Source organism: Enterococcus sp. NPDC086594, from assembly GCF_044746145.1.
GTDB classification, from domain to species: Bacteria; Bacillota; Bacilli; order Lactobacillales; family Enterococcaceae; genus Enterococcus_D; species Enterococcus_D entomosocium.
Map to the genome: position 1 here is coordinate 456,347 of NZ_JBIVBP010000001.1, position 57,007 is coordinate 513,353.

At 42.5% G+C, this 57,007-nt stretch carries 57 protein-coding genes (1 of these 57 only partly in view); 18 read left to right on the top strand and 39 right to left on the bottom strand.

The window, feature by feature from the left end; translation table 11 throughout:
* From ACIPK1_RS02095 to ACIPK1_RS02150, 12 genes are all read right to left on the bottom strand, one after another.
* Positions 1 to 2,217: collagen binding domain-containing protein (locus tag ACIPK1_RS02095; protein WP_400449991.1), on the bottom strand; the 2,217-nt coding region annotated here is incomplete at its 3' end.
* A 57-nt stretch (positions 2,218 to 2,274) separates the two neighbouring features.
* The gene (locus ACIPK1_RS02100; RefSeq protein ID WP_301389907.1) at positions 2,275 to 2,625 is read right to left on the bottom strand and encodes a hypothetical protein; all 351 of its coding nucleotides are present in this window, start codon (positions 2,623 to 2,625) and stop codon (positions 2,275 to 2,277) included.
* A gap of 252 nt (positions 2,626 to 2,877) precedes the next feature.
* Positions 2,878 to 4,335, bottom strand: coding sequence for a helix-turn-helix domain-containing protein (locus ACIPK1_RS02105; RefSeq protein ID WP_301389908.1), 1,458 nt, complete (start codon positions 4,333 to 4,335; stop codon positions 2,878 to 2,880).
* 660 nt (positions 4,336 to 4,995) lie between these two features.
* Positions 4,996 to 5,340 (bottom strand): DUF7006 family protein, encoded by a 345-nt coding sequence (locus ACIPK1_RS02110; RefSeq protein ID WP_301405518.1) that lies wholly within the window; start codon positions 5,338 to 5,340, stop codon positions 4,996 to 4,998.
* Between the two features lie 71 nt (positions 5,341 to 5,411).
* Positions 5,412 to 9,656 carry a MucBP domain-containing protein gene (locus tag ACIPK1_RS02115; RefSeq protein ID WP_400449825.1) on the bottom strand — a complete coding sequence of 1,415 codons (4,245 nt, stop codon included), beginning with the start codon at positions 9,654 to 9,656 and terminating at the stop codon, positions 5,412 to 5,414.
* A gap of 484 nt (positions 9,657 to 10,140) precedes the next feature.
* A complete protein-coding gene (locus ACIPK1_RS02120) occupies positions 10,141 to 10,575 on the bottom strand; it encodes a DUF6075 family protein (RefSeq protein ID WP_301388277.1) in 435 nt (144 codons plus the stop codon).
* Positions 10,576 to 11,168: 593 nt separating this feature from the next.
* Positions 11,169 to 11,597 carry a DUF3324 domain-containing protein gene (locus tag ACIPK1_RS02125; protein ID WP_301388275.1) on the bottom strand — a complete coding sequence of 143 codons (429 nt, stop codon included), beginning with the start codon at positions 11,595 to 11,597 and terminating at the stop codon, positions 11,169 to 11,171.
* Positions 11,598 to 11,917: 320 nt separating this feature from the next.
* Positions 11,918 to 12,991, bottom strand: a complete 1,074-nt coding sequence (locus tag ACIPK1_RS02130) for a PotD/PotF family extracellular solute-binding protein (protein WP_005234158.1) — start codon at positions 12,989 to 12,991, stop codon at positions 11,918 to 11,920.
* Complete coding sequence (locus tag ACIPK1_RS02135) at positions 12,988 to 13,824, bottom strand: ABC transporter permease (protein ID WP_005228535.1); 837 nt, start codon at positions 13,822 to 13,824, stop codon at positions 12,988 to 12,990. The genes ACIPK1_RS02130 and ACIPK1_RS02135 overlap by 4 nt, the downstream gene beginning before the upstream one ends.
* Positions 13,821 to 14,630 (bottom strand): ABC transporter permease, encoded by an 810-nt coding sequence (locus ACIPK1_RS02140; protein ID WP_005234157.1) that lies wholly within the window; start codon positions 14,628 to 14,630, stop codon positions 13,821 to 13,823. Before ACIPK1_RS02140 ends, ACIPK1_RS02135 begins: the two co-directional genes overlap by 4 nt.
* Before the next feature lie 12 nt (positions 14,631 to 14,642).
* Positions 14,643 to 15,731 carry an ABC transporter ATP-binding protein gene (locus ACIPK1_RS02145; RefSeq protein WP_005228533.1) on the bottom strand — a complete coding sequence of 363 codons (1,089 nt, stop codon included), beginning with the start codon at positions 15,729 to 15,731 and terminating at the stop codon, positions 14,643 to 14,645.
* Positions 15,732 to 15,747: 16 nt separating this feature from the next.
* A complete protein-coding gene (locus ACIPK1_RS02150) occupies positions 15,748 to 16,290 on the bottom strand; it encodes a helix-turn-helix domain-containing protein (protein ID WP_015510239.1) in 543 nt (180 codons plus the stop codon).
* Between the two features lie 386 nt (positions 16,291 to 16,676).
* Between ACIPK1_RS02150 and ACIPK1_RS02155 the strand changes: the two genes are divergently transcribed.
* Genes ACIPK1_RS02155 through ACIPK1_RS02170 form a run of 4 tightly spaced genes read left to right on the top strand, consistent with a single transcriptional unit; the run spans position 16,677 to position 19,648 of the window.
* The gene (locus ACIPK1_RS02155; RefSeq protein WP_301388269.1) at positions 16,677 to 17,666 is read left to right on the top strand and encodes an acryloyl-CoA reductase; all 990 of its coding nucleotides are present in this window, start codon (positions 16,677 to 16,679) and stop codon (positions 17,664 to 17,666) included.
* Positions 17,663 to 18,412 (top strand): phosphopantothenate--cysteine ligase, encoded by a 750-nt coding sequence (coaB, locus tag ACIPK1_RS02160; RefSeq protein WP_400449828.1) that lies wholly within the window; start codon positions 17,663 to 17,665, stop codon positions 18,410 to 18,412. The genes ACIPK1_RS02155 and coaB overlap by 4 nt, the downstream gene beginning before the upstream one ends.
* 31 nt (positions 18,413 to 18,443) lie before the next feature.
* Positions 18,444 to 19,001: a phosphopantothenoylcysteine decarboxylase gene (gene coaC, locus ACIPK1_RS02165; protein WP_008380717.1), complete on the top strand. Its 558-nt coding sequence runs from the start codon at positions 18,444 to 18,446 to the stop codon at positions 18,999 to 19,001.
* 2 nt (positions 19,002 to 19,003) lie between these two features.
* Positions 19,004 to 19,648: an ECF transporter S component gene (locus tag ACIPK1_RS02170; protein ID WP_005228527.1), complete on the top strand. Its 645-nt coding sequence runs from the start codon at positions 19,004 to 19,006 to the stop codon at positions 19,646 to 19,648.
* 65 nt (positions 19,649 to 19,713) lie between these two features.
* Here the strand turns inward: ACIPK1_RS02170 and ACIPK1_RS02175 are convergent, their stop codons facing one another.
* The 4 genes from ACIPK1_RS02175 to ACIPK1_RS02190 all read right to left on the bottom strand — a co-directional run bounded on the left by ACIPK1_RS02175 (position 19,714) and on the right by ACIPK1_RS02190 (position 22,693).
* Positions 19,714 to 20,934: a hypothetical protein gene (locus tag ACIPK1_RS02175; protein ID WP_301388265.1), complete on the bottom strand. Its 1,221-nt coding sequence runs from the start codon at positions 20,932 to 20,934 to the stop codon at positions 19,714 to 19,716.
* A 116-nt stretch (positions 20,935 to 21,050) separates the two neighbouring features.
* Positions 21,051 to 21,935: a UDP-N-acetylmuramate dehydrogenase gene (murB, locus tag ACIPK1_RS02180; protein ID WP_370447898.1), complete on the bottom strand. Its 885-nt coding sequence runs from the start codon at positions 21,933 to 21,935 to the stop codon at positions 21,051 to 21,053.
* A gap of 138 nt (positions 21,936 to 22,073) precedes the next feature.
* A complete protein-coding gene (locus tag ACIPK1_RS02185; RefSeq protein ID WP_016621609.1) occupies positions 22,074 to 22,424 on the bottom strand; it encodes a type II toxin-antitoxin system PemK/MazF family toxin in 351 nt (116 codons plus the stop codon).
* Positions 22,418 to 22,693, bottom strand: a complete 276-nt coding sequence (locus ACIPK1_RS02190; RefSeq protein ID WP_005234145.1) for an AbrB/MazE/SpoVT family DNA-binding domain-containing protein — start codon at positions 22,691 to 22,693, stop codon at positions 22,418 to 22,420. The genes ACIPK1_RS02185 and ACIPK1_RS02190 overlap by 7 nt, the downstream gene beginning before the upstream one ends.
* A 214-nt stretch (positions 22,694 to 22,907) precedes the next feature.
* Between ACIPK1_RS02190 and ACIPK1_RS02195 the strand changes: the two genes are divergently transcribed.
* Both ACIPK1_RS02195 and ACIPK1_RS02200 read left to right on the top strand, forming a co-directional pair.
* Complete coding sequence (locus tag ACIPK1_RS02195; protein WP_301388261.1) at positions 22,908 to 23,660, top strand: exodeoxyribonuclease III; 753 nt, start codon at positions 22,908 to 22,910, stop codon at positions 23,658 to 23,660.
* A gap of 84 nt (positions 23,661 to 23,744) precedes the next feature.
* Positions 23,745 to 24,278 carry a 3'-5' exonuclease gene (locus tag ACIPK1_RS02200; protein WP_005234143.1) on the top strand — a complete coding sequence of 178 codons (534 nt, stop codon included), beginning with the start codon at positions 23,745 to 23,747 and terminating at the stop codon, positions 24,276 to 24,278.
* Between the two features lie 75 nt (positions 24,279 to 24,353).
* Here ACIPK1_RS02200 and ACIPK1_RS02205 read toward each other — a convergent pair whose 3' ends face one another.
* The 5 genes from ACIPK1_RS02205 to ACIPK1_RS02225 all read right to left on the bottom strand — a co-directional run bounded on the left by ACIPK1_RS02205 (position 24,354) and on the right by ACIPK1_RS02225 (position 27,906).
* Positions 24,354 to 24,869, bottom strand: a complete 516-nt coding sequence (locus ACIPK1_RS02205) for a GNAT family N-acetyltransferase (protein ID WP_301388258.1) — start codon at positions 24,867 to 24,869, stop codon at positions 24,354 to 24,356.
* Between the two features lie 16 nt (positions 24,870 to 24,885).
* On the bottom strand, positions 24,886 to 25,410 hold the full coding sequence (locus tag ACIPK1_RS02210; protein ID WP_008380704.1) for a GNAT family N-acetyltransferase: 525 nt from the start codon (positions 25,408 to 25,410) through the stop codon (positions 24,886 to 24,888).
* Positions 25,403 to 25,876, bottom strand: coding sequence for a tRNA (adenosine(37)-N6)-threonylcarbamoyltransferase complex ATPase subunit type 1 TsaE (gene tsaE / locus ACIPK1_RS02215; protein WP_101699304.1), 474 nt, complete (start codon positions 25,874 to 25,876; stop codon positions 25,403 to 25,405). Before tsaE ends, ACIPK1_RS02210 begins: the two co-directional genes overlap by 8 nt.
* A 215-nt stretch (positions 25,877 to 26,091) precedes the next feature.
* Complete coding sequence (gene pta / locus ACIPK1_RS02220; RefSeq protein ID WP_008380699.1) at positions 26,092 to 27,075, bottom strand: phosphate acetyltransferase; 984 nt, start codon at positions 27,073 to 27,075, stop codon at positions 26,092 to 26,094.
* A gap of 141 nt (positions 27,076 to 27,216) precedes the next feature.
* Positions 27,217 to 27,906 (bottom strand): uracil-DNA glycosylase, encoded by a 690-nt coding sequence (locus ACIPK1_RS02225; RefSeq protein WP_005234138.1) that lies wholly within the window; start codon positions 27,904 to 27,906, stop codon positions 27,217 to 27,219.
* Between the two features lie 132 nt (positions 27,907 to 28,038).
* Here ACIPK1_RS02225 and ACIPK1_RS02230 point away from each other — a divergent pair, with 132 nt between their 5' ends.
* On the top strand, positions 28,039 to 28,908 hold the full coding sequence (locus ACIPK1_RS02230) for a Cof-type HAD-IIB family hydrolase (RefSeq protein WP_016612723.1): 870 nt from the start codon (positions 28,039 to 28,041) through the stop codon (positions 28,906 to 28,908).
* Between the two features lie 39 nt (positions 28,909 to 28,947).
* A complete protein-coding gene (locus ACIPK1_RS02235; RefSeq protein ID WP_005228514.1) occupies positions 28,948 to 29,469 on the top strand; it encodes an LURP-one-related/scramblase family protein in 522 nt (173 codons plus the stop codon).
* 4 nt (positions 29,470 to 29,473) lie between these two features.
* Here ACIPK1_RS02235 and ACIPK1_RS02240 read toward each other — a convergent pair whose 3' ends face one another.
* Complete coding sequence (locus ACIPK1_RS02240) at positions 29,474 to 30,040, bottom strand: GNAT family N-acetyltransferase (protein ID WP_005234129.1); 567 nt, start codon at positions 30,038 to 30,040, stop codon at positions 29,474 to 29,476.
* 93 nt (positions 30,041 to 30,133) lie between these two features.
* Positions 30,134 to 30,511, bottom strand: a complete 378-nt coding sequence (locus ACIPK1_RS02245; protein WP_005234127.1) for a VOC family protein — start codon at positions 30,509 to 30,511, stop codon at positions 30,134 to 30,136.
* Between the two features lie 135 nt (positions 30,512 to 30,646).
* Between ACIPK1_RS02245 and nrdI the strand changes: the two genes are divergently transcribed.
* Positions 30,647 to 31,096: a class Ib ribonucleoside-diphosphate reductase assembly flavoprotein NrdI gene (nrdI, locus tag ACIPK1_RS02250; protein ID WP_005228511.1), complete on the top strand. Its 450-nt coding sequence runs from the start codon at positions 30,647 to 30,649 to the stop codon at positions 31,094 to 31,096.
* 41 nt (positions 31,097 to 31,137) lie between these two features.
* Positions 31,138 to 32,787, top strand: coding sequence for a MutS-related protein (locus tag ACIPK1_RS02255; protein ID WP_301388252.1), 1,650 nt, complete (start codon positions 31,138 to 31,140; stop codon positions 32,785 to 32,787).
* A 67-nt stretch (positions 32,788 to 32,854) separates the two neighbouring features.
* Here ACIPK1_RS02255 and ACIPK1_RS02260 read toward each other — a convergent pair whose 3' ends face one another.
* The 5 genes from ACIPK1_RS02260 to ACIPK1_RS02280 all read right to left on the bottom strand — a co-directional run bounded on the left by ACIPK1_RS02260 (position 32,855) and on the right by ACIPK1_RS02280 (position 38,691).
* Positions 32,855 to 34,675 (bottom strand): LTA synthase family protein, encoded by a 1,821-nt coding sequence (locus tag ACIPK1_RS02260; protein ID WP_016621616.1) that lies wholly within the window; start codon positions 34,673 to 34,675, stop codon positions 32,855 to 32,857.
* A 192-nt stretch (positions 34,676 to 34,867) separates the two neighbouring features.
* On the bottom strand, positions 34,868 to 35,692 hold the full coding sequence (gene nadE, locus ACIPK1_RS02265) for an ammonia-dependent NAD(+) synthetase (protein WP_016612726.1): 825 nt from the start codon (positions 35,690 to 35,692) through the stop codon (positions 34,868 to 34,870).
* 62 nt (positions 35,693 to 35,754) lie between these two features.
* A complete protein-coding gene (locus tag ACIPK1_RS02270) occupies positions 35,755 to 37,221 on the bottom strand; it encodes a nicotinate phosphoribosyltransferase (protein ID WP_005234120.1) in 1,467 nt (488 codons plus the stop codon).
* A gap of 245 nt (positions 37,222 to 37,466) precedes the next feature.
* Positions 37,467 to 37,823 (bottom strand): DUF1827 family protein, encoded by a 357-nt coding sequence (locus ACIPK1_RS02275; protein WP_139960257.1) that lies wholly within the window; start codon positions 37,821 to 37,823, stop codon positions 37,467 to 37,469.
* On the bottom strand, positions 37,810 to 38,691 hold the full coding sequence (locus ACIPK1_RS02280) for an HAD-IIB family hydrolase (RefSeq protein WP_005234118.1): 882 nt from the start codon (positions 38,689 to 38,691) through the stop codon (positions 37,810 to 37,812). Before ACIPK1_RS02280 ends, ACIPK1_RS02275 begins: the two co-directional genes overlap by 14 nt.
* A gap of 114 nt (positions 38,692 to 38,805) precedes the next feature.
* Here ACIPK1_RS02280 and ACIPK1_RS02285 point away from each other — a divergent pair, with 114 nt between their 5' ends.
* The gene (locus ACIPK1_RS02285; protein ID WP_301388248.1) at positions 38,806 to 39,579 is read left to right on the top strand and encodes a MerR family transcriptional regulator; all 774 of its coding nucleotides are present in this window, start codon (positions 38,806 to 38,808) and stop codon (positions 39,577 to 39,579) included.
* A gap of 60 nt (positions 39,580 to 39,639) precedes the next feature.
* Here ACIPK1_RS02285 and ACIPK1_RS02290 read toward each other — a convergent pair whose 3' ends face one another.
* Complete coding sequence (locus ACIPK1_RS02290) at positions 39,640 to 40,557, bottom strand: LacI family DNA-binding transcriptional regulator (RefSeq protein WP_005234116.1); 918 nt, start codon at positions 40,555 to 40,557, stop codon at positions 39,640 to 39,642.
* A 13-nt stretch (positions 40,558 to 40,570) separates the two neighbouring features.
* Positions 40,571 to 40,834: a hypothetical protein gene (locus ACIPK1_RS02295; RefSeq protein ID WP_005228502.1), complete on the bottom strand. Its 264-nt coding sequence runs from the start codon at positions 40,832 to 40,834 to the stop codon at positions 40,571 to 40,573.
* Between the two features lie 193 nt (positions 40,835 to 41,027).
* Between ACIPK1_RS02295 and ACIPK1_RS02300 the strand changes: the two genes are divergently transcribed.
* The 3 genes from ACIPK1_RS02300 to ACIPK1_RS02310 all read left to right on the top strand — a co-directional run bounded on the left by ACIPK1_RS02300 (position 41,028) and on the right by ACIPK1_RS02310 (position 43,150).
* Positions 41,028 to 41,276, top strand: coding sequence for a helix-turn-helix domain-containing protein (locus tag ACIPK1_RS02300; RefSeq protein WP_005234115.1), 249 nt, complete (start codon positions 41,028 to 41,030; stop codon positions 41,274 to 41,276).
* A gap of 175 nt (positions 41,277 to 41,451) precedes the next feature.
* Positions 41,452 to 42,387: an ABC transporter ATP-binding protein gene (locus tag ACIPK1_RS02305; protein ID WP_005234114.1), complete on the top strand. Its 936-nt coding sequence runs from the start codon at positions 41,452 to 41,454 to the stop codon at positions 42,385 to 42,387.
* Positions 42,380 to 43,150 (top strand): ABC transporter permease, encoded by a 771-nt coding sequence (locus tag ACIPK1_RS02310; protein ID WP_005228499.1) that lies wholly within the window; start codon positions 42,380 to 42,382, stop codon positions 43,148 to 43,150. The genes ACIPK1_RS02305 and ACIPK1_RS02310 overlap by 8 nt, the downstream gene beginning before the upstream one ends.
* 53 nt (positions 43,151 to 43,203) lie before the next feature.
* Here the strand turns inward: ACIPK1_RS02310 and ACIPK1_RS02315 are convergent, their stop codons facing one another.
* Positions 43,204 to 45,033 (bottom strand): glucose PTS transporter subunit IIA, encoded by a 1,830-nt coding sequence (locus ACIPK1_RS02315; RefSeq protein ID WP_301388243.1) that lies wholly within the window; start codon positions 45,031 to 45,033, stop codon positions 43,204 to 43,206.
* A 290-nt stretch (positions 45,034 to 45,323) separates the two neighbouring features.
* On the opposite strand from ACIPK1_RS02315, the gene ACIPK1_RS02320 reads away from it, so the two are divergent.
* A complete protein-coding gene (locus ACIPK1_RS02320; protein WP_301388241.1) occupies positions 45,324 to 46,523 on the top strand; it encodes an enolase C-terminal domain-like protein in 1,200 nt (399 codons plus the stop codon).
* A gap of 93 nt (positions 46,524 to 46,616) precedes the next feature.
* Here the strand turns inward: ACIPK1_RS02320 and ACIPK1_RS02325 are convergent, their stop codons facing one another.
* The 5 genes from ACIPK1_RS02325 to ACIPK1_RS02345 all read right to left on the bottom strand — a co-directional run bounded on the left by ACIPK1_RS02325 (position 46,617) and on the right by ACIPK1_RS02345 (position 51,867).
* Positions 46,617 to 47,324 carry a GntR family transcriptional regulator gene (locus ACIPK1_RS02325; RefSeq protein ID WP_005234110.1) on the bottom strand — a complete coding sequence of 236 codons (708 nt, stop codon included), beginning with the start codon at positions 47,322 to 47,324 and terminating at the stop codon, positions 46,617 to 46,619.
* Positions 47,321 to 47,647 (bottom strand): MGMT family protein, encoded by a 327-nt coding sequence (locus tag ACIPK1_RS02330; protein ID WP_008380664.1) that lies wholly within the window; start codon positions 47,645 to 47,647, stop codon positions 47,321 to 47,323. The genes ACIPK1_RS02325 and ACIPK1_RS02330 overlap by 4 nt, the downstream gene beginning before the upstream one ends.
* A 139-nt stretch (positions 47,648 to 47,786) precedes the next feature.
* The gene (uxaC, locus tag ACIPK1_RS02335; protein ID WP_400449839.1) at positions 47,787 to 49,175 is read right to left on the bottom strand and encodes a glucuronate isomerase; all 1,389 of its coding nucleotides are present in this window, start codon (positions 49,173 to 49,175) and stop codon (positions 47,787 to 47,789) included.
* Between the two features lie 16 nt (positions 49,176 to 49,191).
* Positions 49,192 to 50,268 carry a mannonate dehydratase gene (gene uxuA, locus ACIPK1_RS02340; protein WP_008380661.1) on the bottom strand — a complete coding sequence of 359 codons (1,077 nt, stop codon included), beginning with the start codon at positions 50,266 to 50,268 and terminating at the stop codon, positions 49,192 to 49,194.
* A gap of 3 nt (positions 50,269 to 50,271) precedes the next feature.
* Complete coding sequence (locus tag ACIPK1_RS02345; RefSeq protein ID WP_301388236.1) at positions 50,272 to 51,867, bottom strand: mannitol dehydrogenase family protein; 1,596 nt, start codon at positions 51,865 to 51,867, stop codon at positions 50,272 to 50,274.
* Positions 51,868 to 52,055: 188 nt separating this feature from the next.
* On the opposite strand from ACIPK1_RS02345, the gene ACIPK1_RS02350 reads away from it, so the two are divergent.
* On the top strand, positions 52,056 to 52,724 hold the full coding sequence (locus ACIPK1_RS02350) for a GntR family transcriptional regulator (RefSeq protein ID WP_005234106.1): 669 nt from the start codon (positions 52,056 to 52,058) through the stop codon (positions 52,722 to 52,724).
* Positions 52,725 to 52,821: 97 nt separating this feature from the next.
* On the opposite strand, the gene ACIPK1_RS02355 is transcribed toward ACIPK1_RS02350, so the two are convergent.
* Both ACIPK1_RS02355 and ACIPK1_RS02360 read right to left on the bottom strand, forming a co-directional pair.
* Positions 52,822 to 53,658 carry a YitT family protein gene (locus ACIPK1_RS02355; RefSeq protein ID WP_005234105.1) on the bottom strand — a complete coding sequence of 279 codons (837 nt, stop codon included), beginning with the start codon at positions 53,656 to 53,658 and terminating at the stop codon, positions 52,822 to 52,824.
* 65 nt (positions 53,659 to 53,723) lie between these two features.
* Positions 53,724 to 54,644: a cation transporter gene (locus tag ACIPK1_RS02360; RefSeq protein WP_086297959.1), complete on the bottom strand. Its 921-nt coding sequence runs from the start codon at positions 54,642 to 54,644 to the stop codon at positions 53,724 to 53,726.
* A gap of 325 nt (positions 54,645 to 54,969) precedes the next feature.
* On the opposite strand from ACIPK1_RS02360, the gene ACIPK1_RS02365 reads away from it, so the two are divergent.
* On the top strand, positions 54,970 to 55,761 hold the full coding sequence (locus tag ACIPK1_RS02365) for an L-threonylcarbamoyladenylate synthase (RefSeq protein WP_005234103.1): 792 nt from the start codon (positions 54,970 to 54,972) through the stop codon (positions 55,759 to 55,761).
* A 107-nt stretch (positions 55,762 to 55,868) separates the two neighbouring features.
* Here ACIPK1_RS02365 and ACIPK1_RS02370 read toward each other — a convergent pair whose 3' ends face one another.
* Positions 55,869 to 56,186 (bottom strand): hypothetical protein, encoded by a 318-nt coding sequence (locus ACIPK1_RS02370; RefSeq protein ID WP_005234102.1) that lies wholly within the window; start codon positions 56,184 to 56,186, stop codon positions 55,869 to 55,871.
* Between the two features lie 514 nt (positions 56,187 to 56,700).
* On the opposite strand from ACIPK1_RS02370, the gene ACIPK1_RS02375 reads away from it, so the two are divergent.
* Positions 56,701 to 57,007, top strand: partial view of an RNHCP domain-containing protein gene (locus ACIPK1_RS02375; RefSeq protein WP_301388234.1) — the 5' portion only. The gene runs 11 nt beyond the window's last position; only the first 307 of its 318 coding nucleotides appear in the window; the start codon lies at positions 56,701 to 56,703; its stop codon lies beyond the right edge, outside the window.

Consider the following 57,007-nt stretch of genomic DNA (forward strand, 5'->3'; position numbering starts at 1 on the left):
GGTCGCATCCAACTCATAACCAGTCGGTGCTTGCGTTTCTACCAGCTGATATGTTCCTGGTGCCAAACCTTCGATCGCTAGTCTTCCGTCAACGCCTGTGGTTAACCCAGACTGCAAAGCTGTTCCATCTTTATCTTGTAACTCAAAGACCGCTCCTTGTAAGACTTCCCGACTCTCTTCAGCGTATTTTATTAGTTTGACGCTGCCGGTATCAAGGATATTTTGAATAGTTAATGTTACTTCTTCTATCGAGTTTTCATTTATGAAAACTTCATGGAGCGTTGAATCTAAAAGATATCCTTCTGGAGCTTGTGTTTCTCGGATTTGATATCTACCTACAGGCAGTGGTTCGCTTATAAACTCACCATTTTCATTTGTTTTACCTTCTGCTATTAATTGTGAATCACTGGATAAGATTTCAAACCCTGCTCCCGGTAGTCGTTGGCCGTTCTCATCTGTTTTAATTACTTTGATACGTCCATCAATTTTTCTCGTACTTACAACACTTGTGTTTAGCCTGCTGTCCCCATTCACTAAAGTTGCAAAATTTGAAATTTGGTCACCAACTGAATAGGCTGCTACATTGACCTTAAAAGAGAGTGTGAAATTTATTGGACCGACAATCTCACGATTCGCACTGAACCGAACTACATTATCATCCACATCTGTATCAATGAAGGAAGGAATATCTGACAGAAATGAGTCAAATACCATCCCCTCTTCCAAAACATCTTCAATAACTAGAGTATTGCTTGTACCAGAAAACATTGAAACATGTAGAGAATACGTTAGTTCATCTTCATCAAGGTTGATAATATTTTTATCCACACTTTTTCTTAAAGATATCGCAGGAAGATTGCTCGCTGGAATTCTCAAACGATAGGATTGCTCAATTACTTGATTATTATAGGTCATGCTCGCATAGTTTCGAGAAAAACCATCCTCTTGCCTTCCTTCATTGAACAAATCAACATCGGTCACTTCAAGAGCATATTCAATAATATACGCTTGCTCCCCTGTTAGATCACCAAAATCCACAATGAGTGTATTCGTTTCCCTATTGAATGATACCCTATCAACAAAATCCTCGGAGACATAATGGAAACTATTTCCTGCTTCACCAGGATTCGTTACTTCCGCAATTCGAACTCCGCCGGAAATGGTCTCTGTATTTCCACTAGCATTCCAAGTGCTCGGATTTGAAGCTAGTGTTGTTCCTTGTGGTAATACATCCGTGACCACTACACCATCTTTTTGTGATCCATCATAATTGACCGTTAATATAAACTTGTTACTATTAGTTACATCTTGCCCGTCAATTTGTAGATTACCAAGCGCACCTTGGCTGTCACTTTCTCTAGAGCCATAGTAAAGTTTCGAAAAAATAGGCTTTGATAAAGCCGCAGGTGTAATAGAAAATTCCGTGTTTACAACTTGTTCAGCATAGCTAATTTGCACATTATATGGGTTATTCGGAGCTGTCCCGCCTGTTTGAAAAGTTGCAACTTCAAACATAATGCTGAATGTATAAAGCTGAGCAGCTTCCCCCAGTCCTTCATAATCAAAAGTAAAAGGAAAAACAACATCTGTTCCTTCTTGATAAAATGCCAATGGCTTTAAAGGTGATCCAGCAGACACATTTACTACAATAGACGCAACTGATCCTATTGATTCTCTAGGAACTCGAACGAACATCTCTCCGTACTCTTCAAGAATATCACCCGCACCACCTTGAATATACCCAGTCAATGTTTGTGTATTTCTACTTATCAAGGTTGGATGCGTGGCAGAAATACCGATATCATAACTCAAAAGATTCTCTTCTTTGTTTATCTGTGGTTCTTGCGATACAGACGGATCAGAAGAATCTACTTCACTAGAAGAGGCACTGCTACTTTCTTCTGGCGCATTGATTGCAATTGAAACTGTATTGGATTTAATATCACCACTTCTTGCAGTTAACTCATATTCCCCTGAATATTCAGAAGAATAGGTAATCACACGCTCATTATCGCTGACTTGATTCACTTCCCCTTCAGTCAAGTCTTGACTCTTTTCAATGATCAATGCATCTAGAACCTCTGGGGTCCCTTGGACTCGCAGTTGAAAATTCTCTCCTTGTGCAGCTTCTGTTCGATCAATTTCAATTAATAATGATCTATCAGACAATTCGGTTAAAGATTCTGCTAATGCGGTTATTCCCCCTACCTGATTCATAATGATAAGTAAGGTTAAAAATAGATTTATTGTTTTTTGAACTATGTTTTTCAATTGTTACTCCTCCTTGTAATTTTGACTAAATAATAAGGTGCCTGATAATTTTCTAAAAAGATTCCCCAACTCAAATCTGCTTTGTTCACCATCATGTATTTGGGGCTCCTCTTCAAGCCTCACAAGATATGCTGTAAATAACGCTAATGGCTGTCGGTCATTTTCAATTTCTTCAGGTGAATGATCTGATATTTTCGTATTACTTTTAGTTATCTTTGTTACTCGACCATAACTAACTTTTCGCGAATTTTGTAAATCATCTATTTTAGATTCCGAATCATCAAAAGGAATCCACCTGAAAAATACACTAATCAGTAATAAAAAGACCGAAGTTATACTTATTTTTTTATTCATTTTGGTCGTTACCTACCATTCTTTAAACACCTCTCACCAAAAAAACTGTATGTGCTATCCTGTAAAAATAGTATACTGAAACATTCACGATCAATTTGGTCATAACGGGACATTTTTTATTCATTATTTTCATTTGGAGAAAATAATCTATAAAAAAAGCCCCCTATTCCTTCTACGAATGGCGGCTCCTCCAAGAAAAAAGTAGGATACGAGCGAGTAACTACCTTAAATCCAGCAGCATCTGACAACTATCTACACAATCTTTTTTCTTTTGATATGAATAATTTTATTTCCAAAATCTTCCCAATCATCAGAAGAAGGCGGATTTTTCCAGATTATTTGTTCAACACCAATTTTATTTATTAAGCAATCAGATAAAAACAAATCTGTTCGACTAGAAAATCGATCCTCTAATATAATGTTAAAGTTCTTAAATCCCTTAATCTGTGAAGAAATATAATGACTATATTGTTCCCCTAATGAAAAATCAACGCATACATACACTGGTTTTTCCAGTGTAGATATGTCACAAGAATCAAATAACAGGAACAGGTAATCATAAAACAATTGAGCTTGATTGATCGACTCATCGAATGGTAGTTGAGAAAATCGTTCTTCAATAATTACTTTGATCGTTCGTGCAATTTCTGGATACGTCTCTGTAAAAAAATTGATTTGTTTTTTTGAACGAAATACAAACGGATGAAAATGAAACAGAAAATATCTACGATTAGTTTGAACAATTTTTTCTAAAAGCACTTGATTTACTTCAGTTGCTTTGGCTTCTCCTAAATTTGGAAGAAGTAAGGAATCAAAAATAGCTTTGACAATTTTCTTTGATTCACCATCTACTTTAAAGAACCTATCTGTATCGATTTTTTCAACTAGTTTATTCTGTCCTCTAAAGCTAGCTGGTACACAGAGATAAAGATATAGAATAAAAGTCCCTATCTCTTTTAGGAACTGGTTTTGGTTAGGAAACGCTGTTGCTGAAAAAATATTGAGTAAACTTTGATCAATATCATAATCCGTTAGGTAATCAGCATTAATTGAATGTTTATTTTGATACCTAACCGTCATAATCCCTAAAAACAATTGTAATTTTACATATTCGGTATGTGACAACTTAAGATTAAACCAATGCAAAGCATACTGCGTAAGCTGGTTCACAGATTTTTCAGTAGCAGCTGAAAAAGGAAAGAACATCCCATTATAAATCTCAAAATAGATACAAAAAAGTTTTGTCCGGATATTTTGTTCATCACCTATAAGCTGATTTTTTTTAATCTTGATACCATTTTTTTTTAGAAAAGCTTTTAATTCTCTTCGTTTTACATAAACATTTGAACTGCTTAAATGGTTATTATCTGAAAATGTATCGACTGATTGTTCATTTACCAGTAGATCAGTCAAAATTTTAAATTTGGGGGCTGATTTAAAATAGTGAAGTCGCATTTGTTTGATTACTTCGAGATTTAATTTCTCACATAGAATTTCACCATCATCCATTAAAATAATTTGATTGATTCCCGTGACTAATTGAAGTTCTTCTGTAAGTTCCTTAAAATATACAGTGAACTTAAATTTTGTTAGCCCAGTGATTTCTCTTACTTTTGAATAGAGAATGAAGTTGTTTTTTTCAATCTCAAGTAACCTAAGAATCGAAATTTTATAATGTTCTTTTTCTTCTAACAGTTCTTCAATATTCAACTAGAACACCTCTCTAAGTCATGATTATGAATATGCCGCTTGTCTATCCGAGAATTATATAAGAAAAATTCCCTTTATGAAAGTCCATTAAATAATTTATACAATCCGAAGTTTGCAATGTAAATACATAGAGCAATAATAATTTTATGTAAGGAAGCGGTATTCTTCTTGACTACATTTATACTCAAGAGTAACTAGTAAATACAAAATGGTGCTAACTGCAGTATTTATTATTTTCAAATTTACCTATGCTACTCCTATCACAATTAGGGCTTATCACCCAATCATTTGTGTATAAACTAGCCTGGCTTTTAGTGATAAATTATCTTGGTGTATCTTTTTAATTATTCTACTTTATTGATTCTCGCTTGTATATTTTTTTAACTCAAAGATAATATTTAGCCATCACAACTGATGATATAGAAGAAAGAATCAGTTGTGATGGCTTTCAATATTAAGGTCTTTTGATAGCCGCAACGAACAGTTTCTTTATTTAGATAAGATAACTTCTCAATAACATTTCCACTGTTAGCATTTAATTATTTCCTATTGCCCTCATGGGTTAAACTAATTTTAAGTGTTAATTAGTTACTAAGGTGATCATAAACAGGGAGCACAAACGCAAAAGATTCTGCCCCTTACATTTTAATCAAAATGAATTCAACAAACATTGAATATTATGGAATGACGAGTTTCCATGCTCAAATCATATCCACACAATTCTTTAAAGTAGTTTTTATAGTCATTCTCAATAATTCGAATTATCTCATCCTTTGAAAAATCCTCAAACGTACTCAATTCTACTAATAGATTTAATTTGGCATCTATGCCCAATATTTCTGGAAAGATTTCCCAGAATGTATCTTTAGAAATATTTTCTGTTAACTTTTCTAGATTACAAAGTTGAGAATTCAAATAATCTTCCAATTCTGCCTCATCATTACATTTGTCATAGAGTTCATATCGAAAATGATCAATATATTCTTTCTTTGATGTGAATAGCATAATAGTTAAATTTCCTTTCTATAATATTGAAAAGCAACAAATCACTAATAGATTTGTTGCTTTTTTTTTAACTAATCTTTATCCTTCTTCCTTTTTCTTACCACGAATACAAAAATTCCCATGACAATAAGCGATCCCGCCAATACCATTGATACCTGTCCGATTAATGATTCACCAGTATTAGGTAATTTTTTATTTGAATCAGAGAAGTTGTTATCTGTCGATAAATCATTATCAGAATTATCTTGTTCACTATCGACTTTATTTATCACATAGATATAAACAACTTCTTGCGGGTTTTCGGTAAAGATTCCTGAAGAATTATCTGGTATTCCTGTCAAGTGCCAACCAGGAATCTCTTTGGCTTCACTTTCATATGGCAAGCCAACTTTTCCGCTCAGGATACTTGGCTCTGATAGTTGATTCCCTTCAGTATCGACATATCTAACAGTGATCGGTGCGGCATCCGAGCGGTCGTAAACATACACCGCTTCTTGTGGCTCTTCAGTAAATGTTCCTGAAGCATTGTCCGGTGTTTCCAACACATACCAGCCAGGGATCTCTTTGGCTTCACTTTCATATGGTAAGCCAACCTTTCCGCTCAGGATACTTGGTTCTGCCAGCTGGTTTCCTTCGGAATCTTGGTACTTCACAGTAACTGGTGCGGCATCTGATCGATCATACACGTACACCACTTCTTGTGGGTCTTCAGTGAAAGTCCCTGAAGCATTGTCCGGTGTTTCAATCACATACCACCCACGAATCTCTTTGGATTCACTTTCATATGGCAAACCAACTTTTCCGCTTAATATACTTGGCTCTGCTAGCTGGTTTCCTTCGGAATCTTGGTACTTCACAGTAACTGGTGCGGCATCTGATCGATCATACACGTACACTACTTCTTGCGGCTCTTCAGTGAAAGTCCCTGAAGCATTGTCTGGCGTTTCAGTTACATACCAACCAGGGATCTCTTTGGCTTCACTTTCATATGGCAAACCAACTTTTCCGCTTAATATACTTGGCTCTGCTAGCTGGTTTCCTTCGGAATCTTGGTACTTCACAGTAACTGGTGCGGCATCTGATCGATCGTACACGTACACCACTTCTTGCGGCTCTTCAGTGAAAGTCCCAGAAGCATTGTCTGGCGTTTCAGTTACGTACCAACCAGGGATCTCTTTGGCTTCACTTTCATATGGCAAACCGACTTTCCCGCTTAGGATACTTGGTTCTGATAATTGATTACCTTCAGTATCGACATATCTAACGGTGACCGGTGCGGCATCTGATCGATCGTACACGTACACCACTTCTTGCGGCTCTTCAGTGAAAGTCCCTGAAGCATTGTCTGGCGTTTCAGTTACGTACCAACCAGGAATCTCTTTGGCTTCACTTTCATAAGGCAAACCGACTTTTCCGCTTAATATACTTGGCTCTGCTAGCTGGTTTCCTTCGTAATCTTGGTACTTCACGGTGACCGGTGCGGCATCTGATCGATCGTACACGTACACTACTTCTTGCGGCTCTTCAGTGAACGTCCCTGAAGCGTTGACTGGCGTTTCAGTTACATACCAACCAGGAATCTCTTTGGCTTCACTTTCATATGATAAACCAACTTTTCCGCTTAATATACTTGGCTCTGATAGTTGATTCCCTTCGGTATCTTGATATTTCACGGTGACCGGTGCGGCATCCGAGCGGTCGTAAACGTACACCACTTCTTGTGGCTCTTCAGTGAACGTCCCTGAAGCGTTGACTGGCGTTTCAGTTACATACCAACCAGGAATCTCTTTGGCTTCACTTTCATATGGTAAGCCAACCTTTCCGCTCAGGATACTTGGTTCTGCCAGCTGGTTTCCTTCGGAATTTTGGTACTTCACAGTAACTGGTGCGGCATCTGATCGATCATACACGTACACCACTTCTTGTGGGTCTTCAGTGAAAGTCCCTGAAGCGTTGACTGGCGTTTCAGTTACGTACCAACCAGGAATCTCTTTGGCTTCACTTTCATAAGGCAAACCGACTTTCCCGCTTAGGATACTTGGTTCTGATAATTGATTACCTTCAGTATCGACATATCTAACGGTGACCGGTGCGGCATCTGATCGATCGTACACGTACACCACTTCTTGCGGATCTTCAGTGAAAGTCCCTGAAGCATTGTCTGGCGTTTCAGTTACGTACCAACCAGGGATCTCTTTGGCTTCACTTTCATATGGCAAACCAACTTTTCCGCTTAATATACTTGGCTCTGCTAGCTGGTTTCCTTCGGAATCTTGGTACTTCACAGTGACCGGTGCGGCATCTGATCGATCGTACGCGTACACCACTTCTTGCGGCTCTTCAGTGAAAGTCCCTGAAGCATTGTCTGGCGTTTCAGTTACGTACCAACCAGGAATCTCTTTGGCTTCACTTTCATATGGCAAACCAACTTTTCCGCTTAATATACTTGGCTCTGCTAGCTGGTTTCCTTCGGAATCTTGGTACTTCACAGTAACTGGTGCGGCATCTGATCGATCATACACGTACACCACTTCTTGTGGGTCTTCAGTGAAAGTCCCTGAAGCATTGTCCGGTGTTTCAATCACATACCACCCACGAATCTCTTTGGCTTCACTTTCATAAGGCAAACCGACTTTCCCGCTTAGGATACTTGGTTCTGATAATTGATTACCTTCAGTATCGACATATCTAACGGTGACCGGTGCGGCATCTGATCGATCGTAAACATACACTACTTCTTGTGGCTCTTCAGTGAACGTCCCTGAAGCGTTGACTGGCGTTTCAGTTACGTACCAACCAGGAATCTCTTTGGCTTCACTTTCATATGGCAAACCGACTTTTCCGCTTAGGGTACTTGGTTCTGATAATTGATTACCTTCAGTATCGACATATCTAACGGTGACCGGTGCGGCATCTGATCGATCGTAAACGTACACTACTTCTTGCGGATCTTCAGTGAAAGTCCCTGAAGCATTGTCTGGCGTTTCAGTTACGTACCAACCAGGAATCTCTTTGGCTTCACTTTCATATGGCAAACCGACTTTTCCGCTTAGGATACTTGGTTCTGATAATTGATTACCTTCAGTATCGACATATCTAACGGTGACCGGCGCTGCATCCGAGCGATCGTAAACATACACTACTTCTTGTGGACTATCAGTAAAAGTGCCTGTGGCATTTCTCGGTATTTCGACCACACTCCAGCCGGGAATTTCTTTAGCTTCCGTACTATACTGACTACCAAATTCGCCCTCTATTGTAACTGAAGGCGCCAGCTCATTTCCTTCAGAATCAAGAAATTTAACTGTTACTGGTTGAGAAACTTTTTTTTCCAATATATAAGTTCCTGGTTTTGAGCCATCGTAAAAGGTACTTAACAAGGTTCTTCGAGCTGTTACAACTCTTTCTTCAGGATCATTTCCGTTTTGATCTTTTAGATAAAGCCAATTTCCGGTGTATTCTACTGAAGGAGCACCGGTTTGGAAAACCGGTCTTGAAGAACTACCCATGTGCAAAAATGTTGTATTTACTCCTAAATGAATGGTTCGTAAGTTTCGAGCCTCAAAGATAAACCAAGAGTTCGTTGAGCTACTCCTTACGTTTGTCATATTCCAACTACTAATATCAAGTTCAACTAAGGAAGTCATATTATGAAAGGTTCTATTAATTGAGGTAACATTGCTAGTGTTCCAACCATTCAGATTTAAAACTTCCAGAGAATCGCTGTCTGCAAATAAAAAATCAAAAGTTGTAACCTGGCTTGTATCAAAAGATAGCGTATCAATATAGGTCAAACTTTTTAGATTTTGAAATAGGTTAGCTGCGTTAGCTTGTAAAACGACTGTGCCCTCAACAATAATGCTTTGGACATTGGTATACGTTTTCCACGGAGCAGCAGCAACTGTTCCCGCATTCCCTCCTTGTAATGTTATTGTGGCGGTCTCGCTATTCCATTCCCAGGGGACAGATCCCCAAGTACCTGCTACAACATCTTCTGCTAAAGTCTCTTCCTTTTTTTCTACTTCATCGGAATTATTCGATTCTTCACTACTATCGGTTTCATTATTCGTAGAATAGGAAGGAGTGCTCTCTTCAGAAGTACTATCAACGGTTGAACCCGAATCTATAACATTTTCTTCTATTTTATCTAAGGTACTCTCCGAACTTTCCTCAAGGGCATCAGATATTTCTTCATGCTCTTCACTGACTGAGTTATTGGTTTGCAGTTCGCTATCAACCGTATTAGCAAATACTGTAATAGGTTGACCAAGAACCATCATTCCAACTACCAATATGCTACTAAACTTGTATAACACCTAGTTTCACTCCTTTATATAAAACAGCCCAACTTGAAATGACAGTCGCATTTGTCCCAATATTCTTCATTATTTAGAATGTAAAAATTCCCATAACTCAAATTTTTACATTCCCAGTTTAATAGTATTTCCAAGACCCCAAAAAAAAATTTTAGGGTCTATTTTCCTTTTTCTCATTAACGAAGGTTATTGGTAAAATTAGTATTATATTACTGTCTACATAATACCTTTAATTACCAATAAACTCTTATCATAATTTTCATGAACCTATGAAATTTATGATTTTTATTAACCTTAATAATATATTATTGGTAGTATTCATACTAAATATTTGAACTGATGATATTATAAGTTTAATGAGATGGATAAAAGGAAACTCCATTGATCATGTAGTTCTAGTTCCCTCATTGAATATAATTATTTTCATCATTTAAACTTCAATCTCATATCGATGGCATTTCTAGCTAACTTATGTCCTGTTTCATCAATTCCAGACAAAAATTTCTAACGGAGAAACGTAATACTTCTTTCCGTTGTCAAACTCATGGAAATCCTGATATGTATATAAGTTATATCCCAAAGCAAGCAGTCTTTTATCACCGCCACATAAATGACCATCAAACCAGATTTCACTATTGATCTCTTTTCCTTTAATATTAACAAATGTGTGCAGTTCATTGAACAGTCTATCATCACCAGACAAAATATACACTAAGCTTCTCCAGTAAGGATCATTAAGATCCTTAAATCCTAATTCATTCATCATATTAGTGAATTTTCTAATGTGTTCTTTGTTTAAAAATAATTCTTCCGTAATATCTTCCTCCCAGATTCTGTACCAATCGAGTATAATTTGATTAATTGAATTCGACTTTTGCATTTTTAAATTCAAAATATTTTCCTGACATCCAGTCTTCATTCTCATTCACCAAAATAAACTGATTGGTGCCCATCACTAATTGATACTTCAGTCGACAGGATTTACATTTATAGTAATCAGTCGGGTACATAAACTCACACTACGCTCATACAGTTGCTGTGCGAGACTCCCTCAATCGTTTGGCGGCCAGTACAACCGTTTGTTGTAGGATGTAATCGGTATTTTACATTGACCGCCATAACACTCTCTTTTTTGTGACAAGTCAATCACTCCTTTCATTGAGATCTTATACGCTTAACCGTTCTTTTATATACGGTATAAGCATAACTTCGGAGAAGTTCCGTTTAAATACACAGATAGAAAGAACCATTTTCTATCACTACTCATTTCAAAAGATTATTTAATGAAAGAGTACCCGGATATTTACAGTATTAAAAAAATGATTTTTCTTTTCAAAGTTCACATCACCCTTCCAATGTTTTGGAAGGTTATATCAGAAAATACAATGTATTTAAATGTTTCTTTTTTTAAAGATGCTACGAGAGTCGATCCTTTTAATGACGAATTATTTTCTAATATCTTTATCTCCCAATAGTTTATATTAGTGGGCTGCACACTCGTAGTCCTCTAATCTAAACTGTATTTACAAACACAGCTGATTCATTTAGATTGGCTGCTTCTTCGGTTGTTATAGTAAAATTCCTCTCAAATTCGTAAGTTTTATCATCCGCCTCAACTATTAACTGAATAGTGTATTCTTCAGGTTGGATAGCTGTCTGTTGAAGATCAATTCCATAGTTAAAATTCGAGTTTGGTGCCATTTTTAAGCCTGTTCGATTACTAATATATAGGGGAGATTCTTCCCCAAGGCGATAAATAGTTGCTTCCATAGCTAAAGATGAGATCATTCTTTCAGCAGTATTTTGCAAATTAGCTTCGATAAAATTAAAGCTAGACCGTTGAGCTGCCCGGACATCGTTTAATTGTAGTTCATTTTCAGATACTTCATCCCCTAACTCAATCATCACAGCAATATTATAAGAAAATCGATTCACTACCATAGCTGAACCTTCATCAGAAATTAAAAAACCTTCTAGAAAAAATGGCAGCTAATCTACACATTTTCTAGAAGGATTGGTTAATTATTTATTGAGGTGAAACTAAGAGAATAATCGACTGTTCTATAATATTTATCAACCATTAATCATAAGATATAATGACATTTTTCTGGAAGAAATTTATTGGAAGAAAGCTTTAAATAACGCCGAAAAATATGTTTTTAACGATTTTTTGGAAGAAAATTGGAAAACTAACAAGAAAAATGGTTGAAAGGGTTCGTTATATTTGGTTGGTTTTATGCCATTCTTACTGAGTTTTCACGCTATTTCCGATACATCTTCAATTCCAAGAACAAATCGTTATAGATGCCAAGATACTCAGCACCTAAGTTTTCATAGACTTCGAGGTGTTCCATCAATTCATCGGATGGGTAGAATTGTTCGTCTTCGGTGATCTCGTCTGGCAGTAAGGCCATGGCTTCTTGGTTAGGTGTGGAATAGCCGATGTACTCTGCGTTTTGTGCAGCATTCTCGGGTTCTAGCATAAAGTTCAAGAAGGCGTAAGCACCGGCTTCGTTTTGTGAGGTCTTAGGAATGACCATATTATCAAACCACAGGTTGGAGCCTTCCGAAGGGATCACATAATGAATGTGTTCGTTTTCGTACATCATGTCGGCTGCTTCCCCAGAAAATGTGACCGCAACCGATGCTTCTTCATTGGCCATGTACATCTTGATTTCATCTGCGACGATGGCTTTGATGTTTGGGGTCATGGTCCGAAGCTTATTGAATGCCTCTTGCAGCTGATCATCGTCTTTGCTGTTTAGAGAATAGCCTAAGCTGTCCAAACCTAATCCCATTACTTCACGCGCGCCATCGATCAGCATGATGCTGTTTGCTAATTCGGGTTTCCAAAGATCGTCCCATTGGGTGATCTCACCTTCATCAAAGAATTTATCGTTATAGACGATCCCTAGTGTTCCCCAGAAATAAGGGATCGAATATTGATTGCCCGGATCAAAACTCAGGTCTAAAAAGCGAGGGTCGATATTGTCTAGCCCTTTGATTTTGCTGTGATCCAATGGTTTTAAAAGATTTTGTTCCATCATTTTCTCAATCATGTATTCACTCGGTATGGCGATGTCATAGGACGTACCGCCTTGTTGGATCTTCGTGAACATCGCTTCATTTGAGTCAAAGGTTTCATAATTGACTTTGTAGCCAGTCTCTTCTTCAAACTTACTGATCAAATCAGGGTCGATGTAGTCGCCCCAGTTGTAGATGTTGACGACCTCAGCACCTGCCATACCAGAGGTGCGTTCCAATTCACGGACACCAAAGAGCAAGATCAGGACGATCGCAACAATACCGATAATCAGAGATTGTAGTCGTTTCATCGCAGATTTGCCACCTCCACACGGCGGTTTTTACGTAATTTCTTCGCGCCGTTTTCTTTACTGATAAAGTAATAGCCTACCACCAGAATCATGGAGAATAAGAAGACAAGTGTGCTTAATGCATTGATTTCTAAACTGATTCCTTGACGTGCTCTAGAATAGATCTCTACTGATAAGGTACTAAAGCCATTGCCCGTCACAAAGAATGTTACGGCAAAATCATCAAGTGAATAAGTAAAGGCCATGAAATAGCCGGCGATGATGCCCGGTGTCAAGAAAGGCAAAATGATATTTTTAATGACTTGAAAATTATTCGCGCCTAAATCACGGGCAGCATCGATCATTGAATCGTTCATCTCTTGCAATTTCGGCAAGACCATCAATACCACGATCGGGATACTAAAGGCGATATGCGAAAGCAACACGCTGAAAAAGCCTAAGCTAAACCCACGGAACAAGTTGCCGATCATCGTAAAGAAAATCAAGAAACTGGCGCCAATGATGACATCTGGTGAAACCAGCAAAATATTATTCAAACTCAACAAGGCCGTTCTCGTTCGGCGCTTGCGGGTATAGTAGATGCCCATCGCACCAAATGTGCCAATGATCGTTGCCAGTAATGCTGATAAAAATGCCAGCATAAAGGTGTTCAACACGATGATCATCAAGCGGGTATCTTGAAAGACGGATTGGTAATGTTCAAAAGTGAAACCCGTAAAAGCATTCATGGTGCCTCCTTCATTGAAGGAATAGAAAATCAAATAAAAGATCGGCACGTACAAAAGAATAAAGACGACGATCAGATAAAGATTCGACCAGCGAAATTTTTTCATTTACGTTGCCCTCCTTTTTTCTTTTCTCCCGTAAACAACATCACGAGGAACATGGCGATGATCAAAATGACGCCGATGGTCGAACCCATGCCCCAATTTTGGGTAACGAGAAAGTGCTGCTCGATCGCCGTACCAAGCGTGATCACGCGATTGCCCCCAATCAAACGGGTCAACATGAAGAGGGAGAGCGATGGAATGAAGACGGCTTGGACGCCGCTTTTTACCCCGTTTAACGAAAGAGGGAAAATCACTCGTCGGAAAGTATCATAGCTGTTTGCCCCTAGATCGCGACTGGCACTGATCAAAGAGGGATTCATTTCTTCTAAGGCATTAAAAATCGGCATGATCATAAAGGGCAGTTCGATATAGACGGCAACCGTCAAAAAGCTGAAGTCAGTAAACAAAATCTGCTTTGGTCCAACCCCCATGATTTCTAGGAAGTTGTTGACACTGCCATGAATGCCGAAAATCCCAATAAACGCATAGGCTTTTAACAATAAGTTGACCCACGTTGGTAAGATGATCAACAGCAGCCACAAATCTTTGTGGCGCAGCTTAGTTAAGAAATACGCTGTCGGGTAGCTGATCACTAAGGTAATCAAGGTGATCAAAAAGGCATACCAAACCGAGTTTAAGGTCATGATCAAATATTTTCCCGAACCTAAGTAGCTTTGATAATTGACCAGCGAAAAGTTGCCGTTCATATCAAAAAAAGATTGGTAGATGATCAATAAGACTGGTGCAATAACAAATAGCAATAACCAAAAGACATAGGGTATCGCATAAAAACGACGCATTTTCGTCATTAGCTTTCCCTCCTAATCTTCGTAGCTCTCTAAACGAGCATCAAAATCTTCTTCGGACTCATTGAAACGCATGACGTGGATGTCTTCTGGTTCAAAGGAAAGACCGATCTTGCTTCCTTCAGTGGCTTTTCTTGTAGAGTGAACCATCCACTCGTTGCCTTGTTCGTCGTAACAAATGATCTCGTAATGCACGCCTCGGAACAATTGCGTGTCTACTTCAACGACCAGCTTGCCTTTTTCCGCCGTCGTCAAATTCAAATCTTCTGGACGGATCACGATCTCAACGGCTTCATTCGGCCGCATCCCGCCATCGACACATTCAAATTGCTTGCCGACAAATTCCACTAAGTTGTCTTCGATCATCGTACCTGTGACGATGTTGCTTTCACCGACAAAATCCGCCACAAAATGGTTGATTGGTTCATCGTAGATATCCACCGGTGTGCCGCTTTGGACGATCTTCCCTTTGTTCATAACGAAAATCTCATCACTCATCGCCAACGCTTCTTCTTGGTCATGGGTGACAAAAATAAAGGTGATGCCTAGTCGCTGCTGCAATTCCCGCAGTTCGTATTGCATGTCAGTTCGCAATTTCAAATCCAATGCGGACAATGGTTCATCAAGAAGCAATACTTTGGGTTCATTGACGATCGCTCGTGCGATTGCGACCCGTTGGCGTTGTCCTCCAGACATTTCGCTGATTTCACGATTCTCATAACCAGGAAGCTGCACTAGCCGCAACGCTTCTAAGACTTTTTTATTCACTTCATCTTTTGGTAATTTTTTGATTCGCAGACCAAATGCCACATTTTCAAAAACGTTCATATGTGGGAATAAGGCGTAATCTTGAAAGACAGTATTCACTTGCCGTTGATTGGCAGGAACATCATTGATTCTTTGTCCATCAAAATAAACGTCGCCTTCTGTTGCGTCCGAAAAACCCGCAATGATGCGTAAGATGGTTGTTTTTCCACAACCTGAAGGACCTAACAATGTATAAAAGCGACCTTCTTCAATATCAAAACTCACTTTTTTCAAAACTGTTTCATCATCATCAAATCGCTTCACCACATTGTTGAATGAAATTATTGTTTTTCCCACACTCTTTCCTCCTGTACTATAAATAAGAATCTGTCACGACTACAAGCACACGGCTTTTTTTGCCCGCAATATTTTTTAATTGATGCGGCTCAGTCGCCTGATAATAAATCGATTGGCCTTTACGAGCCTTGTACTGCGTTTCTCCTAGTGTCAAGGCCACACTGCCCTCTAAGACATAGATAAATGTTTCTGCTAACGATGGTTCAAAGGTCTTGTATTCGCCCGCTTTATCAAAGGTCAGCAAGACTGGCTCCATTTCTTTTTCATTGGAATCGGGAATCAGCCACTTCAATTCATAGCCATTTTCTTCATCATAATAAAGCGTGCTGTCTTCTTCGCGATAAACCACTTGATGCTGCGCATTTTCTTCTCGGAAAAATTCCTCTGGTGTCACGCCTAAAACTTCTAAGATCGTAAAAAAAGTTTCCATAGAAGGCGAACTCAAATCACGCTCCAACTGTGAGATATAGCCTTTCGTCAAATCGGTCCGCTCGCCTAATTCTTCTTGGGTCAAATTCTTTTGAACGCGCAAATTGCGCAGCTTCTCGCCAATCTCCATGTTCATTCCCCCTTTGATTGACACAACTTCAAATAAAAAAGTTTGCTATAAGTAAACTTCATGTTTAATTTCACTTTTTCTAGTATACAAATAATTGCAAAAAACACAAGCCTTTTTTCTTCATTTTTTTGAAATCTTTTCTCTCTGATCAAAAAAAGGAGTGACGCTAAACGCTTGTATTATAAAGGAAAGGAGTGGCGGTCCCGTCATTTTCGCTTTTCAAAGGTTTAAAAGAACAACTTCTATTTTAACGAAGAAAAGGTAGATTTAATAATGATCTGTTTTTGCTGATTTTTTGATAAGAAGCCCTACCTTTTCTTGCTTCGCTGGTTAAAAAAATAAAACTTATGGTATTATGAGTACAAACCATCAAAGGAGTGTCTGAAATGACGAATTTCTCTACCTTTCGTGTCATGAATGAACCAAATTTTACTGCTTCACTCACAACTGCAACCCTTGACGAGCTGCCAGCAGGCGATGTGCTTGTCCGTGTTGATTACTCAGATGTCAATTACAAAGATGCCTTGGCAGCAAAAGAAAATGGCGGCGTGATCCGCACGTATCCGATGACGCCGGGAATCGATTTAGCAGGGGAAGTCGTGGACAGTCAGTCTGCTGATTTTGCCCCAGGCGACCAAGTCTTAGTGACAGGTTATGGCTTAGGGGTTTCTCACCCAGGCGGTTACAGTCAATTTCAACGGGTCCCAGCCGAGTGGCTCGTGAAACGTTCTGCTGGTTTTTCAGCAAAAGACAGTATGACCTATGGCACTGCTGGGTTCACAGCAGCTTTAGCGGTGCAAGAATTAGAACAGCTGCACTTAGCAAAAGACGCTGCTATTTTGGTGACAGGTGCTAGCGGTGGCGTCGGCAGTGTCAGCATTGCTTTATTGAAAAAACTGGGCTATACAAATATAGTGGCGCTATCTCGGAAAACCGATGCGCAATGGTTGTTGGACCTAGGCGCAGCGAAAATCATCAGTCCTGATGACGTGGTACCAGAAAAGGTCAAACCATTAGCAAAACAAACGTTTGCAGCGGTCATCGATACAGTTGGCGGTCCATTGCTTGCGGCAGTGCTTCCGCAAATCGCGTATGGGGGCGGTGCCTTCTTATGCGGCAATGCTGGTGGAATCAAAATCGAAACGACTGTCTTACCATTTATTTTGCGTGGGATTCGCGTAATTGGGATCGATTCGGTCAATGTTTCCCATGAGATCCGCTCGGCATTATGGGAGAAATTAGCGGGTGAGTGGAATGTGATCGATCAGCTTTACACGAAAGCCATCACTTTGGAAGACTTGCCAGAAACATTGGCAGCTTTATTAGCTGGTACGCACCAAGGACGGACGATCGTTGAGGTGTCACAAGCGCAATGAGAATTTTGATTACGGCTGGCGGTACTTCCGAAAAAATCGATGATGTCCGTGCAATCACGAATCATTCCACGGGCTCACTTGGTCAAGCCATTGCCAAGGAATGGCTGCAATACCCTGAGGTGGCCATCGATTACGTTACGACGAAAACTGCCAAACAACCGCCGATCGATCCACGCGTTACCTGTCATTTCATTGAAGGGACCACGGACTTATTGACGCAGTTGACCGATTTATTGACGACCCATTCGTATGCTGCTGTGATCCACAGTATGGCAGTCAGTGATTTCACCCCTGCTGCTCATTTTTCAGAAGCAGCGTTTTATGAAGCAATCAACGATGCCCTACCAGCTTATGACAACCAGGTCACTCCGGCATTGATGGCACACGTGCTCTCACAATCTGAATCAACGGCAGGCAAAGTTTCTTCCAATACTGATCATTTGTTTTTAGTGTTGAAGAAAACCCCGAAAGTGATCCAAACCATCAAAGCATTACAGCCGACAACCTTATTAGTCGGATTCAAATTATTAGTAGACGTAGCGGAAGCCGAGTTGTTTGCGGTCGCACGAAAAAGTCTGCTGGCTAGCCAAGCGGATTATGTGTTGGCCAACGACTTGACGCAAATTTCTGGAAACCAGCATGTCGGACACCTTTTGACACAAGAAGGACAAATCGGGACTGGCCGCACAAAAGCTGAGATCGCAACCTTGATCGTTGACACATTACGCAATGACCTGCGTGCTTAGCTAGATGTTTTTTAGAAAAGGAGAAAGAAACATGAAACAAAAACACGTTCTGCTTGGCGTCAGCGGCAGTATCTCTGCATACAAAGCAGCCGACCTAACCAATGAATTAACCAAAAAGGGCTATGCAGTGGATGTCTTAATGACCCAAAATAGCACACAATTTATTACGCCTTTGACGTTACAGTCATTATCCAAACGCCCGATCCATGTGGATGTTATGCAAGAGCGCCAACCAGATCGGATCAACCATATTGAACTAGCCAAACAAGCCGATCTTTTCTTGCTCGCCCCAGCCAGTGCCAACAGTATTGGCAAGCTGGCGCATGGGTTAGCCGATGATTTGATCTCAACAGTTGCCTTAGCGTTGCCGTTATCCGTGCCCCGCTTGATTGCACCAGCCATGAATACCGTCATGTACGAAAACCCGATTGTTCAAAGAAATTTAGGGATTTTGAAAGAAGTCGGCTTCCAAGAGATTGAACCCCGTGAAGCGTTACTGGCTTGCGGTGATTTCGGCAGAGGCGCATTAGCAGCAACAGAAACGATTCTCGAAAAAGCATTGACTGCTTTGGAAGTACGGAGTGTCTAACAATGAAAAAAATATCAACTTTTGAACTTGTCTTAACAGCTTTCTTTTTAGGAATCTTGATTCTTTTAGCATCGGTACCCTTTCTTGGGTTTATTCCCTTAGGACCAATCAATGCGACAACGATGCACATTCCTGTGATCATCGCTTCCATTGTATTGGGCCCTCGGATCGGCGGCTTTTTAGGCGGCGCCTTTGGGATCATCAGTATGGTGCGTTCGACATGGATCATCACCCCGCTTTCTTTTGTCTTCTCTCCTTTCGTACCGATTTATGGGAGTGATCAAGGAAGTTGGAAAGCGATCCTCGTAGCGCTGATTCCCCGTATTTTGATTGGTGTCGTTCCTTACTTTGTTTATAAAGGCTGTCAAAAAATCTGGAAAAACAAACAGCAAAGTCTTTCGCTACTGATTGCTGGTGTTGCCGGAGGTTTGACGAATACGATCCTGGTAATGAACTTAATCTACTTCTTGTTCCAGCAAGAATATGCGGAGGTTGTGGGAAAAGCCGGCAATGCTGTTTACGCAGCGATTTTGGGTGTGATCTTCGCCCAAGGCGTGCCTGAAGCCATTGTAGCGGGAATCGCCACGATGGCAGTTGGAACCGTTCTTTTGCGCTTAGTCATGAACCGCAAAAAAAATCGAATCTAAAAAATAGCGACCGCCTAAAGTTAGCTTTTTGGCTAACTTAGGCGGTCGCTTCCCTTTTGAGTGACTCATAAACTTTGTGTCATCTGGAGTGCTTCGACAAGCTCTTGATACTGCTCTTGGGTCAAATACTCTTCATAAAATGTCAGATAATCATCGATATCTGCTTGGGTCAAATAAGGCAGCTCTTGCTTGATTTGCAGCAGCAGTTCTTCAAACTCCTCATCCGTCAGCATATAAGAAGACCAATCATCGGCTTCATCATAGCTATCCCAGTACTCATCATCATAATCATTCTCATCCCCATCGTCATAGCTGTCATCCCAGCCATAATCATAGGGAGAAAACAATTCTTCTGGGTCAATCAATTCTTCCGCTGTGGGAATCGCAACCGCAGTATCACTTTTCTTCCCTGTAAAAGTCACCGTGGCTCCGATAGTGGTTTGCAGCTCATCCGCTTGCACGAAGTGAAAAGCCATTTTCTGCTGATTTGTTTTCGTATTGACGGTCATAGCTAAGTCAAACTGTTCGACTTCTTCCAGCATCGCTTCTAATTCGGCGACTTGCTTTTGATCGGCGCCGTGTTCTTGGGCATAGGTTGCATAATCTGCCAATTCTTCTTTGGTAAACGTGTGGCTGATCGTATCTCCATCTCTTTTGAAAGCATCCGGTTCAAAGGTTTTCAAATAGTCTGCAAATGTCTCATTATGAAAAAGACTGTTCATGGTAAAGAGGTTTTCAGGCGCTTTTTCTGCTTCGGTTGTCCCCTCGCCGTCCTCTGCAAAAGTTTCTTCGCCAAAGTAAGAATCCAAGGTTTCTTGATCGATGCGCAGGTATTTGCCTTCATATTCCGCAGCGTCTGGATTTGTCCCATAACTGTCACTACCAAATGCGCTGATATACCCTTGCAGTGTTTCATAGATTTCAGCTGACACATACGCTTCTTGTTTTTCTGGATCGACGATCAGCTTGATCGGCAGCTCCTGACCGCCATAAGCAACTGCCAGATTGAGTAAAATCGCTTTGGTTTCTTTGTCCTGGACGAAATCCCCTTTAAATGACGAGCCGACTAACTGTGACATCAACATAGAGGCATACCTATCGGCTTCTTGACCGTATTCGCTGGTGCTACCCATCTCAAAGGTATCGATCGTCGCTTGGAATTCACCAGCATTCGTTGCTTGCTGATTCGTTAACTGTTCGGCAAACTGTTCTTGCGGTAATTTCGTACAACCACCGAAAAGAAAGGCGAACCCAACAAACAAAATGACGCATCCCCACTTTTTCATCCTGCTCACTCCTTTTCGTTTATTGTACCGAAGACTGCGAAAGCTTACAATCCTAAGCTCTTTTTATTAGCTCTCATGAAAAAAAGATTGCCCCGCGGGACAATCTTTTCGCTAATCTATTCTTCGCCGATGATTCGGACTTCTGTTTCTAAGGTGACATCAAAGGTTTCTTTGATGACTTGTTGGATATGAGCGATCAGTTCAACGTAATCCGTGGCTGTTGCTTGATCGACATTCACGATAAAGCCCGCATGTTTTTCCGAAATTTGGGCACCGCCCCATTTCAATCCTTGTAAGCCTGCATCTTGGATCAGCTTGCCGGTAAAATGACCGACTGGACGTTTGAAGACACTCCCACAAGAGGGGTATTCTAGCGGTTGCTTCAATTGCCGCAATTCTGTCAGTTCATCCATCCGCTTTTTGATTTGCTCTTGATCGCCTTTTGCTAAATCAAAGCGACTGCTCAAAATGATCATCTTTTGCTCTTGCAATTTGCTATGGCGATAAGCAAATTCCATTTCTTCCTTGGTATAAGTCACGATTTGACCATTAGCCAGCAAAACGTCGCAGGACGCAAAAACATCTTGGATCTCGCCATCATAGGCGCCTGCATTCATAAAGACGGCACCGCCGACACTGCCGGGAATCCCGCAGGCAAATTCAAAACCAGTCAACGATTCATGCAAAGCGACATAGGTGGTATCGATCAACTTTGCTCCAGCATCGACGATCAAAGAAGTGCCGTCCACCACGATTTGGTTCATTTCTGATAGCATGATCACCACGCCACGAATACCACCATCACGGACGATCAAGTTGCTGGCATTTCCTAAGACGATCCAAGGAATCGCTTGTTCTCGGCAATAATCAAGCAGCTGTTTAGCCTCTTCCGCTGTTTTGGGAAAAGCCAAAATGTCTGCCGGTCCACCAGTTTTTGTATACGTATAGTTCAATAAGGGTTCATCTTTTAATAAGGCAATTTCAGGGAATTGCGCAATCATCAAGTCTTTATTCACGAGAAGGTTTCCTTTCACAATAAACATCTCACTTATTTTAGCATGTTCAAGGAAAAGTTGCTACCTCTGGTGAATCAAAGAAAAGCTTAATAATCGAATGACCTGATTAATAAAGAGTAAGCTTCAAAAAAAGTGTTTTGTTATTTCAGATAATCGTTCTTTCATCTCCGTTGTGACTTTATCGACTACTTCTAAGTTGCTGCGATGCAAGAGGTCCACACTGCGAATATGCTGACAAAGAATCGTCCCTTGAACTTTACTCTTTTGTGTTTCGGTAACTGTTTGAAACGCATTCGATCGAGCGAATTTTTCTTCTACATATTTTTTTGAGCTACTGATTGGCATCACTAAGACGGTATTGAAACTCTTGTTATAATAATCATTACTAACCACCACACACGGTCTTTTTTTTGCCATTTCATTTCCTTTGGTGGGATTTAAGTCAATAAAAAGAATATCTCCTTGTCTTACCATTCAATATTCTCCTCACCTAAATCTTCTCCAAAAAACATCTCACCTGTATCAAATTTCCCCGTTTCTTCTACGATCGCTAATTCTTGTTTCCAAAAATCTTCAAAGGAAGGTGCTGCTTTTTCGCCTGTTACCTTGATCTCGCCTTCTGGAGTAAATTCAAAAATTACCCGCTGATTCTCTTTTAAGCCTAACTTTTGCCGCACACTTTTTGGAATAGTTATTTGATTTTTCGAAGTCATTTTCGCTGAAACTTGCGCTTTGATCGTCATGTGAACTGCCCCCTTTTCAAAACGATTGTAACATAAAACGTAAGGAAAAGTAAGGATTTATTAATCCTTTTTCGTACCACAAACGAATTTTCTCTAGCATCCAAATTTAATCCTCATTCTTCCTCCTTATTTTCCTCATTCCGCTCACTTGCTTTGCGCTTCTGGCTTTTTTAGGTAAAATGGGAGGCGTAGTGGAAAATAAGGAGGAGTCTCAATGAAATTTATTTCTTGGAATGTGAATGGTTTACGGGCCATCGTTAAAAAAAATTTTTCTGAAGTGTTTGAAGCCCTCGATGCTGATTTCTTTTGTTTACAAGAAACAAAGCTGCAAGAAGGTCAGATTGAATTGGATTTACCAGGCTATCATCAATACTGGAATTATGCGGAGAAGAAAGGCTATTCCGGCACGGCGATTTTCGCAAAAGAACCTGCGCTATCCGTCCGTTATGGATTAGGAATCGAAGAACATGATACGGAAGGTCGCGTCATCACACTAGAGTATCCTGAATTTTTCTTGATTACTTGCTACACACCGAATTCTCAAAATGAATTGCGCCGCTTAGATTATCGCATGACTTGGGAAGATGCCTTTTTGGCTTACTTGACTGAATTGAAACAACAAAAGCCAGTGATTCTCTGTGGTGATTTGAATGTTGCCCATAAGAATATCGATATCAAAAACTGGAAAACCAATCAAAAAAATGCTGGGTTTACACCTGAAGAACGGGAAAAGTTTTCGACTCTTTTGACTGCTGGCTTTACCGATACGTTCCGTTATTTCTATCCAGATGCAGAAGGCATTTATTCTTGGTGGAGCTACCGTTTCAACGCTCGCAAAAACAATGCCGGCTGGCGCATCGATTACTTTGTCGTTTCGGATGACTTAAATGAGCGCTTGCTAGATGCCAAGATCCATACAGATATCATCGGCAGTGACCATTGCCCGGTGGAACTGGATCTCAAATAACCGTAAGAAAACTTCAGTTTTTCTTAACGTTTGTTCGCTTTTCATTCTTTGATTTTGTGCTAGAATGGCAATGAGGTGAGTCTGATGAATTTTATCGCAATGGACTTTGAAACAGCAAATTATCAAAAGCATAGTGCCTGTTCCCTTGCACTAGTCATGGTACAAGATAGCAAAATCGTGGGCGAATATTACACATTGATCCAACCGGAAACGGAATTTTTTTGGAAAAACATTCAAATTCATGGCATTCGTCCAGAAGATGTGCAAGAAGCGCCTAAGTTTCCTGACGTATGGAAACAAATCCAACAATATTATCAATTAAACAGTCTGATTGTTGCGCATAATGCTGGTTTTGATACCGGCGTTTTGGCGGGGTGTCTTGACTATTATGGGTTGTCACAACCAAACTATCTTTCCTTGTGCACGGTACGAACAAGCCGCAAACTGTATCCAGAATTTACGAACCACAAATTAAATACGGTTTGTGAGCAATTGCAGATTCCTTTACTAAACCACCATGATGCCTTGGAAGATAGCCGGGCATGTGCCCAAATCTTATTGCGTCAAGAAGAAGAATTTGGCATCGATCCATTAAAAAAAATGGTTTTAGTCAAATAAATAAGAACGTGCGTCCTAAAGTCAGCATTGCGCTAGACTTTAGGACGCACGTTTTCATTTAAGGAAGGAATCATTTTAAGTTAGATCGATCCAATAATGACAGATTACAGCGCCATCTTCAGGATCAATGGCTTTTTCGGTTAGTTTACCTCCGTTATTTTCAATGACTTTGGCGGAAGCACGATTGGCTTCTTTACAGGTTACTAACACGTTTTTCAAGCCAAATTGTTTGGCCTTTACCAATGACTGTGCCAGCATTGCCGAGCCGATGCCTTGCTTTCGATGGTCTGGGTGCACCGAATACCCGATGTGTCCGCCAATTTGGCGCAAATACGCATTAAGTGTCAGACGCAGATTCAAGAGACCGACCACTTTTTGATCTTGGATAGCCAGATAGGTACGGGCGGGGACGAATCCTTCTGGTACCGTTTCAGCTGTTTTAAAATCCGCCAATCCCTCTAGCCAGTCTTTGGCTGTCGGACTTTCTACAAGTCCTGCCCCACCGTGGATGACTTCTTGATTCTTCTCAAACGCTTGCCGATACGCTTCGATTTGATCGCAGTCTGCGATCGTCGGTTCCCGAAACTCCATTTCCTTCACTCCTTTTTTATGATTCAAAAAGACGTGCCATCATCAAGACGTCAACTTTTTGCCCCTCGCGGGTTTGCACTGCTTCTTTCATGCAGCCTTCTGTTAAAAAACCAAATTTTTGATACAGATGGATCGCTCGTAGATTTCTCGCTTGGACGGTCAACTCGATGCGGGTCAATTCGCCAACTTCTACTACCCAGTCCAGTAATTCTTCAATCAGGAGCGAACCTAAACCCAAGCCCCAATAGTCTTTTAAAATCGAGATACCGATCTCCCCGACATGGGCTAATTGCCACTCTTCGTTGCCTTTGACTGATGCCATGGCGATCAATTGTTCTTGATCAAATGCCAACAACAGCAAATAGTCCTCCCGTTCATAGATAGCATCCAGCTGTTCTGCCAATAGGGCTTCTGGCAACGCCAAGCCGCTTTCGTCCATTAAGAGAAAATCCGTTTCTTCTCCTAGCTGTTGACTGACTGCTAACACGGCTTTCGCATCAGCACCCGTGGCTTCTTTGATCTGTAATTGGATCTCACTCATGGGCTGCCTGCCATTTGGTTGTGATCCGTTGCAAAAAGGCGGTTGCTTTGGAGCCATATGCATGACATTTCACAAGACGTTTTTGTTCATCTGTATCATCTTTTTCCAAAATCAGTTCTAAATAATCCTCTGGCAGGGAGGCTTCTAAGAGGTTGCCCCACTCGATCACACACAAGCCATCTCCTTCGAAATAATCATCCAGTCCTAAATCTTCTGCACCGTATTCCACCCGATAGACATCCATATGGTACAGGGGTAGCCGCCCATTGGTATATTCACGAATGATCGTATAGGTCGGACTTTTGATCAGTTGCTCGATCCCTAACCCCAAGGCGATGCCTTTCGTCAATGTTGTTTTGCCAGCACCCAAGTCGCCCGTCAATACCAGATTATCCCCTGGCTCGGCTACTTCTCCAATGATTTTTGCAAATGCTGCGGTTGCTTCTAAGTCGTTAATGGTAAACATAGTCCCCATCCTTTGATCAATCTAATTTACTAGTTGCTAGTATAGCTTGTTTTTCAAGGAATTGTAAAGAAGGAGCTTAAGGAAAATTTCCCGACGACCACTGGATCGTTGATTCATACGGACGCCCCCTGCTTTGCTGCCCTCAACTTTCCAAAAGCAAAACAAAAAACTGACCCTCAACGGATCAGTTTTTCATAAGTGCAGCGATTGGCTGCTTATTTTTCCATTAATGTTTGTGCCGCAGTAATGATTGATAATTTGTAGACATCTTCTTCATTTGAACCACGAGACAAATCAGAGATTGGTTTGTTCAACCCTTGTAAGATTGGTCCAATCGCTTCAAAGTTACCGAAACGTTGGGCGATCTTGTAGCCAATGTTTCCTGATTGTAAATCGGGGAAAACAAAGACGGTTGCTTTACCTGCTACTTCAGATTCAGGAGCTTTCAATTGCGCAACTGCTGAGATATACGCAGCATCGAATTGCAATTCTCCATCGATTTGATATTCTGGTGCCAATTCTTTGGCGATTTTTGTTGCTTCAACGACTTTATCTACTTCCGGTGCTTTCGCAGAACCTTTCGTTGAGAAGCTTAACATAGCAACTTTTGGATCGATTTCAAATAATTCAGCGGTTTTCGCTGAGTCAACAGCGATTTCTGCTAGTTCTTGTGCATTTGGGTTTACATTGATGGCACAGTCTGAGAACAAGTATTTTTCTTGGTCACGACCACGAACCATTAAGAAAGCACCACTTGTACGGCTCACACCTGGTTTTGTTTTGATGATTTGTAAAGCGGGTCTTACTGTATCACCCGTAGAATGGATCGCTCCGGAAACCATTCCTTCAGTAATGCCCATGTAAGTCAACATTGTACCGAAATAGTTGACATCTTTTAAGATTTCTTCTGCTTGTTCTTTCGTTGCTTTGCCGTTGCGGCGTTCCACAAAAGCTTCAACCATTTCATCCCAACGATCATAATTTTCAGGATCTAAAATTTCAAAGTTTGATACGTTGATTCCGCGAGCTTCTGCTGCTTTTTCGATTTCAACCGGGTTACCGATCAAAACGGGTTCAATCAATTCTTCTGAACGTAGACGGCTAGCAGCACCTAAGATACGAGGATCTGTTGCTTCTGGAAAAACGATTTTGATATGACGACGCACGATTTTAAATTTTAAACTTTCGAATAATTCCACGGGTAAAGACCTCCAGTTTTTTTATACCCTTCCATTGTACAATAACTGCGAAAAAAAGAACAGATAAAAATCCTGTATTAGTCGATTATTTTAAATATCGTTACCTTTTTCACAAAAACACCAGTTCTAAATAACACAGTTTTACAACTGTGTTATTTTTTCCGGTAACGCCCAAGAAATCGGTTCTTCCCCTAATGCAAGCAACGCTTGATTGATCTTAGAAAAAGGCTTTGAACCAAAGAATCCTCGATGTGCCGACAACGGACTTGGATGAGGCGCTGTTATAATAATATGTTTGCTGGTATCTAGTAAAGCGGCTTTCTTTTGAGCGGGTTTGCCCCAAAGCACAAAAATGACCGGTTTTTCTCGTTGATTCAATTTTTCGATAATCGTATCTGTCAGCTGCTCCCAGCCATGCCCGTGATGTGAATAGGCTTGTCCCTCACGTACCGTCAATACGGTATTCAACAATAAGACCCCTTGCTGCGCCCATGGCACAAGATAGCCATGGGACACAGGTGCAATCCCTAAGTCATCGGCTAATTCCTTGTAAATATTGCGTAAGGAAGGCGGTATTTTGACCCCCGGCTGCACGGAAAACGACAGTCCGTGGGCTTGGTGAGGGCCATGATAAGGATCTTGACCTAAGATGACAACTTTTACGTCATGGTATGGTGTCAGTTTAAGTGCTTCATAAATATGATCCATCGCTGGATGGATCTTTTGCTGGGCATATTCTTGTTTCAAGAAAGCCCGTAGTTGTTGGTAATAGGGTTGCTCAAATGATTCCTGCAATTGTTCTTGCCAATCATTGTCCAATAGTCGTTTCATGGCGAATCTCCTTTGTTTTCTTCTAGGATAACAAATCCCTCCCCTTAGAAACAAGAATTACTCTTCGAAAGAAAAAAAATCCGTGATTTATGGTACACTATTTGTAGAAACGATTAAGAAAGGACGCTGACAATGATCAAATTAATTGCTTCTGATATGGATGGTACGCTTTTAAATGCCAGTATGCAGATTTCAGAAGAAAATATCCAAGCAATCAAATATGCCCAATCCAAAGGAATCGAATTTATGGTCGCAACTGGCCGTAACCGTAAAGAGGCATTGCCGCCGCTGCAAGAAGCCGGGATCGACTGTGCAATGATCACCTTGAATGGGGCCCAAGTCTATGACGAAGCGGGTAATTCATTATTTACTGTGCCGATCAGCCATGAACAAACTCGTTCGTTGATCGACCTACTAAAAGAAAACGACATCTATTTTGAGGTCTCAACGAGCAATGGGATCTATTCGGAAAGTCAGACACGTCGGATCGAAAATTTTGCGATCCATACGGCAGAAGCAATGCCCCATCTCACTCATAAGATGGCGATTGCTATGACAGCTGCCCGTTTAGAATTTTTACCGATCAATTATGTCGATGATTTCAGTGAGTTGTTTTCGATCGAAGAATTAGAATTTTTGAAAGTGATCTGCTTCCATCAAGATGGTGCGCGGGTATTGGGTCCTATCACGAAAATCATCGATGGGTACGGCGATTTAGTGGTGACTTCTTCTGGACAAAACAATATTGAGATCAACCACCGAAACGCGCAAAAAGGAATCGCAGTGGCACATGTCGCCAAAGATCGGATGATCTCACTGGCGGAAGTGATGACGATCGGTGACAACTTAAATGATGTAAGTATGCTGCAACTGGCAGGCGTTAGTTTTGCAATGGGAAATGGCGAGTTAGAGGTAAAAGAAGTCGCGAAGTATTTGACGGACACCAATATTGAGGCTGGTGTCGGCAAAGCAATCGTTCGGGCAATTGATGAAAATCTTTAAACCACGCAGCTTTTTGGGGATACATGAGGAGGCGTAAGTATGTCAGAATTTTTCATCCAAGATAGGCAACTTAGCAGAGTCACACGAACCATTGTCAAAGATGAAACAGGCAAATCACTATTTTTGATGGTGGGACGTTGGGGAACCAAGGGCGATGCCCTCTCCCTTTACCGTTTAAATGGGCAAATGGTCGCTAGTATCAAACAAATCAGCTTTACTTTTGGTACACGCTTTGAGATCTACAAAGACTTTGAGAAAGTCGGTACACTGCAAAAAATCTTTAACTGGCCAGGTGATTTCTACTATATCCAGCAGCTTCACTGGGCGGTCCACGGCGATATCTATAATCATCGCTATGGGATCCATCATTTCAATAAAAAGATTATGGAGATGGACAAAGCGACCTTGTTGACGGGGGATTATTATGTACTGGATGTTGTCGATGACCGGGATGCGCCGGTCTGCATCTGTATTGCGGCCGTCATGGATTACTGGCTGTACAATCGGCACCGCAAAAAAGACCATCCTCTTGAGCTTCGACTAACAAATGGAACCAGCTGAAAAATCAGCTGGTTCTTTTTTGCATATGGTCGTAAAGATGGCCACTGATCTCTCTTTGGGCCACGACTTCAAATCCGTGCTTTTCATAGAGCCGCTTCGCATGGGGATTTGCTCGGTCAACACTCAAGCCGATCACCTCATAACCATCTCTAGAAGCAATTTTCGGCAATGCTTCTAACAAGGCTGAGCCGACGCCTTTGCCCCGAAATTTCTCAGCCACACAGATGGTATCTAAGTACCATTCATTTGGTAAAGTCTCTTCATCGATAAACAGCTTCATGTCTTTACTCAAACCGTACTGTTCCAGCACTTTATCTAGAGGCTGATCGATCGTCGCCTCTTCTTTGTCTGGATATCCAAAGGCGACGCCAGCAACTTCTCCGTCGATCTCATTGACTAGCGCACGGCGAAAGCCGTAACGATAATCGGGTTCTAGCATGGCATCTGCCAATATCTCTAAGGTCTTGGCTTCTCCGATCTCTTTGACAAACGGCAATTCCATGTCCTTTAAAATGACTAAAACGAGTTCAGCCATGACAAAACGATCTTCTTCTTTTGCAAATCTTATCACGTTTTTTCCTCCTTGCTTCTATACATAGAATAACAATTCTCTCAAGAAAAACCAAGTTGAATCGACAAAGGATCAACACAAAGTCTTCCTTGTTTATTCATGTAATTCCAACGGCAAGCCGTCTGGATCTTGGAAAAAGGTCATCTTCTTATTGGTGAAGGTATCAAAACGAATCGGTTCGCACACAATCCCTTTAGTGGCTAACTCCGCTACGACTGCTTCAATATTTTCCACCGCAAAGGCCAAATGTCGCAAGCCGGCTGCTTCGGGAAAACTTGGTCTTGCTGGTGGGTTTTCCACCACAAACAGTTCTATTTCTGATTCCCCAAAGCGCAAGTCGATTTTTACATCTTTCTTTTCTGGGCGCGCATGTTCACGAATCACTTCAAAGCCTAATTTTTCTACATAAAACTCTTTGGTCTGTTGGTAATTACTAGCGATGATCGCCACATGATGCATTTTTGAAAACATTATTGCCACTCCTTTGTATTGGACTCCTCTCTCAGTTTAAAGCCTTTGGCTGCATTTTACTAGAAAAGACTGCCGAAGTTCTCCTCTTTTCATAAATGGTTTCTGTTATACTAGAAAGCGGAAGGTGATGAAAAAATGAAACTACTTTATATTTCAATCTCTGGAAATACCCGTGCATTCGTCAACCGCTTGTTGGCCTATGCAGATCAGCAAGACACACCGAGCACTTGGGAAGCCAAAGAAATTCATGACAATAGTGTCTTTGAACAAGAAGACGAACCTTATGTGGTTTTTGTCCCTACCTATTTAGAAGGTGGAAACGGCGTCGATAACGGCGATCAGGAGATCCTTACAGAAACCATGCGGGAATACATTGACTATGAAAACAACGCCGCTCTTTGCTTAGGCGTGATCGGCAGCGGCAACAAAAACTTTAATTATCAATATTGCTTGACCGCAAAGCAATATGCGGAACAATTTTCGATTCCGTTCTTAGCGGATTTCGAGCTGCGAGGCACGACCCAAGATATTGAACGGATCTATGCTTGTTTAAAAGAAATCGATCCTGCCCACAGCAACACTTAGCTTTAGCCAGCATTCATTAGCCATTAGGAGGACTTTTGCATATGGAACCACAAACGATGGTCATTTTGATCATACTCGCCAGCATTCTCATCTTGACCGCACTAGATATCTGGAATCGATACAAAGTACGTCGTTACGTTCGGCTTGCTTGGGGAAAACTTCCCCGTCAGCCCCGCTTTGATAAAGAAGCGAGTTTGAAAAAAGCTTGGCTGACTGAGAAGAAGTTTCACGATTTTGATAGCGAGGTCGATGACATCACTTGGTATGACTTGGATGGCTTTTCGTTGTTTGAGTCCATTAATCTGACGTTTTCCAGTGTTGGTTCAGAAGCGTTGTACCAGCAATTACGCAATTTCCACTTCAAGCCGGACAAACAGCTGACCAAATTGATCGACTTTTTTGCTGCTGACAGTGCCGCACGCGAACAATCCCAATATACGTTTGCTCGTTTAGGAAAACAAGATGATAATTTTTCGAAAGCCTACTTGGCCAATGAAGCGGCGCAATCGATCGGTTCTCTGCCGTTCTTTGTCTTTTTAGGTGTGCTGCCATTAGTCGGCATCTTGCTGCTCCTGCTGGGGATTGTCCAAGGCCTCCTGTTGACGTTGATTAGTGTCGTTTTCAATACGATCTATTACTCCATCAAAAAAGCCAAGCTGGAAACAGAACTGAACAGCATGCGCTATTTGGTTCAAACGATTGCCTGTGGCAGTCAGATCGCTAAAATCAACACGCCCCTCCAAGATGAGCTCAAACAATCCTTGGCACCATTAAAGAAGATCACTCGTTTCGCTTTCTCGTTTCGTGCCAAAAACGGCAGCGAAGGAGACATGTTGTTTGAATACATCAATATCATTTTTATGCTGCCGTTTATTTCCTATCAAACGGTCACCAATACTCTGGCCAAACACCAACAAGCAGCCATCGATCTGTGGAATTTGCTGGGAAAATTGGAAGTCGCAGCCGCCATTTTAAATTTTCGCACGTATATGCCCATCACTTGCCTTCCGACCTTCCAAACAAGCGGAGGTGTGCAAGCAACGGGTACATATCACCCGCTTCTAAGTGAAGCAGTCATGAATGATGTCACTTGGCCCCACAATACCCTTGTAACTGGCTCCAATGCCTCAGGCAAATCGACATATGTCAAAAGTGTCGCCATCAACTGTATTTTGGCACAAACCATCCAGACAGCAGTAGCTGAAACCTTTACGATGGTTCCTGGTCACGTCATTACCTCGATGGCTGTCGAAGATGATCTATTTGAAGGCGACAGCTATTTCGTGGCGGAGATCAAATCCATCAAACGCCTGCTAGATACCGTTGCCACGAAACAGCGCTGCTATTGTTTTGTTGATGAGATTTTAAAAGGAACCAATACGGTGGAACGAATCGCTTCTTCTGCTAGCATCATCCATTGGTTGCGAGCCTACCCATCATTGGCCTTTGTCGCTACCCATGATATTGAGCTGACTGAAATTTTGAAAAATGATTGCCGCAACATTCATTTTTCTGAACAAGTCACGGAAGATGACGGCATCTCCTTTGATTATAAGGTCAAATCCGGTCCTGCCTTGAGCCGCAACGCGATCGCCCTCTTAAAAGTCATGGGCTACCCTGAAACGATCGTTCAAGACGCCTACGCCGCCGCCAATGATTTTGATCAAAATCGTAAATGGCAGGAATTATAACTTCACACAAACAAAAGCGCCTTATCCCAGTGTCAGTCACAGGATAAGGCGCTATTTTATGTTTCATTTAGTCAAACAAACCAGTCGTTAAACTGTATTGCTCTCCTTGTAGCACATCATATTGGATCAAATTGTAGGCATCATAGATTTCTTGGGCTTCTTGATCCAACGCAAGAGTCGTCTGCCATTGTCCCTCTTGATAATATTGACCCAGTTCAAAAGCCGGCAACTCATCTTGCAAGCCCAACAACAACTGGTAAAACCCGCTGGTTGGTTGATCACTGGCTTCTAATAGGTTCGGCGCAAAATAAAAAGGACTTGTTACTGGTACATCTTCTGGCGCAAAATTCCCTTGCGAATCAACCATCAAAAATTCGGTTTCATGCAGGGCAGCCGTTTCATTTTGATCCTTGATCTCATCGGCATAAATGCCTGGTAAATGATCTCCCCAAAAGACGACCAACGTTCGCCGATCTAGCTGCTCTAATTCAGCCACAAAGTTTTTCAACGCTGTACTGCTATAAGAGATATCCTGTAGGTAGTTTTCCAAAGAAGCCATATTGCCCGGACCGCTCGCTTGGTAATTCAGCGTATCGTATTTGCCAGCATAAGGCATATGGGTCTGCATCGTCACTAAATGGACAAATTGCGGTTGCTGATCGTTTTCCAACAATGCCAGCACTTCTTTGTAGGCCGCCTCATCAGAGATGTAAGGATTATTTTCGATTTTGTCGGTATAGGTCATCGTATCTTGATCGATAAACTGTTCAAACCCCATCACCCCATAGACATCCTTGCGTTTGTACATTGATGTATCGTAAGGATGGATCGCCGTTGCCGTATACCCTGATTGTTCCAAGAAAGAAACCAAGGATGGCAGTTGCGTCAATTTCGGCACTAGCATCGTGTAAGGCGTTGTCATTTGCGGATTCAATAGGCCCATGGCAAAACCAGTCAACGCTTCAAATTCGATGTTTGCCGTACCGCCCCCATAATTTTGCGAAAGCATTTTTCCACTGATGGTTTGATCGGCGACGTGGTAATAGTCTTTCAACGGATCGCCGGTGATCGACAAGCCATTTAAATGGCTCGGGTCGGAAAAGCTCTCACTCATCACATAAACGATATTTGGTGCTTCACTTTCACGGTCTTGGTTTTTCTCCGCCGCCTGTGCATTGTAGGTATCCGCAATCGCTTGGATCGCTTCTTTTGAATACCCCTCAGGCTTCGTCATGGCATCTACCCGCAAGTTGTACAAAAACCCACCGATAAATCCCGTATTGTAATAGTTCATTTTTTGTGAATACGGAATCCAGAGCGCCGTCTGATTGTAGGCTTTGCGTAGAAGGTTGTTGCTGTCGTTGAAGTGTGAAACATAGACTAAGCCCAGCGAGCATACGACCAGCACTGCCCCTCGCATTACTTGTAAACGCCGGTTTAATTTGCGGCTGCGATAGATACTCCAGCCGATCGCCCCGATCGCCGCCAGAGCAAAGAGGATGGCTAAGAAAAACGCGCCATTGCCGATCATGGTTCGTAGAAGGTCGAATTGAGTGACCATCTTTAAATCATCAGGATAGATTGGTTCTTGGCGATAGACCATCTTCGTATGGTTGGCGTACCCTAAGATTCCGATGACGACACTATAAAAGATGCCCCCGATCAGTACTGAACCTGCCAAACTGGCAAACACCCCATACACCAGCAGTAGCACCCCACAAGCCAAGAAAAACTTTGCTGTATGCCACGAAAAGGCAAATTTCAAGGCTAATTCAACGGAAAGATTGTTTTGACACCATTGCAAATATAAATTACTGAAAATGATCAACAGGACGATGGCGATGCCTTTTAATGCGATCTTCAGATAAGGATGGCTATTTATTTTCACGAAGGAACATTCCTCCTTTTCTACACGTTCTAGGTACCCTCGTATTTTATGCTTTCAAGACAAGAAAGTAAAGCCAGGGCAAGAAGCTTTTGTTATTTTTAAAGAAAGCAACCCTCATAAAAAAAGAGTCTAAGGTTTCTTGCCCCCTAGACTCTTCTTTCTATCTGAATGGAACGGAATCACTGGTTTCGTTTATTTCCAAAAATCATCAAAAATCGTGACTGGCAAGTGGCGTTTGTGTTGCGTTTTGTTCCACCAGTTTTCAATGGTTTGTTGGGCTTCAGCCGCAATTTCCTTGCCTTCTAAATAGTCATCGATGTCGTTGTAGGTCACTCCTAAAGCTGCTTCATCTGCCACTAAAGGTTTGCCGTCTTCCAAGTCCGCAGTTGGGACTTTTGTATACAATGCTTCTGGTGCGCCTAAGTATTGCAAGAGTTGGCGGCCTTGGCGTTTGTTTAAACGAAACAGTGGTAAGATATCGGCACCGCCATCGCCGTATTTCGTAAAGAAGCCGGTGATATTTTCAGCAGCGTGATCCGTACCCAGAACAGCTCCTGCTTTTTCACCCGCAATGGCATATTGCGTAATCATCCGTTGACGGGCTTTGATATTGCCTTTATTAAAGTCAGAAACCGCTAAGCCTGCTTCTTCCACCGCTTGCACTTGGGCATCGACGGCGGCTTTGATGTTTACCCGCAGCTCAATATCTGGTTTGATAAATTCAATGGCTTTTTTGGCATCTTCTTCATCTGCTTGTTCCCCATAAGGTAAGCGTACCCCTATGAACTGATAGTTGGGATTCCCGGTTTCACTGCGCATTTCCTCCATCGTCAATTGCGCGATCCGGCCAGCTAATGTCGAATCTTGCCCACCACTGATCCCCAAGACAAACGTATGCAAGAACGAATTCTTTTGCAGATACGCCTTTAAAAAATCAATACTCTTACGAACTTCTTCTTTCGGGTCGATGGTCGGTAAGACTCCTAATTCTTTGATAATTTCTTGTTGCATGGTCATAGAAACGCCTCCTCTTATTTTTTGAAGCAGCTGACTGATCCTAGGACCAGCGCAGTTGCGGATTACAAAATCGCGCCATTGGTTTGTTTACGTACTTTTTCAATCGTCCGCATTTTATGATCCCAACATTCTTGCGAGAGATCGACTGGGTATTTCTGTGGATTCAAGTCACGTTTGTACTCATCCCAAAGGGAATCCAAGCAATTCGTCGCATAGGCTTTGACGTGTTCTAAGTCAGGCACTTGATACACTTGCTGGCCATCTACAAAGATGTCTTGCAACAATGGTCGCGCATCAAAGTTCGTCACTGTTTTGTTGATAAAAGTGTGAACAGGATGGAACATGAACAGTTCGTCTGCAGCTTGGGGATTTTCTTCCCATAGCGTGACATAATCGCCTTCGGACTTGCCGTCCGATTTACGGGTGATCCGCCAGACTTGTTTTTTTCCAGGGGTCGAAACCTTTTCGGCATTGCTGGATAATTTGATGGTGTCGATCATTTCTCCCTGCTCATTTTCGATGGCAACCAGTTTATAAACCGCGCCTAATGCCGGTTGATCGTAAGCGGTGATCAGCTTGGTGCCGACACCCCACACATCGATTTTCGCCTTTTGCATTTTCAAGCTTAAAATCGTATTTTCGTCTAGATCATTGGAAGCATAGACTTTGGCTTCCGTGAATCCCGCTTCATCCAGCTGTTCACGGACTTTTTTCGAGATATACGCCATATCGCCGCTGTCGATCCGCACACCTAAGAAATTGATTTTATCCCCCATCTCTTTGGCCACACGAATCGCATTTGGCACACCTAAACGCAATGTATCATAGGTATCGACTAAGAATACGCAATCTTTGTGGGTTTGGGCATATGCCATAAATGCATCATAGTCATTGCCGTAGGATTGCACGAGGGAATGGGCGTGGGTTCCGCTGGCTGGGATGCCAAAAATCTTCCCTGCCCGCACATTACTCGTCGCATCCGCTCCGCCAATATAGGCCGCTCGAGTCCCCCAAATGGCTGCATCCAATTCTTGTGCCCGCCGTGAACCAAATTCCAACAAGGGATCCGTGCCGATCACGGATTTGATGCGGGCAGCTTTCGTGGCGATCAAGGTTTGGAAATTGACCATATTTAGTAACGCCGTTTCGATCAGCTGCGCTTGTGCCAACGGCCCTTCTACTTGTATGATCGGTTCATTGTTGAAGACCAAATCGCCTTCTAACGCTGAACGAACGGTACAAGCAAACTTGAACTCTTTTAGATACTCTAAAAAGGCTTCTGGGTAGCCGCCGATTTCTCGCAAGTAGGCAATATCCGTTTCTGAAAAGGATAAATCGTTCAAATAATCGATCAATCGTTCCAGACCGGCAAAGATCGCATAGCCGTTTTCAAAAGGCATGTCACGGAAATAGCATTCAAACACCGCATTACGATCGGCTCTGCCTAACTCCCAATAGGTTTGCATCATGTTGATTTGGTAGAGATCAGTGTGTAGCGTCAAGCTGTCATCTTTAAATAATTTCTGCATGTTCTTACTCCCTCTAGCTTACTTCTTCTCATTATAGCAAAAAAAACACAAAAGACAGAAAATCTTGTTTTTTTCAAAAAAAAGTTGGGTTTTTGCCAGTACAAGGCAATCCATCTGAGAACAAATTGCTCAAAAGCATGGGTCAACCTCCTACTTATTGCGCATTATTTACGCGCTCGTATAAGGTCGCCCCTTTGTTCAACGTTTGATTGCTCTTGCAACGTGCATGTCCCAACTTCTTTCAACTAGTGTTCTTTCACAGGAAATTGAACAAGAATGACATCTTTTCTCGGTTTAGAAAAGGTGATGCCTCTTGCTTCCATTTCTTTACGAATATTGATATTGACGGTCACGTCTTTGCGATCGACCTTCAGCAAACGATGAATCGCTGTATCGACTTCTTCCCGACTGATTTTCTTTTTATTGTTGATCAATACTAAAGAAATCGTATCAAAACTATCCACATAGAGAATCTGCGTCCGATCAAGCGAATACAATTTATAGTATTTGATCGCTATTTTGTCGAATAGATACTTGGAGATGTTCGGGTAAAAAGTTTCCATATTTAGATTTTGGTTTACTGGGGTTTCAATCAACTTCATGCACAACATCCTCTCTCGAAACTAATTCTGTTAAAATAAAGCGGCCAACACCGCCGTCTTCCGCGCGCTCAATGGTTCGATCACAAACTGCTTTGATCGCTGGGCTGGCATTTGCTACAGCCAAAGAAACATCCACCGCTTCAAACATCGCAAGGTCATTTTCACCATCACCGATCCCGTAGCTTTTGGCAGCGGGAAAAGCTTCTAAAAAGCTACGGATCGCCGCACCTTTGGTCGCCAATGGATCAACGATTTCCAGTGTTTGGACAAAGGATTGAAAAATCGCTGCCGTTTCTGACTGGATCATCGCCCGCAGCCGTTCTCTTTTTTCGTCTGACGCTTCCATCAGTTCGATTTTGATGACCTTTATCTCTGGATGTTCCTTCATAAACTGCAACACGTCGTCTTTATGAAGGCATTCGTTGTAGAAGAACTCGTATTTGTAGTCAGCGATGATTTGCCCTCGCTCCCCTAACTCCGCGAGTAACTGCTTACGGCTTTCTTGAAATTGCGCTTCATACAAATGCGCTTGTGGGGAAATGATGCCATGGTCAGTATGTAAGAAATAAAAAACCGCTTCTGTCTCTAAGATACCAATCACTTGTGCCAATGTCTTATAGGGTAAGGTATGCGTCAAAACAGGCGCTTCTCCTTTTATCATCAGACCGGCGCCGTTTCCGAAAATCACATCGCAGGAAAGGCCTTCTTCCGCCATCATATCTTGAACAAGCTCAAATCCTCGCCCTGTGACAAACACAAAGTGATCCCCTTGGGCTTGTAAACAACGGATGGCTTCTTTATTGATCTCATGAATCGGGTGCCCCATTTCTTGAAACGTCCCATCAATATCAGAAAAAACTATTTGCATCTTATCTTCCTTTCTTTGTTATAATTATAGCACATTTTAAAAAACGCAAAAAAATTTTCTTGACTTTGTCGTTACGTCAACCTTTAGGATACAGGTGTAAGGAGGGAAAAGCCGATGGAATATACGATCAGTGCCTTAGCCAAACTGTCAGGAGTCAGCAGCCGTACCCTGCGGTATTATGATCAGATCAAGCTGTTACAACCGCAACGCACCAACTCAGCTGGTTACCGTATCTACGGGAGACAGGAAGTCGATCGCCTACAGCAGATTTTGTATTTTAAGTCTTTTGGGCTGTCATTAGAAACGATCCGCGGGATCTTGGATGAGCCGCAAGCATCGATCCAAACGGTCTTGTTGCAGCATTACCAACAGCTTTTACAAGAGCGAGCAGCCCTGGACAGTCTTTTGACCACCTTAGCGCAAACAATTGATTATTATGAAGGAGAAAAGACGATGACCGATCAAGAGAAATTCAGTTATTTTAAGAAACAAAAAATTCGTGAAAACGAAGCAAACTACGGTGCCGAGTTACGAGAAACCTACGGTGAGGAGATCATCGAAAAAAGCAACCAAAAGTGGCAGCAGATGACCCAAGTCAATTATCAAGCACTGACCGACAACGAAAACCGCTTATTACAGCTGTTAAAAGAGCTATTGACTGAAAAGGAAGGGAAACGAATCCCTTCTGACAAAGCCCAAATGGCTTTTGCTGCACATCAAGCATGGCTCAAACAAGCAGCACCCTTTTACTCAGCAAAATATCACCGATCTTTAGGGGAAATGTACGTTCAAGACGAGCGTTTTACCGCCTATTACGATCAAAAAGCGGGCGTCGGCAGCGCCCAGCTGTTGAAACAGATCATTGACCATTACACCGAATCCCATTAAAAAAACGATGCGCAAGCACTGCCCGTTCAGGGGCTTTGTTTGCGCATCGTTTCGTCTATGCTATCGTTTGATGAACTCATAGGGCATGCGATAGTTGCCGCTTTTTTCCATTATCGCCAATTGGACGGCAGTCTCCCCGCAAGCTTGCAAGTGATGATCGATCGTTGAAAGCTGCAGCAGCTCGCTGATGTATAAATTGTCCCGTCCAATCACAAGCCATTCTCCCGGCGCCTGCGACTGGATCCCAGCAGCAACATGATCCCCATTGGTGAAAATCGCTTCGACCCCTTTATCTGCAAAATAAGCAGCTGCTTCTTTGCCATCTTCTTCCGTCAAACAATCCCAAAAGATCAAGTCTTCGGAAAAAGTCGAAAAATAGTCATGAGCCAAACGGACCGTGATTTTTGAATTGCTGCTGAGCTTGCGGCTACGTCCCAATGTCACGCCGATTTTCTGGATACCTTGTTCCTTAAAATACGTAAAGACTTCTTTGATTGATTCCTCTCGATCAATATAGGTGCAACCGTCAGTCAAATACGAGATATTCTCACAAAAGACGATGCGACCGTAAGAACGATAAGGCAATAAGGTTTCGATCGGATTCGCCCGCGAGGCAATGATCAAGGCATCAAAGCTTTTCGCCGCAAATTCTTGCAAATACGCTTCCTCTACTTGCGGATCATAGTTCGTGGCTAAAAGCGTCACCTTATAACCCCGAGCAAACGCTGCTGTCGTGATGCCGCTCAACAAGCGATCGAAGTACGGATGATTGACAAATGGCAGAATCACACCAATATTTTTGGTTTTACCAACACTCAACGCTCGTGCCGTGTAATTTGGAATATAGTTGACCTCTTCCATGACAGCCAGGATCTTACGACGCTTTTCTTCACTGACATACGGATTGTTATTAATGACTCGTGAAACCGTTGAGACCGAATAACCGGTCAAGCGTGCAATATCCCGAATGTTTGCCATGACTCACTGCTCCTTAAACGAATAATTGTTCTTTCATATAGTCTATCACACTTAACCCACATGTATAAAATTCATAGTAATCATTGTGATGAATAAAACCGATGCGCTGAGACCCGAAGTGTTCATCACACGTCAAGTGACTGATCTCATCCACAGGAATTTCTACTAATCGTTCTTGAAAGAACCCTTTTGGCTTCGTCAATACCAGTTGTTGTCCATCAAAAGCCAACGTTACATAACAACATTCCGCACCATTTTTCTTCATGTATGTATTCATTTTTTCATCCCGCCTTCCTTTTTATAAATCAAGCATACTGTATGAAACGCGTCTCAGAGCAAGTCATTTGTTTCACTTTTTAACAAAAACCGTTCGACCTTCATGTGAATTACTTCGCATATTTTGCTTTTGTTGGTACAATAAAAAGAGAACAGTGCGAAAGGAAGCGCAATTTTTTAAGGAGGACCGCAAAGTGACATTAGAAGAAGCTTTTTTATTAGACACCTTGCGTTGCCGCTTCAAGTTTTTAAGAGAAGAACGCGGATTGAGCCCAAAAGAAGTATGCCAGCATCTCGATGTGTCTTACCCCGATTACACCTTATACGAAGCAGGCGATCGCTTACCCGATGTATTGACGCTGCTACACGCAGCTTCCCTCTATAATGTTTCTGTCGATTACTTACTAGGACAGACAGAACGACCAGAACGGTATTTATGCTAACAATCGACTTTATCGAAAAAACGATCAAACGGTCGTTTTTTCTTTTGTCTCTTTCCCACTTTTAATCAATTAGCAACAATCGTTATCTAATCGAATGAAAAAATCAAAACATGCGGTTCTTCTTGAAAAAAAATGATAGAATAAACCATCATACATAGAAGGAGTTCAAATAAACATGACCTATGCACTAGAACTAACCGATTTACGCAAAGTCTATGCTACCGGCGTTGAAGCGTTGCGGGGCATAAATTTGACGGTAGAAGAAGGCGACTTTTATGCCTTGTTAGGCCCAAACGGCGCTGGAAAATCCACCACCATCGGCATTATCACCTCTCTTGTCAATAAATCTTCCGGAAGCGTCAAAGTCTTCGGCTACGATTTAGACAAAGAATTGGTCCAAGTCAAACAACAGATTGGTCTAGTTCCCCAAGAATTCAATTTCAATCCCTTTGAAACGGTCCAGCAGATCGTGGTCAATCAAGCCGGGTATTATGGTGTCCCCCGCAACGAAGCCATCAAGCGCAGCGAAAAATACTTGAAGCAGTCGAATTTGTGGGAAAAACGCAATGTTCGTGCGCGGATGCTGTCAGGCGGGATGAAACGCCGTTTGATGATCGCTCGTGCCCTGATGCATGAACCACGGCTATTGATTTTGGATGAACCGACGGCAGGTGTCGATATCGAATTGCGTCGGGAAATGTGGAGCTTTTTGCGGGAGCTGAACCAAAATGGCACAACGATCATTTTGACGACCCATTATTTAGAAGAGGCGGAAATGCTTTGCCGCAATATCGGGATCATTCAATCTGGTGAACTGATCGAAAACACTAGTATGAAATCTTTGTTGGCAAAACTGCAATTTGAAACCTTTCTTTTTGATATCGCACCGATCAAACAAGCACCAACGATCACTGGATATCCGATCCAAATGGAAGATGAACAGACCATCGCCGTTGAAGTCGCTCGAGACCAAGGCGTCAACGATCTTTTTGCTCAATTCAGCCAGCAAGGGATCAATGTCCTCTCCATGCGCAACAAATCCAATCGCTTGGAAGAACTATTTTTGAAAATCACCGAAGAAGCACACGAAGCGGAGGAAAACCATGTTTAGTCTTTATTTTACAGCCTTAAAAAGTTTAGCGGTCAAAGAGACCAACCGCTATTTAAGGATTTGGGTGCAGACCCTCGTCCCACCCGTCATCACTACTTCCTTATACTTCATTATCTTTGGGAAAATGATCGGCAGCCGCATCGGCGAAATGGGCGGCTTTTCTTATATGGAATTTATCGTTCCCGGGCTGATCATGATGTCGACGATCACCAGCTCTTACTCCAATGTGTCTTCTTCCTTCTTTTCACAGAAGTTTCAAAAAAACATTGAGGAACTCTTAGTGGCGCCGGTTCCTACTCACGTCATTATTTGGGGCTTTGTCTTTGGCGGACTTGGCCGTAGTATCTTGGTGGGCACATTGGTGACCATCATTTCCCTTTTCTTCGTGCCATTACATGTGTATTCTTGGGTCATCGTTGTCTTAACCCTTGTCATGACCGCCATCTTATTTTCATTAGCAGGGTTGCTAAATGGGATCTTCGCCCAATCCTTTGACGATGTTTCCATCGTGCCAACCTTTGTTTTACAACCATTGACCTATCTTGGAGGCGTCTTTTACTCCATCAGCATGCTGCCGCCGATTTGGCAAACGATCTCCAAAGTCAACCCGATCGTGTATATGATCTCTGGTTTCCGCTACGGCTTTTTAGGCACCATCGATGTCCCAATTTTCCTATCCATCGGTATTTTGGTCTTGTTCATTGTTGTCTTATACAGCGTATGCTGGTACTTGATCCAAAAAGGCCGCGGGCTGCGTAGTTAATTGCAATAAAAAAAAGATGAACTTCATTAATGAAGCTCATCTTTTTTCTTTTATTAGGCATTCAAAACGACTTTTTCCAGCAATGCACCGGCTTGGTGTCTGCCTTCTAAATCAGTACTTCCAGAAAATTGCTGCACGCGATCCATGTTGGTGATCAAAACGATCACCATGGTTTCTTTGCCTTGCTGCTTGATATAAGGTAGATCCATTTGTGCCAGTTTGGTTTGCGGAGTGACTTGCTCCCCAGCTTTGACAAAGACATCAAAGCCTTGCCCGCCAAGTGAGACTGTATCGATCCCCATATGCACAAGAACTTCAACGCCGTTTTGGGTTTTGATCCCGACGGCATGTTTTGAAGGGAACACAGTGGTGACTTCGCCACTGACCGGTGCAAAGATTTGCCCATCTTGTGACTCGATGGCATAGCCTTCTCCCATCATTTTCGTTGAAAAAACTTCATCTGGTACATCTTCTAATGGGACATATTCTCCATGGGTCACGGCATGCAGATCCACTTCGTTGGTGTAACGATCGCCTTCGGCTGCTTGATTTGGTACCAAGAACCAGCTCATTGCAAAGGATAAGCCGATTGCCAAGATGATCCCTAAAACAGCATAGATAAAGTATTCCCCAATATAGGCTGGCAAACTAAAGATACTTGAAAGAATATATCCATAAATCCGAACACCGAAGAAACTGATGAAGGCAGACGCCACAGAACTACCAACTGTTGCTGCGATAAAGGCTTTTTTATACTTCGACAAAATCCCGAATAACGCAGGTTCTGTGATCCCTAACAAGCCCGAAACAGCCGAAGATAGAATGATCGATTTTTCTTCTTTGGTTTTGACTTTGAAATAAATAGCTGCTGTTGCGCCGGTGATTGCCATATTTGCCATAAACATCATTGGCATCAACATGTCATACCCTTGATTGGCGAAGTTTTGCAAAGCGATCGGGGTCATGGCATGATGCAGACCCGTGAAGATTGCGATTGGACGAATCGCCCCTACCACAATTCCTGCTAAGACAGGCGAGATAGTGAATAACCCAGCCACGCCAGCAGCCAGTAAGTTTCCTAGATGGATACTGATTGGGCCAATGACCGTTAATGTCAAGATACCAGCGACAAACAACGAAATCGTCGGTGTAAACACGGTACGCAGCACTTGTGGTAAGAGTTTATCGACCCAACGGTAAATATAGCTAAGCGCTAGCACGGCAAAGATAATGGGAATCACTGTCCCTGCATAGTTAAAGACGGGTACTGGCAGTACGCCGAACAAACGAAAGGCGGAAATGCTTCCTTCGGCTACCGCATTGGTCATCGTTGGAAATTGCAGCGTTGCCGCGATTGCGATCGCTAAATATTGATTGGTTTTAAAAATCCGAGCGGCTGAGGCAGCAACAAAAAATGGCAAGAATGTAAATACGCCGCTCGCGATCATGTCGATCACTAAATAGGTGTCTGTTTGATTAGAGATGACATTCAAAGCCACCAATCCAGCCATTAATCCTTTGATCATTCCTGCGCCAGCGATAGCTGGAACGATCGGACCAAAAACGCCAGAAACGGTATCCATAAATAAGGAAACGGCTCCTTTTTTCTCTGATGTTTCCCCTTGGTTCGCTTCATCAAGACCTAATTCTTTGGCTAAAGGTGCATAATAATCAGCAACATCCGTTCCTATCACTACTTGCAGCTGATTGCTTTGATATTTTGTTCCTACGACTTTGGGTGTTTTTTCTAACGCCGCATAGTCGACTTTTTTCTCATCCTTTAAATCAAAACGCAAGCGAGTCATACAGTGCCATGCATTGTTGATATTGTCTGATCCGCCAACATCTTTAATGATCTGTTTTACGATGTCTTCTTTGGTCATCTTTTTTTCCCCCTGTTGTTTGCTAACGGTCCTGATCCTTTTGACGGGCGCCCTTTCAGGTGTTTCCGTTTTCACACACATAGTAGCATGCTCACACAGACTTGTAAAACCAGTCCTTTTTTGATAAAACCAGAATAAAAACGCTATATATCAACGTTTTATTATAAAATAGGCAAAAATTGGACTGGTTTTATGGTGTATATCCAGTTTTTATTAGACCAAATTGACAGCGGTTGCCAAGCATGTTTCAATGGCTATAGCAACTAGAGACAAAAATTGGAGTGAATGAAATGACACCAACGATCATCACCGACGTCAAAGCCTTTGCGATCAAACCTGATCGTCATAACCTTGTTGTCGTTAAAGTAGAAACGAACAAAGGCGTATCTGGGTTAGGTTGCGCAACCTTCCAGTTTCGCCCACTAGCCGTAAAAACCGTCGTTGACGAGTATTTACGCCCCCTCTTACTTGGCCGCGATGCCAATCAAATCGAAGATCTTTGGCAAGTGATGAATGTCAATTCTTACTGGCGGAATGGTCCGATCACCAACAATGCCATCTCAGGAGTCGACATGGCTTTGTGGGACATCAAGGGACAATTAGCCGATATGCCATTGTATCAACTGTTAGGTGGAAAAGCGCGTACGGCGATTCCCGCCTATACCCATGCCGTGGCAGACAATCTCGAAGACCTTTATCAAGAAATCGATCGCTTCTTGGCTGAGGGGTATCGCTATATCCGTTGCCAATTAGGCTTTTATGGTGGAAACCCTAGCCAACTGCAAACACCCGATCAGCCCATCGCTGGTTCCTATTTTGATCAAACAGACTACATGGACACAACACTGAAAATGTTTGCTGCGATCCAAGAACGATACGGCAATCAATTTCAAATGCTGCATGACGTTCATGAACGGCTGCATCCAAACCAAGCGATTCAATTTGCAAAAGCCGCTGAACCTTTTAATCTCTTTTTCCTAGAAGATATTTTGCCGCCGGATCAAAACAAGTGGTTGCAGCAACTCCGCAGCCAGTCGGCGACCCCGATCGCGACCGGCGAATTGTTCAATAATCCGATGGAATGGCAAGAGCTAGTCAAAAATCAACAGATCGACTTTATGCGTGCCCATGTCTCACAAATCGGTGGGATCACGCCAGCATTGAAATTGGCTCACTTCTGCGATGCGATGGGCATTCGGATCGCTTGGCACACGCCGTCTGATATCAGCCCTGTCGGCTTAGCCGTCAACACCCATCTAAATATCCATCTGCACAATGCCGCGATCCAAGAAATGATTGCGATCCCAGCAAATACCCAGTCGGTCTTTGGTGGCAGTCCACAACCTGAAAACGGCTATTTTTATCCGATCGAGAAAAGCGGGATCGGGATCACGTTTGATGAAGCAGCTGCTGCGGAATTTCCCGTGGTTTACCGTCCACATGAATGGACCCAGAGCCGTACACCAGACGGCACATTGATCACTCCTTAAACACAACAAAAGACATCCCCTGTCCAACCGACAGGGGATGTCTTTGTTCTTTCTGGGTAAAAAAGACGCAACTGGCAAATTTGCTTTTCCAAATCAATCGATGCGTGAGCGATGGATCTCGCGGTCAAAGGGACGGATGTAGGTCACGGCATAATCAATGGCAACGATATTGCTGAACTCATACACGCGGCCGTCTTCTAAAATCGCCCGATTGCTGATCTGCATTGCCGGCGTCCCCCGTTTGCACAATAAAATGCCCGACTGCGCAGTCGATGTGGTGATGGGGGTATAGCTGGTGATGTAGTGGGAAATGCGGTACCCGCAGCTTTCGACATAGCGTTGGATCGAGTGCTCCACGATTTCTTGTGTCAATTCGGGAAATAGGCTGACAGGCAATTTAGAGGTTTCCAGCTGTTCGATTTTGTAATTAACGATCCGCACTCGTTCAAAGGTCCAGACCTCCTCGTCTGGGCCTATTTGGAAAATCTGCTGTTCATCCAACGTTGCTGCCGCCTTATTCAAGGAAATCATTTTGGAATGGATTCGGTCATAAGGGGTACGGGTCAAGGAATTAAAGATCATTGGATTTTTGACCCATTTTTCATGGATAAAAATCCCTGAACCTTGAACTACTTTGACGATCCCGATCTCTTCAAGGTTTTTGATTGCTTGCTGGATCGTAAACCGCGAAACGCCATAGGTTTGCGCAAGGGTTCTTTGGTTGGGTAATTTGCCGGCAGAAAATTCTTCCTGATAGATTTTACTCAACAGATCTTGCACGATAAATTCACGTTTTTTCATAATGGCTCCTTCATTTGAGCGGGAGCGATCTCGCTCATGGACCAACTGCAAGCCTTCATATCGATACGACCACTGGCTTTGAAGACCACCCCTTCATCGACGAGTGCTGCTTTTCGCACATTGGCGGTGGGACCAACTAAGACGCCATCTGCCCGCACGACTCGATGGGCAGGGACATCCTGAGGGCTCAAGCGCATCGCTCGACCGACTGCTCGCGCGCCGTTGATTTGTCCCAATTTCCACGCAATCTGACTATAGGAGACGACTTTACCAAAAGGGATCTGCCGCGCCAGCGCATAGACTTCTTCATAGAATGGATTCATACTACTCGCTCCTTCTTTGATTCTTTCTATCATAGTACTGGATTCCCTGCCAATAGTAAATGAACAGACGCAACTTTAGCAATAGCCATCCAAACACTCGATTCCTTCTCTAGCAAGCCAAGAACGAATCGAGTAGTCATTAGTTTGGAAAATCAAAGTAGGTTTTCGCATTGTGATAGGAGATGTCTGCGACGATCTGCCCTAAATACATTTCATCTGCTGGCAGTTGTCCGTCTTCCACCCATTCACTGATCACCTGACACAAAATCCGCCGGAAATACTCGTGGCGTGGGTAAGACAAAAAGCTGCGAGAATCCGTCAGCATGCCGACGAAGTTTCCGAGAATCCCGCCTTCTGCTAGGGTCGTCAACTGATATCGCATACCAGAATACGTATCATTGAACCACCAAGCAGAGCCTAATTGCAGCTTGCCTTTGCTCTCTTCTTGGAACGCCCCCATCAGCGCAGTCAACACTGGATAATCTTTGGGGTTCAGTGAATACAAAATCGTCTTCGGCAATAAGCTTTCCGCCTGAAGCTGCGCCAATGTCCGACTCAAGCCGCTCGCTAGACGATCGTCCCCCATCGCATCACCGCCGCTATCAGGTCCTAGTTGTTGGAAAAGTTTTTGACTGTTGTTGCGAGTCGCCATCAGATGCAATTGCGCGGTCCAGCCTTGCTTCGCGTATTGGCTCATCAAGTCAATCAGCAAGCCGGTTTGAAACTGTCTGATTTCTTCATTAGTCAGTGTCCCAGTGGTCAAACGCTTCTGAAAAATCGCTTCAAGTGCAGCGGTATCGTAGGCTTCCTCTCCAAGACGTGATAGACTGTGATCTGCTAAACGACAGCCCCGTTGCTGGAAGTAAAAAATACGTACGGCCAATGCTTCAACCAGCGTTTGATAGCTAGTGATTTCTTTGTTCGCAGCTGCAGCCAATTGCTTAAGGTATGCTGGAAATTCTGGATTCTGCAGATTGATTGCTTTGTCAGGACGAAAGGTAGGATACACGGCAAAGGATTCTTCTGCCAACTTTTGATGATATGTCAACGAATCAATGGGATCATCCGTCGTACAGATTACCTCAACGGCCATCTTTTTGATCAGTTCTCGTGGTGAAAATTCCTTCGTCTGCAGCTGTTGATTGACTTTTTCCCAAATGCTTGCTGCATTGGCTAGTGTCAACCGCTCATCAATACCAAAGATTCGCTTCAATTCCAAATTGGTCCAGACATATAATGGATTGCCAATGCAAGCCTCCAAGGTCTGCGCCCAAGCACAGAATTTTTCGTAGTCATCAGCATCGCCAGTGATCAAAGATTCTGCAACACCATTGGCACGCATCAAGCGCCATTTGTAATGGTCCCCCGCCAGCCACGCTTGGGTGAGATTGGTGAAGTTTTGGTTTTCGAAAATCTCTTTCGGCTCTAAATGGCAATGGTAATCAATGATCGGCTGCTTTTTTGCATACTCATGGTACAACTGTTTGGCAAAGCTGTTTTTCAAAATAAAATCGTCAGTTAAAAACATTTCTTCGCTCCTTTTCTTAACGCCCCACGCTCTTGTCGATGGCTTCCCACAACCCTAATAAGTAGGAAGCGCCGATCGCCCGATCATACAAGCCATAGCCTGGACGTCCCGTTTCTCCCCAGATCATTCGCCCATGATCTGGTCGAATGTAGCCGTCAAAGCCATTTTTGTACATCGCTTCTAGGATCTGATACATGTCTAATGAGCCTTCAGATGAGAGATGCGGTGCTTCATAAAAGTCTTTGTCATTGCCCAAGTATTGAATGTTACGAACATGGGCAAAAGGAATCCGATCCCGGCGACAAAACTCAGCCAAAATCTCATAGACATTATTGGCTGGGTCTTCGGCGATACTGCCAGTACAAAGTGTGATACCATTTGACGGACTGTCTACCACGTTGCAGACCCAATCCAAATCATCGCGGTTTTTAACGATACGAGGCAGACCAAAAATCGAATAGGGAGGATCATCTGGATGAACAGCCATCTTGATGCCGACCTCTTCACAGGTGGGAATGATGGCTTTTAGGAAATAAGCAAAGTTTTCTCTTAATTTGTCATCATCGACATCCTTATACGCAGCAAACAATTCTTTGACATGTGCCAAACGTTCTGGTTCCCAGCCTGGCAAGGTATAGCCAGAGCTTGACTCCTCAACTTCTTTGACGATCTCTTCTGGGTCTTTGTCGATCCCTGCTTTTTCAAATGCCATCGTAGAAGAACCGTCGGCTAAGCGATAATCGAGATCCGTTTTGATCCAATCGAAAATCGGCATAAAATTATAGCAGATCACTTCGACCCCATATGCTGCCAAATTACGAATCGTTTTTTTGTAGTTTTCGATATACAGGTCTCTCGAAGGCAAGCCAATCTTGATGTCATCATGAATATTGACGCTTTCGATCACCTTCAGGGAAAGGCCAACTGCTTCGACTTCTTCCACGAGCGCCTTGATCCGTTCTTTCGGCCAAACTGCCCCAGCAGGCAAATCAAAGAGTGTGCCGACGATGCCTTTCATTCCAGGAATTTGACGGATATCTGCTAACTTGATTTTATCGTAGTCTTTTCCATACCAACGAAATGTCATTTCCATTTTTTATTCGATCCCTTCTACTGTTTCATGTAATGTTTTACGGACTGCGCCGGTTCCTGCCAGCATCTTAGCGAACAAGTGACCCACCTTTTCAGCGATTCCTGCTTGATAAAGATCCAAACCAAAAATCTGCGGATTTGCTAAGATTGGTCGAATGATCCCTTGAACATCGGCGGCTGTCCCTAACTGACACTCACGTAAAATCTCTTGTAATTCTGCTAAGAGGGGATCAGGACTTGGGCCAAATGGATGGCCTTCATCATCGATCGCTAATAGATAACGCAACCAGCCTGCAATCGCTAAGGGAATGAAAGTCAGCTCAGAAGCCGAGCCTTCTTTCTCCACATACTTTTTGATGGTTTCGCCAAAACGGATGGCGATTTTCTGTGAGGTATCTGCGGCGATCCGCTGTGGAGTGTCAGGAATCAGGGGATTCGGTAAACGAAGGCCCACCACCTCATCGATAAATTTCTTTGGCTGAATGATCTCAGGATCTTCCACTACCGGCAAGCCTTCACGATAGCCGATTCCTTTGATCAAAGCAACAATATCTGGATCGGTCATTTCCGCAGCAATAGATGTATAACCGAGTAAACAGCCGAACAAACTCATTGCGGTATGCAGTGGATTCAAACAAGTTGTGACTTTCATACTATCGGTTTTGTCGACGATCTCTCGACTCGTCAAGATCACCCCCGCTTTATCCAAATTCGGGCGACCATTTGGAAAATCATCTTCAATCACCAAGTAATGAGTCGCCTCTGTGTTAGCAAACGGAGCGATATTCGTTCCTTTATCGGTATGTGTAACTGGCAACTGCTGAATGCCAGCTGCTGCTAATTCCTCTGCAACTGCTGTCGAAGGATTTGGCGTGATCCGATCGATCATTGACCACGGAAACGTCACCTGCGCGTTGTTTTCTAAGTATCGGACAAACGCTTCTGAAACATGCCCCAGCTTTTGCCATTCTTTTGCGATGGTGACAATCGCCATTTGGAAACGGAGCCCATTTTGCGAAAAATTATCGGTGGAAACCATAGCGATCGGAAGTGCCCCTGATTGAAAACGATCCCATAAAAAGCTAGCCAAAATGCTCATTGTATGGTTGACCTGATGGGGACCCGCAGCGAGATCCGCTTGTACGACAGGTAAAAATTTCCCCTGACTGTCTTTTAAGCCATAGCCTTTTTCTGTGATCGTTACGGTAACCAACTGTAGTGACGGCTCCTGAAATACTTTGCGTATTTGCTCATAACTCGCAGCACGGGAAGGATGGCAATAATAACTAGCCGCCGTTGACTGGAGCAATTTTTTCTCCAACCGTCCCCCTTCATGCATGACCACTTCTAAAATATCATTCTCGTAAGGGGCATATACTTGATCAATCACCTGTTCATCAAAGGTTTCACAAACTACGATTCCTTTTGTCAGCGCTTGTTGATCGATCAACGTTTGGGCTACTTCTGCGTGAAATGCCCGATACAAATTTCCCCCACCAAAGTGTAACCATTGAAACTGAGTATCTGATTGATCCGTCACTTCTTTGGGAACGATCGGCATCGTAACTCCTGCCTGCTTCAAGGCAGCAAAATCAAACATCCTACTTCCTCCTTTTTCTTAAAACTGATATATTAGTATTCTAGTTCATTCTATACTGAATTGCAAGCCTTTACAAAAGGTTATTCAACTTATATACTAGTTTTATTACTCAAAACTATCCCTAGGCACCTTCCTTCAGAGTTTTTCTTTAGAAGGTAATTGAATGCCTGATACAGAAAGAAGCGTTTATGTTGAACCCTACAAATTTTCAATCACAAGCTTATGAATCAATCAAAGAGTTGATCTTAACCGCCAAACTGATTCCCGGTCAAAAAATATCTGAAAAGGAATTGGAGCAACGGCTAACCATTGGCAGGACGCCGATCCGTGAAGCAATTATTCGTCTGCGCCGTGAAGCACTGATCCATGTCGTTCCCCAAAGCGGCACCTATATTTCTAAAATCAGTATCAAACAAATTGAAGAAGCTCGTTTTGTCAGAGAGACGCTTGAAAAAGAAGTATTCGTAGCGGCCTGCCAAGCCATTACAGAAGAGCAGCTGAAAGAACTAGAAAAACTCGTTATTTTGCAGCGGACCTATGCCCAATTGAAGGATGAAATCGAGTTTTTCCAACTCGACGAGGCCTTCCATCAGTTGATCTATAAGATTGCAGACAAAGAAAATGTCTGGAATTGGCTACAAACGATCAATCTGCCTTTAAATCGCTTCCGCTTCTTACGTTTAGAGGTGGAGGAATTGTCTTGGGAAATTATTTTGCGGGATCACGAAGAAATCTTAGCCACTTTAAAAGAAAAAGACCAAGCCAAAATTGCTCCCTTGGTCGGACAACACATTGATGTCATTGATAACGATTTGATTTTTGTGGAAAAGGCCTTTCCCGATTACTTTACGGAGTAAAGCTATTTGAAAATCATGGACCTTAAAAACCACCCTCGTCGAGTAGATTGCCTACTTGACGAGGGTGGTTTCATACGCTGAACAAGCGAGAATACGCTCATTCGATTGGGTGATAACTAAAGCCTTGGCCCAGTACTTCTGAGACATTATTGACGATCACAAACGCTTTTGGATCAATGGTCTCAATGATTTGTCTGATCTGCATAAATTCTTGGTCGCTGGCCACGATCAACAGTACTTGTTTGTCTGCTTGCTGGTAGCCGCCTTGGGCAGCCAATAGTGTGGCACCACGAGCTGTTTTATCAAAGACTGCTTCTCGAATCTCGTTCACGTGGTTCTCACTTAAGATCATGATGGATTTCTTCCGGTTAAAGCCCGTTTCAATGTAGGTCATCACACCAGAGGTGATCACGATCGATAATATCGCAAACAAGAACTCTTCAAACCCGAAAACGAACAAGTTCATAGAAACAACGATCGCATCGGTCGCCAGCAAGCCAATCGCTGGATTCAAATTAAAGTATTTCTTGAAAATCAGCGGTGGAATCGTTGTGCCACCGCTAGAAGATTGATTTTTATACAAAATCGCTACTCCTAAAGCAAAAATCGCACTGCCAAAAATCACGGAAAGCAGCCGGTCTTCAGCCACCATATATTCTGGGACTAAAGCAATTGCTACTGGAAAAGCAAAACTACCATAAAGGACTTTCAAAAAAGGGCCCTTCCCTAAAAAGGCATAGGCAAGAATAAGCATGAGAATATTCAAGACCATGATCACAGCCGCTCGATCCCAACCGAGTGCTGACTCTAATAAAATACCGATTCCGCTGACACCGCCAGCTGCCACATGATGCGGGCCTAAAAATAAATTGATGCTTGCCGCTAACAAGAAAAGTGCTGCGGTGATTTTTCCATAGGTTTTCAGAATTGTCATTTGTTTCCTCTTTTCTCTGTCATTTTCACAAGTTGATTCCGTCAGTGACCGATTAGCAGCCATTCTTACTCCTCACTATACGCCCATTTGATGTCACCGACAAAATTTATGTTTAGCCAGAGGGAATAACCGGAAATCTGTTGACTGATTGCTTGATTCAATCGTTCTCGCAAGGGATCTTGCCGCCCTACTGTATCAAGAGGAGTTGCAGGTAAAATCACTACATCTAATTCCACAATAACTTGATTACCGACTTTAGCGGTACGTAACACAAAGTCCACCACTTCTTCTGCGCGCAATTCTTTTTCAACGATCGTCATGATCGTTTCTCGCAGTTCTTCTTTTGGGGTAGAAGAAGTCAATTCTAAAATCGCTGCTTTCAACTCTTTTATCGAAAGCTGGATAAAGAATAGGGTGATCCCGATGGAGATGATTGGGTCGACATACATCGCAAAATTCCCATAGGGACTGGCTTGAATCAGCCATGACACAAGAAATGAACCGACGACACCCAGACTAAAGAAAAAGCCGAAACGCCATTGTTCTAGTTCTACCCAGTAAAAGGGATGAGTCAGTGGTTTCTTTTTTAAGTACAAGTAAAAAGAGAAACAGTAGATCGTACCAATCAGCGAGAAATACAAACCGATTGGATCAATCATGCCATCACTGACGTGTAATAAACTAAAAGCAGATTCAATGATTCCATAAATTGAGATCAGCAAGATGATACTATATTGAATAAAAACAACCAACGGCATCAACGCTTCTTTGCCGAATGGGAAACGTTCAAAGTCTTGGGCTTGGATATATTTTGCCACATACAAAGCAATCAGTGACATCACTGCACCAATCAATGTATAAACACCATCTAACAAGAGGACGTTATAACTGACCAGTAACCCAAAAAGCAAGGCACCGCCGCCATAGATACTCCCAGCGACAATCGATGCCAGCAAAAGTTTGCGTATTTTTTTCTTTTCACTCATGATACTCCTCTTTCTTTTTTTCAAAAAAACTATCAAATTGATTGCATTCTTCTATCTATAAGCCTATCTTCCCATATAAATAACATAAAAAACAGTCAATTTTTTCATACAAAGCGGAAAAAAATAGTATTGCTGTCAATCATTCACTCTATTCTCTAGTGATGCATATTCGATCTTTCTATTCCACTCTTTTTACATTCTGGTGTAAATCCCCTTGACTACGCGGATTGATTCCCTTATCATCAAGGGTAACCATATTCAATCAGAATTTTCAGAATATTCCGTTATATTTTTCATAACGGCGATTCATTGGAAGACAGGGAGGATGAAGAGAGTGAATGAAGCAAAACAAGTCCCATGGACAGGAGAACCAAACCAACGAGCGATCAACTATTTGAATGAAGAAGGCAAAGTGATCGTCTGCCCAACCAAAGTCGGCTATATCATTGCCGTCTCTGATAAAAAAGGGCTGGAACGCAAGTTTTCAGCAAAGAATCGCAAGCGTAACAAACCAGGCGTCGTTCTTTGCAGCTCATTGGAGCAGCTACATGAATTAGCCGAATTAAATGCGGAAACCGCCGCCGTTTATGAAACGTGTTGGAACAATGACGTGTTATTCGGTGCGATTTTGCCTTGGAAAGAATCAGGAAAAGCCTATATCCCAAAAGATGGTTCAGAAGAATTGATGACGGACGTTCGGGGAACCAGCTGTTTCGTGATCAAATTCGGTGTCCCTGGTGAGCAGATCTCAAAAGAACTTTGGGATCAAAAAAAGAAATTGCTTTTCGCCAGCTCAGCGAACCCTTCAGGCAAAGGAAACCGCGGACTTGTTGAAGGGATCGGCGAACAAATCGCGCAAGAAGCCGATCTAATCATTGAAGGCAACGACTATGTTGCATCGATCCAACCAGACAAAACGCTGGAAACCCGCTACGAACAAGGAGTCATGGTTTCTTTCGTTGATAAAGACGGTAACTTGATTCCAGAGCAAGGAGACCAACGCTCCATCACTCCCGCACCTGTCTTGATCCGTAAAGGACTCGATGTTGAAAAAATCCAAATGTACCTTTCTGATCACTTCAACTCATGGGACTATCGCCACGGGGAGTATTATTAATCTTTCATCGTCAACAAAGAACCGAAGAACCAGCTAACGGCCCTCCTTTTCAAGGAAAAACGCTCAGCTCGTTCTTCGGTTTTTCAATAGAAAAAAACACTTTTCTTCTATCGTGTTTCTTTCAAAAGCTGAATGATCTGTGCCTGTTGTTTGATGATCGTATCTTGTTGCTTGATTTTAATCCAGTTTTGGTCGATTTGGATAGCTGCTCCGAGATTTTTGTAACTAAGGTTGGGGATCTCCATGAAATGTATTCGGTGTGCAGATAAGTCATTAAAGATCTGAACAGACAGTCCCTCACTCAATTCATGAACCTCTTTTTCTACAATATACTGGTTGATCAGGTCTTCTACAGTCAAACGCTTTTTTCGTTTCTTGCCTTGTGTGCCATTCGAATTTTCAGATTTCTTGTTCGTACCAAACATTTTTGTTCTCCTTTCGTTAGGTCATCCTTCCTCCATTTTGTGATTCCGTGTCTCTTCTTCAGTGACCAAAATAAAATTGAGCGAAACCTACATACGAACATTTTGTCATAAAATAGCATTATAATCTACATTTTGTTGTTTTTAAAGATAAAAAAGGAGATAAATTACGATCAGGTTTTCTCTGTCATAGAATTCCAACTCTATTTCTGCTATAATCCCCTCATAAACACATAGGAGGGACTCTATGAAAAAGCATTCCTCAATTGCTTTCTAGGGGACGACGCCAATGACAGTGACTTTGGACTACACTTACTGCTGGGTTGTGGGCTGCCGCAACACAGTGCTTAGCACAAAACGAAAAAACTAAGCGTGGTACGGATTGCGAAATCGCATGAAGCTGGAAGCAGAAGTAATCGTTACGGACGGTGAATGTGTCCCTAGCCAAAGAAGCCTGATGAAGAACGAACGGAACCCTTTTCTCTCAAAAGAAATCATTCTTTTGGAGGAAAGCAAAATGAGAAAAGGTGAAAATACGACCTTTGTTTGTAAAAACTGCAGTACGCCTGTGGCACCCTTGACCAATGGTTCTTACCGCAACCATTGTCCCCAGTGTCTCTACTCGTTACACGTGGATATTCGCCCGGGTGATCGTCAAAATACTTGCCATGGCTTGATGCGACCGATTGACTATCGCCAACATTCCAAAAAAGGCTATCAGGTGCTGCATGAATGCACCCGCTGCAAAAACCAGCAGTGGAATATCGTGGCACAGGATACGCAACAGCCAGACCATTTTATTGAGTGGTTGACTCAAACCGCTG

What these genes read in the sequence shown, in the direction of transcription:
- ACIPK1_RS02100 (WP_301389907.1), bottom strand. Translation starts at nt 2,625, where the DNA reads ATGAATAAAAAAATAAGTATAACTTCGGTCTTTTTATTACTGATTAGT.
- ACIPK1_RS02110 (WP_301405518.1), bottom strand. Translation starts at nt 5,340, where the DNA reads ATGCTATTCACATCAAAGAAAGAATATATTGATCATTTTCGATATGAA.
- ACIPK1_RS02120 (WP_301388277.1), bottom strand. Translation starts at nt 10,575, where the DNA reads ATGAAGACTGGATGTCAGGAAAATATTTTGAATTTAAAAATGCAAAAG.
- ACIPK1_RS02125 (WP_301388275.1), bottom strand. Translation starts at nt 11,597, where the DNA reads ATGGTAGTGAATCGATTTTCTTATAATATTGCTGTGATGATTGAGTTA.
- ACIPK1_RS02130 (WP_005234158.1), bottom strand. Translation starts at nt 12,991, where the DNA reads ATGAAACGACTACAATCTCTGATTATCGGTATTGTTGCGATCGTCCTG.
- ACIPK1_RS02135 (WP_005228535.1), bottom strand. Translation starts at nt 13,824, where the DNA reads ATGAAAAAATTTCGCTGGTCGAATCTTTATCTGATCGTCGTCTTTATT.
- ACIPK1_RS02140 (WP_005234157.1), bottom strand. Translation starts at nt 14,630, where the DNA reads ATGACGAAAATGCGTCGTTTTTATGCGATACCCTATGTCTTTTGGTTA.
- ACIPK1_RS02150 (WP_015510239.1), bottom strand. Translation starts at nt 16,290, where the DNA reads ATGGAGATTGGCGAGAAGCTGCGCAATTTGCGCGTTCAAAAGAATTTG.
- ACIPK1_RS02155 (WP_301388269.1), top strand. Translation starts at nt 16,677, where the DNA reads ATGACGAATTTCTCTACCTTTCGTGTCATGAATGAACCAAATTTTACT.
- coaB (WP_400449828.1), top strand. Translation starts at nt 17,663, where the DNA reads ATGAGAATTTTGATTACGGCTGGCGGTACTTCCGAAAAAATCGATGAT.
- coaC (WP_008380717.1), top strand. Translation starts at nt 18,444, where the DNA reads ATGAAACAAAAACACGTTCTGCTTGGCGTCAGCGGCAGTATCTCTGCA.
- ACIPK1_RS02170 (WP_005228527.1), top strand. Translation starts at nt 19,004, where the DNA reads ATGAAAAAAATATCAACTTTTGAACTTGTCTTAACAGCTTTCTTTTTA.
- ACIPK1_RS02175 (WP_301388265.1), bottom strand. Translation starts at nt 20,934, where the DNA reads ATGAAAAAGTGGGGATGCGTCATTTTGTTTGTTGGGTTCGCCTTTCTT.
- murB (WP_370447898.1), bottom strand. Translation starts at nt 21,935, where the DNA reads ATGATTGCGCAATTCCCTGAAATTGCCTTATTAAAAGATGAACCCTTA.
- ACIPK1_RS02185 (WP_016621609.1), bottom strand. Translation starts at nt 22,424, where the DNA reads ATGGTAAGACAAGGAGATATTCTTTTTATTGACTTAAATCCCACCAAA.
- ACIPK1_RS02190 (WP_005234145.1), bottom strand. Translation starts at nt 22,693, where the DNA reads ATGACGATCAAAGCGCAAGTTTCAGCGAAAATGACTTCGAAAAATCAA.
- ACIPK1_RS02195 (WP_301388261.1), top strand. Translation starts at nt 22,908, where the DNA reads ATGAAATTTATTTCTTGGAATGTGAATGGTTTACGGGCCATCGTTAAA.
- ACIPK1_RS02200 (WP_005234143.1), top strand. Translation starts at nt 23,745, where the DNA reads ATGAATTTTATCGCAATGGACTTTGAAACAGCAAATTATCAAAAGCAT.
- ACIPK1_RS02205 (WP_301388258.1), bottom strand. Translation starts at nt 24,869, where the DNA reads ATGGAGTTTCGGGAACCGACGATCGCAGACTGCGATCAAATCGAAGCG.
- ACIPK1_RS02210 (WP_008380704.1), bottom strand. Translation starts at nt 25,410, where the DNA reads ATGAGTGAGATCCAATTACAGATCAAAGAAGCCACGGGTGCTGATGCG.
- tsaE (WP_101699304.1), bottom strand. Translation starts at nt 25,876, where the DNA reads ATGTTTACCATTAACGACTTAGAAGCAACCGCAGCATTTGCAAAAATC.
- ACIPK1_RS02225 (WP_005234138.1), bottom strand. Translation starts at nt 27,906, where the DNA reads ATGAAACGACTATTGGACAATGATTGGCAAGAACAATTGCAGGAATCA.
- ACIPK1_RS02230 (WP_016612723.1), top strand. Translation starts at nt 28,039, where the DNA reads ATGATCAAATTAATTGCTTCTGATATGGATGGTACGCTTTTAAATGCC.
- ACIPK1_RS02235 (WP_005228514.1), top strand. Translation starts at nt 28,948, where the DNA reads ATGTCAGAATTTTTCATCCAAGATAGGCAACTTAGCAGAGTCACACGA.
- ACIPK1_RS02245 (WP_005234127.1), bottom strand. Translation starts at nt 30,511, where the DNA reads ATGTTTTCAAAAATGCATCATGTGGCGATCATCGCTAGTAATTACCAA.
- nrdI (WP_005228511.1), top strand. Translation starts at nt 30,647, where the DNA reads ATGAAACTACTTTATATTTCAATCTCTGGAAATACCCGTGCATTCGTC.
- ACIPK1_RS02255 (WP_301388252.1), top strand. Translation starts at nt 31,138, where the DNA reads ATGGAACCACAAACGATGGTCATTTTGATCATACTCGCCAGCATTCTC.
- nadE (WP_016612726.1), bottom strand. Translation starts at nt 35,692, where the DNA reads ATGACCATGCAACAAGAAATTATCAAAGAATTAGGAGTCTTACCGACC.
- ACIPK1_RS02270 (WP_005234120.1), bottom strand. Translation starts at nt 37,221, where the DNA reads ATGCAGAAATTATTTAAAGATGACAGCTTGACGCTACACACTGATCTC.
- ACIPK1_RS02275 (WP_139960257.1), bottom strand. Translation starts at nt 37,823, where the DNA reads ATGAAGTTGATTGAAACCCCAGTAAACCAAAATCTAAATATGGAAACT.
- ACIPK1_RS02280 (WP_005234118.1), bottom strand. Translation starts at nt 38,691, where the DNA reads ATGCAAATAGTTTTTTCTGATATTGATGGGACGTTTCAAGAAATGGGG.
- ACIPK1_RS02285 (WP_301388248.1), top strand. Translation starts at nt 38,806, where the DNA reads ATGGAATATACGATCAGTGCCTTAGCCAAACTGTCAGGAGTCAGCAGC.
- ACIPK1_RS02290 (WP_005234116.1), bottom strand. Translation starts at nt 40,557, where the DNA reads ATGGCAAACATTCGGGATATTGCACGCTTGACCGGTTATTCGGTCTCA.
- ACIPK1_RS02295 (WP_005228502.1), bottom strand. Translation starts at nt 40,834, where the DNA reads ATGAATACATACATGAAGAAAAATGGTGCGGAATGTTGTTATGTAACG.
- ACIPK1_RS02305 (WP_005234114.1), top strand. Translation starts at nt 41,452, where the DNA reads ATGACCTATGCACTAGAACTAACCGATTTACGCAAAGTCTATGCTACC.
- ACIPK1_RS02310 (WP_005228499.1), top strand. Translation starts at nt 42,380, where the DNA reads ATGTTTAGTCTTTATTTTACAGCCTTAAAAAGTTTAGCGGTCAAAGAG.
- ACIPK1_RS02315 (WP_301388243.1), bottom strand. Translation starts at nt 45,033, where the DNA reads ATGACCAAAGAAGACATCGTAAAACAGATCATTAAAGATGTTGGCGGA.
- ACIPK1_RS02320 (WP_301388241.1), top strand. Translation starts at nt 45,324, where the DNA reads ATGACACCAACGATCATCACCGACGTCAAAGCCTTTGCGATCAAACCT.
- ACIPK1_RS02325 (WP_005234110.1), bottom strand. Translation starts at nt 47,324, where the DNA reads ATGAAAAAACGTGAATTTATCGTGCAAGATCTGTTGAGTAAAATCTAT.
- ACIPK1_RS02330 (WP_008380664.1), bottom strand. Translation starts at nt 47,647, where the DNA reads ATGAATCCATTCTATGAAGAAGTCTATGCGCTGGCGCGGCAGATCCCT.
- uxaC (WP_400449839.1), bottom strand. Translation starts at nt 49,175, where the DNA reads ATGTTTTTAACTGACGATTTTATTTTGAAAAACAGCTTTGCCAAACAG.
- uxuA (WP_008380661.1), bottom strand. Translation starts at nt 50,268, where the DNA reads ATGGAAATGACATTTCGTTGGTATGGAAAAGACTACGATAAAATCAAG.
- ACIPK1_RS02345 (WP_301388236.1), bottom strand. Translation starts at nt 51,867, where the DNA reads ATGTTTGATTTTGCTGCCTTGAAGCAGGCAGGAGTTACGATGCCGATC.
- ACIPK1_RS02350 (WP_005234106.1), top strand. Translation starts at nt 52,056, where the DNA reads ATGTTGAACCCTACAAATTTTCAATCACAAGCTTATGAATCAATCAAA.
- ACIPK1_RS02355 (WP_005234105.1), bottom strand. Translation starts at nt 53,658, where the DNA reads ATGACAATTCTGAAAACCTATGGAAAAATCACCGCAGCACTTTTCTTG.
- ACIPK1_RS02360 (WP_086297959.1), bottom strand. Translation starts at nt 54,644, where the DNA reads ATGAGTGAAAAGAAAAAAATACGCAAACTTTTGCTGGCATCGATTGTC.
- ACIPK1_RS02365 (WP_005234103.1), top strand. Translation starts at nt 54,970, where the DNA reads ATGAAGAGAGTGAATGAAGCAAAACAAGTCCCATGGACAGGAGAACCA.
- ACIPK1_RS02370 (WP_005234102.1), bottom strand. Translation starts at nt 56,186, where the DNA reads ATGTTTGGTACGAACAAGAAATCTGAAAATTCGAATGGCACACAAGGC.